The sequence below is a fragment of the Nocardioides sp. Z22_16 genome (assembly GCF_058134365.1).
Map to the genome: position 1 here is coordinate 726,633 of NZ_JBYTTI010000002.1, position 54,786 is coordinate 781,418.

Here is a 54,786-nt window from a genome sequence, read left to right on the forward strand (position 1 = left end):
AGGTCTCCACCCTCGGTCCCGACGATCACATCGTCGCCGGGCGTCCCGACCACCCACGAGGCCGGACCCGACGAGGGCGGAACGATGATCGTGGCCACCACGCCGTCGCACGTCTGGACCGGGGCGCTGGCGCCGTTCACACCCTGGGCGGGCCCGACGCCGAGTGTCGCGACGTACAAGGTGGCGGCCACACCGATCACGGCGTGGGAGGGGATTCGCATGGGATGTGCTCCTGGAGGTGTGGCGGGTCTTGCCGGGACGTGGAGTGAGACTCGGCAGCGGAACGAAAGGTTGCTGCCGACTGGAGGCAGGGTGACGCGTCGCCAGGATCGACAGATCCGGGCGCGCGGGCGTTCACTGGAGAGGGCGGCGCCGTCGCCACCGCGAGACCCGAGGGCCGAGGCAGAGGAGTGCACGCGATGCGCCAGGTAGTCATGCAGGGTCCGGGCGAGGTGCGGGTAGAGCATCGCCAGCATCCGAGGATCATCGAGCCCACCGACGCGATCCTCCGCCTCGCCGCCACCTGCATCTGCGGCAGCGACCTGTGGCCCTACCGGGGCGCGGAGCCGGTCGACCACCAGGTGATGGGGCACGAGTACATCGGCACCGTCGAGGAGGTCGGCTCCGACGTCCACACCGTCAAGGTGGGCGACTTCGTCGTCGGCTCGTTCTGGGCGTCGGACAACACCTGCGAGATCTGCCGGTCCGGCTACCAGGCGTACTGCGTGCGGCGGGTGCCGATGGGCATGATCGGCACGCAGTCCGAGCTGGCCCGCATCCCTCTCGCGGACGGCACGCTCGTCGCCACTCCGGGGGCGCCCGACCCGGAGCTGATCCCGTCGCTGATGGCGGCCTCGGACGTGCTCGGCACCGGATGGTTCGCCGCCACGGCCGCCGAGGCGGGGCCCGGCAAGACCGTCGCGGTGGTGGGTGACGGGGCGGTCGGCCTGCTCGCCGTCCTGGCCGCCAGGCAGCTCGGCGCCGAGCGCATCATCGCGTTCAGCCGCCACGCGGACCGGCAGGCCCTGGCCCGGGAGTTCGGCGCCACCGACGTGGTCGAGCAGCGTGGCGAGGAAGGGGTGGCGCGCATCAAGGAGCTCACCCATGGGCTCGGCGCCCACTCGGTGGTCGAGGCCGTCGGCACCCAGCAGGCGATGATGCAGGCCATCGGCTCGACCCGGCCCGGCGGGCACGTCGGCTTCGTGGGGGTCTCCCACGACGTCGCCATCCCGGGCGACGAGCTCTTCATGGCCGGCGTCCACCTGCACGGTGGGCCGGCGCCGGTGCGGCGCTACCTACCGGAGCTGATCCGGCTCATCTGGGACCGCGAGATCGACCCGGGCAAGGTCTTCGACCTCACCCTGCCGCTGGAGAAGGCGGCCGACGGCTACCGCGCGATGGACCAGCGCAGCGCCGTCAAGGTGCTGCTGACGCCGTGACCGCGCGGGCGGTCACGGCGCCGGACGAGGTCAGCGCCCGAGGAGCCGGCTGAGCCAGCCGCCCTGGCGCTCCTCCTCGGGGTGCCCGGGGCACCACTGCCCTGCGGGGACGGCGGCCTTCACCTGGGCGACGTGCTGGCCGCAGCCGGCCCAGGTGGTCTTCTGGCAGGTGCGGCAGGTGGTGGGACGGCACATGGGGTTCTCCTTGTGAGGTGTGGTCGAACTGTGGGAAGGGCTCGGGGTGAGTGGGAGGCGGCCGGAGCCGCGTCAGAGCAGGGCGGGCAGCGCGCGGACCGAGGTGTAGACGGCCACGGCCAGTACGAGGACCGTGAAGGCCCCCTGCAGTCGACCGGTCTCGAGCCGGTCGGCGAGGCGGGCGCCCAGGACGCCGGCCACGGCCGAGGCGGCGGTGAGGGTCAGCACGACCGGCCAGTCGGGGGCGACGCCGGCTCCGGCCCGCGTCACCAGCGCGGTGGCGCTGGTGAGGGTGATGACCACCAGCGACGTGCCGGCGGCGTACCTGATCGGCAACGCGAGCGCGAGCAGCAGGGCGGGGACGACGAGGAAGCCGCCTCCCACGCCCAGGAAGCCGGTGAGCAGGCCCACGACGGTGGCGGTGAGCACCACCTTGAGCGCGCGGGGGCAGTTGCAGGCGAAGGTGGGGCTGAAGGTGATGATCGGGTCGTCCAGGACAGGCCGGGCGCGGGTCACCTCGCCCTGCCGGGAGTGCCGGAGCTGGCGCCAGGCCATCAGGCCCCCGACGAGCAGCATCAGTGCCCCGAAGGCGGCGAGCAGGACGTCGTCGGCCACGTGGGCGGCGGCTCTCGCCCCGAGGACCGCACCGCCGACGGCCACGGTGCCGAACACCACGCCGCGGCCGAGCAGGACGTTGCCGGCGCGGTGCGCGGTCATCGCCCCGAGCAGCGAGGTCACGCCCACCACCACCAGCGAGCCGGTGGTCGCCTGGGTGGCCGACTGGCCGAGCAGGTAGACCAGCACCGGGACGGCGAGGATGGATCCGCCGCCGCCCAGAGCCCCCAGCGAGAGGCCGATGAGGGCACCGGCGGCGACGGCGAGGACGAGCGTCATGTCAGGCGTGCGACCCGTCGTCGTCCCGGTCCTGGTCGCCCGGGGCGACCAGGCGCAGCCCAGAGCTCGCGGCGTTGTCGAAGGCGTCGTCGACGGCGACGGTACGGCGGCCCGCGGCGTCGAGGAACGACGCGGCGATAGCGGCGCGGTAGCCGGCGGCGCAGTGCACCCACACCTCGCCGGCCGGCACCTCCGCGACCCGGCGGGGCAGCTCGTGGAGGGCGACGTTGATCGCCCCCTCGATGGCCGAGGCCCGGTGCTCGTCGGCCAGACGGACGTCGAGGACGACCACCTCGCGGTGGTGCCGCACGGCGGCGAGGTCGGCGAACGAGGCGGTCGGGAACGAGGCCAGCTCCCCGGCGGCCCACTCCTCGGGGCCACCGGTGGCCTGGGCCGCGGGGCGGTCGATCCCGATGCGGACCAGCTCGCGCTGGGCCGTGGCGACGTCGTCGGCGGTCTCCCCGAGCAGGGTCACCGGGGTGCCCCACTCGATCAGCCACCCCAGGTAGGTCGCGAACGCGCCGTCGAGGCCGAAGTTGAGGGTGCCCGGGGCGTGGCCGGCGGCGAACGCGGTCCGGGTGCGCAGGTCGACCACCCACTCGCCGGCCTCGATCCGGCGACGCAGCTCGCCGGCGTCGGCCTCCGAGACGGGGGAGAGGTCGGGCGCCTCGGGTCCGGCGGCGTTGGCCGGGCCCATGTGGGCGTAGTAGGTCGGCCAGGCGGCGAGCCCGTCGAGGAGCTCCCGGACGTAGGTCTCCTCGTCCTGGGTGAGCACCGGGTTGGTCTGCTTCTCCTGCCCGAGGGTGGACTCGGTGGCCTCCGACTGGGTGGCGGAGCAGAAGGAGCCGAAGCCGTGAGTCGGGTAGACCTCCGCGGCGTCGGGCAGCTCCTCGGCGAGCCTGTGGGCCGAGGCGTGCTGGTGGCGGACCAGGGTGTCGGTGTGCTCCTCGCCGAGCAGGTCGGGGCGGCCGGTGGCCCCGTAGAGCAGCGAGCCGCCGGTGAAGACGGCGTACGGCTCGTCGCCGTCGGCCCCCGTGGTGGCGAGGGCGTAGGAGAGGTGCGTGAAGGTGTGGCCGGGCGTGGCGATCGCCCGGACCCTCATCCGCTCGCCGATCGCCACCGTGTCGCCGTCGGCGATCGGGGTGCGCTCGAACGACACCTGGTCCTCGCCGTTGACGTGGTACGCCGCGCCGGTGTGCCGGGCCAGGGCGAGGCCGCCGGTGACGTAGTCGTTGTGGATGTGCGTCTCGAAGACGTCGCTCAGCCGCACCTGGTGCTGCTCGAGGAGGTCCAGGACGCGGTCGATGTCGCGCTGCGGGTCGACCACGAAGGCGACGGCGCCGTCGTGGACGAGGTAGCTGCGGTCCCCGAGTGAGGGGGTCTCGATCGCGAGGATGGTCAGGTCGTCGGTCATGGTGTCTCCAGTGGTGCCGGGCGGACAGGGAAGCTCAGGAGCGGCCGGGCGCGCCGGTCTCCACAGGGAACCCCGAGCGGGCCCAGGCGGCGGTGCCGCCGGCCACCGAGGAGGCGTCGTACCCGCTGGCGACCAACAGGTCGGTCATCGCGGCGCTGCGGTTGCCCGAGGCGCACACGACGTAGACGGGCCGGTCCCGGTCGAGCTCGCCGAGCCGCGAGGACAGCTGGCCCATCGGCACCAGGACGGCCCCGGGCACGTGGCCGGCCACGTACTCGTCGGGCTCGCGGACGTCGAGCACCGTGGCCTGGTGCTCGGCGGCCCGGGCGAGCTGGTCGACGTCGATCTCGGGGGTGGTCTGGCTCATGACTGCCTTCTTCGTGCGGAGCGCCGTTCGGATTCCCGATACGGGTGGGGGTATATGACTTCCTCGACGATAGACACCCCAGGGGGTATTTGACAAACTCAAGCCCCGGCGCCGCGAGCCCGCCGTCGCAATACGGAGGGGGGTATGCTTCCCCGCGTCGTCACGTCCCGTCCCACCATGCTCGCTGGACCACCTGAGGAGACCCTGATGGAGCTCGACCCCACGGAGATGACCCCGGTCATCAACCGCATCAAGCGCGCCCGAGGCCAGCTCGACGGCGTCCTGCGGATGCTCGAGGAGGGCCGTGAGTGCGAGGACGTGGTCACCCAGCTCGCCGCGGTCTCGCGGGCGCTCGACCGCGCCGGGTTCGCCGTCGTCGCCAGCGGCCTGCGGCAGTGCATGGCCAACGGGGACGACACAGACAGCCTGGACGTGAAGAAGATGGAGAAGCTCTTCCTCTCCCTGGCGTGAGCGAGCGCTCGCGGACTCCTGGTGCCGACTCCTAGTACCGTCCGGGCGTGAAGATCAACGAGCATGGCCAGGCCGTGGGCGCGCCGGTGCCGGGGTGGTCGCCCCGCCCGGTCCCGGGTCGGGTGACGCGCACCGGCCGTCACGTCAGCGTCGAGCCGCTCGACGCTCGCCACTGCGAGGCCCTCTTCGCCGCGCTCTGCGGCCCGGACGACGAGGCGCTGTGGACCTACCGGCCGACACCGGTGCCCGCGTCGCGCTCCGCCTTCGACGAGGTGGTCGCGCCGTTGATGGCGCACCGGGACGACACCGTCACCTACGCCTTCGTCCCGACCGGGGGCTCGGCCGCCGGGTTCGCCTCGTTCTTCCCCTGCGTCCCCGGCGCCGGCGTCGTGGAGATCTCGGGGGTCCTGCTCGGGCGGGCCCTGCAGCAGACCACCGCCGCCACCGAGGCGATCCACCTGCTGCTCGGCTACGCCTTCGACGAGCTGGGCTACCGGCGGGTGGAGTGGAAGTGCGACAGCCTCAACGAGCCGTCGGGGCGGGCGGCGCTGCGTCTGGGGTTCACCTACGAGGGGCGCTTCCGGCAGCACATGGTGACCAAGGATCGCAACCGCGACACCGACTGGTACGCGATCCTCGACTCCGAGTGGCCGCAGATCCGTGCCCGCCACCAGCGGTGGCTGGACCCGGAGAACTTCGACGCGCAGGGACGCCAGCGTCGGCGGCTCGCGACTCTCTAGGGTGTCGGCGTGAGCGACAGCGAGGACCCGGCCGTTCCGGCCGCCGACGCCGCCGCGCGCGGGTCGCGCCGGCGCGAGCGCACCCGGGCGAGACTCCTCGACGCCGCGGAGCAGCTGCTCTCCCAGCGAGCGCCCGAGGAGCTCCGGATCGAGGACGTCGCGGCGCAGGCGGGGATCTCGCCCGCCTCGGTCTACGTGCACTTCGGCACCAAGGACGCCCTGCTGGCCGCCGTCACCGAGCGGGTGCTGGCCGTCGCGACCGACGCCCTGCGGGCGGCGTACGCGGTGCAGGCGCCCCCTCTCGAGCGCTTCGCCGGGGTCGGCTCGGCCTACCTGCGACTGCTGCTCGACCACCCGGCGGTGGTCAAGTACCTGACCGCGACGGGGGAGCGAGGCCCGCGCACGCCCATCGAGGGCGAGGTCGTCGAGCGGTTCAGCCAGCTGCGGCGCGAGTTCGAGCAGAGCATCCGCGACGCCGTGGAGGCCGGGGCGATCCGGCAGGTGGATCCCGAGCTGATGTCCTACTTCCTCTTCGGGTCGTGGAACGGCGTCGCCGCCCTGGCGCTGCGCCGCGACGCGCTGGCGGTCGAGCCGTCCCGGGTCGAGGCCGCGGTGATCGAGGCCGGCCTGGTGCTCCTCGAGGGGCTCATCGTGGAGCCGCCGTCCGGCTGACGGCCTGCGCTCGTGGCGAAGGGCCCCGGGCTCTTGGCGAAGGGGCCCCGGAGCGAGTTAACTGGAGCCCGACTCCAGAACACTCCGCTCGAAAGTGATCCCATGACGCAGACCGCGACGCCCCCCGACCCGAGCCCCGACGCCGCTTCCGAGACCTGGGACGCCGTGGTGGTCGGCGCGGGTCCGGGCGGTCTGACCACGGCGGCCTACCTCGCCGCCAACGGCAAGCGGGTGCTGGTGCTCGAGGCCAACCAGGTGGTGGGCGGCAGCACCCAGGTCTTCCGCCGCGCCGGCAACAAGTTCGAGTTCGACGTCGGCACCCACTACGTCGGTGAGTGCGGCCCCGGCGGGCGGATGCAGACCACGCTGGCCGGGCTGGCGCTCACCGAGCGGATCAAGTGGCTCCGGCAGCGCCCCGAGGGCCACTGCCAGATCATGATCCCGGGCACCACGTTCCAGACGCCGACCGGGTGGGACACCTACCTCGACCGCCTGGTCGCGGCCTTCCCCGAGGAGGAGGCCGGCCTGCGCCGGTGCGTCACGATCATGCGCGGGATCGCCACGAACGACCGGCGGTTCAAGCGACCGCTCGCCCTGCTGCGCTGGGGCGTGCGGCCGATCACCACGCTGATGAAGGCGTGCGGTCTCAGCGCCGACGCGCAGGCGGTGATCCTCGCGGAGAACGGCGACTACACCTGGCCGCCGCACCGCACCCCGGCCGCCTTCCATGCGGGCTTCCTCGACCACTACCTCCAGGCGGGCGCCTACTACCCGCGCGGTGGCGGCCAGATGATCGGGGCGCACCTCACCGACGTGATCCAGACGCACGGCGGCACGGTGCGCACCAAGAGCCGCGTCGAGCGGATCCTGATCGAGGACGGCCGCGCGGTCGGCGTCCGCCTCGAGGACGGCGAGGAGATCCGGGCCGAGGCGGTCGTCTCGGCGGCGGACTTCAAGAAGACCTGGGCCGAGCTGGTCGGCGACGAGCACCTGACCCGCCGACTGCGGCGCCGGGTGCGCAACCTCGAGATGACGCTGCCGATGTTCGCCGTCTACGTCGCCCTCGACGTCGACCTGCGCGAGCGCGACACCCCGCCGCTGGCCTGGGTGTGGCCGACCAACGACGTCGACGGCTACTACCGCGAGGTCGCCGCCGGTCGCTGTCCCGAGAAGATGCCGGTCGGCATCAGCTGCCCCACCGCCAAGGACCCGGAGGGGACCCACTCCGCGCCCCCCGGCTACTCCACGCTGGAGCTGGTGAGCTGGGCGCCGAAGGAGTACGCGTTCTGGAACGTCGAGACCGGCCCCGCGGACGGCGGGAGCTACGGGCGCGACGAGCGCTACCTGCAGCTCAAGGAGGAGCTCACCCAGCGGGTGCTGGACACCGCCGAGCTGATGATCCCCGACCTCCGCGAGCGCCTCGTCTTCTGCGAGGCCTCCACCCCGCTCACCCAGGAGCGCTTCACCCTCACCAGCGACGGCACCTGCTACGGCATCGCCCCGCTGCTGAAGAACCTCGGCCCCTTCCGGCCGCGGGTCACCACGCACATCCCCGGCCTCTTCCTCGCCGGCAACAGCACCGAGCACCTCTTCGGCATCAACGCCACCATGTACGGCGGCATGGGCACCGCCGGCGCGGTGCTCGGCCGGGACCTGGTGCGCGAGGTGCGCGAGGGTGCCGTCTTCGTGGACGAGGCGCGGCTGACCGAGATCACCGAGGAGTTCGACCCGCTGCTGGCCTCGAAGCCCGGTTCGGCCATCCGGCGTCCGGTGCGCCGTCGGCCCCGGGCCACCGCCTGACGGTCCTGAGGGGAGCTGGACCACCACGTGGTCCTGGAGGGCGGACCCGTCGCGGAGCTGGTCATCGTCCCTCGGTGACCTCGCCCGCCAGCACCGAGGCCGGAAGCTCGAGATCGGGGACGAGCTCGACCAGCAGCTCCCGGACCCGTCGATCGAGGTCGGCGACGATCCCGCGGACCGTCGCCGCGTCCTGACCGCCGGGGTCCGCGACCGGCCAGTCGACGTACCGCACCCCCGGCACGAAGGGGCACTCCTCGCCGCAGCCCAGGGTGATGGCCAGGGTGCTGGCCGCCACCGTCTCCCGGGTCAGCAGGGTCGGCCGCTCACCGGAGACGTCCAGCCCGAGGCTCTCCAGCGCGGCGGCGACCTCGGGGTGGATGTGCTCTCCGGGCTGGGTCCCGGCGGAGAGCGCGACGACCCGGCCCCGGGCGTAGTGGTGGGTGAGAACCCGGGCGATCACCGAGCGGCCGCCGTTGCGGACGCAGGCGAAGACGACCTGGGGCGGGACGGCGGTGGTGTCGGTCATCGAGGGTCTCCTGCGGGGGTGGTCGGGCGGACGGTGCGCTCGGGGAAGAACCTGCGGGCCCAGAGGCTGACGTAGACCAGGCCGACCAGGGCCGGGACCTCGATCAGCGGGCCGACCACCCCGGCGAGCGCCTGCCCGGAGGTGACCCCGAAGACGCCGATGGCCACGGCGATCGCCAGCTCGAAGTTGTTGCCCGCGGCCGTCATCGAGACGGCGGTGGCACGCTGGTAGTCGAACCCGAGCAGCTTCGACAGCAGCATGGAGCCGCCCCACATCAGCGCGAAGTACGCCAGCAGCGGCACCGCGATGCGGGCGACGTCGAGAGGCTGGTGCGTGATGCTGTCGCCCTGGAGGGCGAAGAGCAGCACGATGGTGAAGAGCAGGCCGTAGAGGGCGGCGGGCCCGATCCTCGGCAGGAACCTCGACTCGTACCACTCCCTGCCCTTCGCTCGTTCGCCGAGCGTGCGGGTCAGGAAGCCGGCCAGCAGCGGGATGCCGAGGAAGACCAGGACGGACTTCGCGATGCTCCACACCGAGACGTCCAGCGCGGCCTGCTCCAGCCCGAGCCACCCGGGCAGGACCTGGAGGTAGAAGTACCCGAGGAAGGCGAACGCCAGGATCTGGAAGACCGCGTTGATGGCCACCAGGATGGCGGCCGCCTCCCGGTCGCCGCAGGCCAGGTCGTTCCAGATCAGCACCATCGCGATGCAGCGGGCCAGGCCCACGATGATGAGGCCGGTCCGGTACTCCGGCAGGTCGGGCAGGAGCAGCCAGGCCAGCGCGAACATGAGCGCGGGCCCGAGCACCCAGTTGAGCAGGATCGAGGTGCCGAGCAGCCGGACGTCGCGGGTCACGTGACCGAGCTCGTCGTAGCGGACCTTCGCGAGCACTGGGTACATCATGATCAGCAGGCCGATCGCGATGGGCAGCGAGACCGAGCCGATCTCGACCGCGGCCAGGGCGTCGTCGAGGCCCCCGACCGTGCGGCCCAGCAGCAGGCCGACGGCCATCGCGACGCCGATCCAGACGGGCAGGAAGCGGTCCAGCGTCGAGAGGCGCTGCAGGACCGGGTCTGGCGCGCGGCCGGCAGGGGTCTCGCGGACGACGTCGCTCATGCGGACGCCGCCGGAAGGGATCTGGAGGAGGCGGGAGTGGGAGAGGGCACGACCACATATTGACAGAGGTCGATGTGAGGAGGAAGTCGTCGACGACGTGTTCAGCTGCTGTTCATCACCCGGTGCCGGCCTCAGCCGCGCCCGACCGCCTCCTGGATCTGGTGGAACGAGGTGGCCCCGAACGCCACCATCCTCGCCTCCTCGACCTGGGTCCGGGCGGAGCGGAAGACCTCGAGGGCCGCGGCGATCGCGTCGTCCTTCGGCCACCCGTAGACCCCCGCGCTGATCAGCGGGAACGCCACGGTCCGGGCGCCGAGCTCGTCAGCGACCTCGAGCGCGCGGGTGTAGCAGGAGGTCAGCAGGGTGCGGTCCCGCTCACCGGCGCGGTAGTTCGGGCCGACCACGTGGATGACCCAGCGCGCCGGCATCAGCCCCGCGGTCGTCCAGCCGGCGTCACCCGTCGCGAGGCCCCGGGGGAACCGGCGACGGCACTCCTCGAGGACCTCCGGGCCGCCGGCGGCGTGGATGGCGCCGTCGACCCCGCCGCCCCCGCGCATGGCCCGGTTGGCGGCGTTGACGACCGCGTCGACCTCCTGGGCGGTGATGTCGCCCTCGACGACCGTGATCCTCATCCCGTGCAGGGTACGTTGCTGAGCCCGGCGGCCGCACCGGTCACGACGTTGCTCGTGCACGAGATCCGGTTCCCGGTGGCACCCTTCTGCACCGAGAACCCGTACCCGTCGGCGTTGACCTCGGCACGGTTCTCCGCGAAGACGTTGTCGTTGCCCCAGCCGGCCAGCGCGGTGTGCACCTGGAACCCGTCGAGCAGGGCGTTGACGCCGTGGTTCTCCTCGACGAGCCAGCCGTTGCCCTTCATGTCGATCCAGGAGTCGGCCCAGCTCCCGGTCATGCCGGCGCCCTCGAACCAGTTCCCGCGGATGGTCCCGCCGGTGGTGCCTTCCTTGATGTCCATGCTCTCGGCACCGGTCTCGCTGATCACGTTGCCGACGAGCAGGTTGCGGTCCGAGGCGTCCGGGCGGCCGTCGCTGTAGGTGCCCCAGTTGGAGTTGGCGCTCCCGACGTAGATGCCCTCTCCGTAGGTCTCGTTCTTCCGGCCGGTGCGGCTGACCACGTTGTCGCGCACCACGTTGTCGGAGGAGAAGGAGCGCAGGTGGATGCCCTCCTGGCCCGTCTCGCGGACCTCGAGGCCCTCGAGGACGCCGTGGCTGGACCGGTCGAGCACCACGCCCTTCGACACGTTGGTCACCGTGATGCCGCGGACGCGCCAGTGGTCGGCACCGGCCAGGTAGAGGCCGTACTGCGTGCCGGTGCCGACGGCTCCGGGCTTGCCGTCGATCACGGCGCGACGCGACCCCTGCAGCACGATCGGCGCGCCGGCCGTGCCCGGCACCGAGGCGACGAAGGTGCCGACGTACTGCTTGCCCCCGATCACCAGCGGCGCCTTGAGCCCCTTGGTGGTGTAGGTGCCGTCGGCCATGGTGATGACGTCGCCGGGCCGCGCGTCGGCCAGGGCCGCGCTGAGCTCCTCGGAGGTCGAGACCGCGACGGCGCGGCCGCCCGCCGCGGGGGTGGTGGGCGTCGGCGACGCGGTCGGCGCGGGAGTGGAGGGGGAGGTGGGTGACGGGGACGAGGGGGACGGCGCGGGGGAGGACGTGGGCGAGGACGAGGGCGAGGGATGCGGGGTCGGCCGGGCCGAGGGCGAACCGGGGGGCTCCGGTCGGACCGGGTCGGTGATCCTCAGCCGGTCCAGCACGAGCCCCGTGCGCCTGCTCGCGAGGCCCACCCGCCCGGGGGCGCTGCTCGGCACCTCCAGGCGCGCGGCGAACCGGCGGCCCTGGCCGGGGCGCTCCAGGTAGACCTTGAGCTCGTCCGCCGAGCGCTCCAGCGTCACCACGTGCGGGCGGCGGACCGGTACCCGGGCGTCGAGACCGGAGAGCCGGGTCTCCTGCCCGTCCCGGACCACGAAGACCCCGGAGCGGGCACGTCGCCGGTCCACGCGGAGGTAGGAGTAGTGCCGCCTGCCCCGGTGGTCGAAGACGAGCGAGTACGCAGGCCCTCGGCCTCGCAGGGTGGCCTCGAGCCGCCACTGGGCGCCGGTGACGGGCGTGCGCAGGAGTCGGGGTGCCGGGCGCGCGGAGGCGGTGCGGGCCCGTGCGCCGGACCCGACGAGGACGTAGCCGCTGTCGCGCACCTGCCAGACGCCGGAGCCGCCGCGGAAGAGGCGGGCGGCTGCGGGGGAGTCGAACCCCTCGTCCAGGACCACCGTCTCCCGTTCCTCCTCCGAGGCGCTGCCGGAGCCGGCAGCGACTCCGACGAGGCCGCAGGCAAGGGCGAGGGCGAACGTGCCGAGGGCACGGTGACGTGGGCGCGCGGAGATGTCCATCGGGGTCCTCGGGGCAGGACGGGAGATCCGGGACGCCGAGTCTAGGGCGGGGCAGGACGAGGCACATGGCAAACGGAGCAATCGCTATCGGGGGACCGTGATCACCACTCGCCGGTTCCTGGCCCGGTTCGCGTCGCTGTCGTTGGGGTAGGCCGGACGGGTCTCCCCGTAGCCCTTGGTGCGGATCGCCGCCGCGTCCAGGCCGCCGTCGCGGACCAGCCAGCCGGCCACGGCGCGGGCACGTGCCCGCGAGAGACGCATGCCGTAGGCCTCGTCCCCACGGTCGTCGGTGTGCCCCTCCACCAGGACCTCCCCGGCCGCCCCGGCAGCAGCGCGGATCCGCCGGGCGACGGCCCGCAGCGCGTCCCTGGCCTCGAGCCTCAGCGTCGCGGAGTCACTGTCGAAGAGCACCCCCGAGGAGGCGACGTACGACGTCGACCCGGTGCCCTCGAGCACGCTGAGCCCCCCGGTCCCGGCCAGGGCCCGGGACTCCAGGCGCTCCGGGTCGACATCGACGTCGGGCACCCGCACCGGCTCCAGTCGCACGGTCTCGACCAGGTCGTCGCCGGGCCGAGCGGTGCCGTCGCGGGAGAACCCCTCCCGGACGACGCCGGCCCGGGTGACGCCGACCAGCTCGCCGTCGCGCGCCACCCGGCACGCCTGCTCCGCCCGCGCCCCCGGCACGCTCGCGCCGGGGACGGTGACCTCGGGGTAGAGCCGGTCGCCGACCTCGGTGGCCGGGATGGTCGCGGGCGGGATGGTGGCGGCCGTGACCTCCACCGCGCCGAGGCAGCCCCCCGGAGCGCGGTGACGGACCACGCAGCCTCCTTCGACGACCTGGGCCGGGACGACGAAGCCGGGCGCGAGCAGCTCGCCGTCGGAGTCGACGACGGGTGGCACCTCGACCTCCGCCACGACCACGTCGGGGAGGGGCTCGATCTCGCGGTCGGGCCCGGGACTGCACGCGGGATCGGGCGCCGGTGCCACCGGGCCGGAAGCTCCGGGCGACGGCGACGCGCCGGAGGACCCGGCCGGACTGCCGCCGAGGGTCCCGTGCTCACCCTGGTCGCCGCGGCAGGCACCGACCAGGGTGATCACCAGGACCAGCAGTCCGACCGGGCCGGCCGCGGACAGCCCGCCCCGACATCCACGCGGGCTCTCCGTGCTCACGCCGGCCCTGCCGGCTCAGCTCGCGCGGCCGAGGGCGCGGTAGGTCCAGCCCGCCGCGCGCCAGACCGTGGCGTCCAGGGCGTGCCTGCCGTCGACCACCGCACGGTCCACCACCACCTCACCGAGGACCTCGGGGTCGATCTCACGGAAGACCTCCCACTCGGTGAGCAGGACCACGACGGCCGCCCCGTCGGCCGCCTCGAGCACGCCGTGGGCGTAGCGGAGGTCCGGGTAGGCGCGCCGGGCGTTCTCCATGGCCTCCGGGTCGTAGACGGTCACGATCGCGCCTTCCTGCTGGAGCATCCGCGCCACGTCGAGGGCGGGGGCGTCGCGGACGTCGTCGGAGTTCGGCTTGAACGCCGCGCCCAGGCAGCAGACCCGGACGCCCTCGAGCCGGCCGCCGGCCTCGTCCCTGACCAGGTCGACCGTCCGCTCGCGGCGGCGCTTGTTGATGGCGTCGACCTGGCGCAGGAACGCCACCGACCGGCCGACGCCGAGCTCCTCGGCGCGGTGGACGAAGGCGCGGATGTCCTTGGGCAGGCACCCGCCCCCGAAGCCGAGGCCGGGCTGGAGGAATCGACCGCCGATGCGGGAGTCGAAGGAGAGCGACCGGGCCAGGTCCTGGACGTCGGCTCCGGTCACCTCGCAGACCTCGGCCATCGCGTTGATGTAGGAGATCTTGGTCGCCAGGAAGGAGTTGGCCGCGACCTTCACCAGCTCGGCGGTCGCCAGGTCGGTGGAGACGACGGGCACCCCCTCGTCGAGCAGCGGGGCGAACACCTCCTCGAGGCACTCCCGCGCCCAGGGCGAGGCGACGCCGAAGACCAGCCGGTCCGGACGCAGCGTGTCCTCGACGGCGTACCCCTCGCGCAGGAACTCCGGGTTCCAGGCGAGCTCGACCTCGGTCCCGGCCGGCGCGTTGTGCTGCAGGATCGTGGTCAGGCGGGCCGCGGTGCCGACCGGGACGGTCGACTTGCCCACCACGAGGCAGCGGCGTCGCAGCGAGGGGGCGAGGTCACGGACCACGCCCTCGACGTGGCTGAGGTCGGCGGCGTCGGAGCCCTTCTTCTGCGGGGTGCCGACGCAGATGAAGTGGACGTCGCCGAACTCGCCGGCCTCGGCCAGGTCGGTGGTGAACGACAGGTGACCCGAGTCCAGGGCCTTGCGGAGCATCTCGGGGAGCCCGGGCTCGAAGAAGGGCACCCGTCCTGCGGCGAGGGCCTCGATCTTGGCGCGGTCGGTGTCGACGCCCAGGACGTCGTAGCCCAGGACGGCCATGCAGATGGCGTGGGTGGCGCCGAGGTAGCCGGTGCCGAGGACGGTGAGGCGCGGGCGGTGCTGGGTGCTGCTCATGGTGGTTCCCCCTGGGGTGTCAGGTGCACGGGATGTTGCTGAGCCCCTCGCCGGCGTCGGTGAAGGTGTTGTCGCAGCGCACGACGTTGGACTCCTCGGGCCACGAGGCGATCGCGTGGCCGGGGCCGCGGAGGTCTGCGTGGTTGCCGGTGAAGACGTTGTGATCGCCCCAGCCGTCGAGGATCTGGTGGGTCTGGTAGCCGTCCTCGGTGGCCTGGGTGCCGGTGTTGTCCTTGATCAGGTAGTTGTTGCCCTTGACGTCGACCCACGAGTCGGCGCCGGTCAGGGCCGACCCGTCGAAGGTGTTGTTCGACACGACCCCGCCGGTGGTGCCCTCCTTGAGGTCGACGGCCTCGGAGCTGGTGTCGGAGATGGTGTTGCCGTCGACGACGTTGCGGTCGCTGCGGTCGGCCTCGCAGTCGGTGTAGGTGCACCAGTTGCTGACCGCGGAGCCGATGTAGACGCCCTCGCCGTACTTGTCGTTGCGCAGCCCGGTGTCGCTGATGGTGTTGTCGAGCACCACGTTGTCGGTGCTGTGGGACCTCAGGTGGACCGCCTCGTCGCCGGTCCCGGTGACGGTGAGCCCCTGGATCACCGATCCCACCGTGCCGTCGGCCATGACGCCCTTCTGCCCGCCCGAGACGGTGAAGCCGACCAGCCTCCAGTGGGTCGCGCCGTCGAGGTGGAGGGTGTAGCCGCCCTCCACGTCCCCGCCGTCCAGCACCGTGCTCTCGGAGCCGCAGAGCCAGATCGGGTCGTCCTCGGTGCCCGAGGCGGTGGTGACGAACTCCCCGGCGTAGGTCCCGTCCTCCAGCTCGATGCTGTCGCCCGGCTCCGCGTCCTCCAGTGCCGTCTCGAGCTCGTCGGCCGAGCCCACGGTCGTGGTCGGCCGCGGGCAGGTCACCCGGGAGGTGGCGGGCAACGGGCCGGTTCCGGCCGGCGGCACGTCGGGGAGCACCGGGGCCTCCGAGGGCTCGTCGTCGCTGTCGTCGTCGTCGGTCTCCTCCGCGGGGGTGGGCTCCTCGGTCTCGTCGTCGACCGTGGGCTCGTCCGTGGCGATCGACCCCAGCGTCGGGGCGGGCGGCACGGTGACGGCCGGGATCTCCGCCCCCTGGGCCCCGGGCTCGGTCTCCGGCCACATCAGGGCGGCGACCAGGGTGGTCAGCAGCACGCCGGCCAGGGCGCCACCCGCGACGTCAGCGGCGCGTCGGGGCCACCAGGAGGCGCTCATCGGCCGACCTCCTCCGGGACCCGCTCGGCCCGCACCACCGCCGAGGGGTCGTAGAGCGGCCTCTTGTCGTCGTACGGGTGCCGCTTCTCGCGTCGCGCCCGGGCGCCCCGCACGGCGGTGAAGAGGAGCAGCGCGCCCAGCACCAGCCACATCAGGGTCAGTGGCTGGAGGTAGCGCTTCAGGGTCACCAGGAACGGCGTCGTGTCGCGCCACCCGCTGGTGTCGTTGTCCCACCCGGCGCGGTCGAGCTCCTCGGCCCGGTTGGTCTCGATCGCGCTGGGGCCGCGCCCACTCAGGGTGTTGGCGTCCACGAGGGTCCCGCCCGCCCAGCCGACGACGCTGACCGCGTGGCTCGAGGCGCCGGTCATCGTGTTGTGGTCCACCTCAGCCTCCGAGTCGCGCAGGTAGAGGCTCGTCTCGCCGCCGCTGACCAGGTTCCCGGAGACGACCCCGCCCCTGACCCCGTCGCGGACCGCGATCCCCTGGGTGCCGGAGTCCGCGACGGTGTTGCCGATCACCGACACCTCACGTGCCGCGTCCCGCACCACGATGCCCACCCCGTTGCCGTGGACCTCGTTGGCCAGCACCCGGACCCTGGTGCCGCCGATCACCTCGACGCCGTACCGGCCGTTGTCGCTGGCCACACTGTTGGAGATCGTGTTGTTGCCGTAGCTCCCGACGCTGGTGCCGGTCGCGCTGGGCCCCTCGGCGAGAGGGCGACCGGAGATGGTGACGCCGTTCTGGGCGTTCCCCTCGGCCCGGGCCTCGGAGACGACGATCCCGGTGGTGGCGCGCGCCAGCACCATCCCGTCCTGGCCGTTGCCGCTGGTCGAGGTGCCCTCCACGACGGCGTTCACGACGTAGCGGTGCAGCACCAGCCCGGAGACCACGTTGTCGTCGAAGGTGCTGTCCCGGATGTCGAGCCCGTTGGCGCCGGAGACGAAGAGGCCGAACGCGCTGTGGGTGACCGACGTGCGGTTCAGGGCGGCCGAGACGAAGCTGTAGCGCGGGGCGTCCACGTCGACCACGGGGACGGGGAGGTCGCCGGCCGGCAGCACCTCGCTGAGCGCGGAGTTCTTGTTGCCCTTCACCACGGGTGCGTTCCTCGGCACCTGGCCGACCTCGAGCGAGTCGGCGAGCCGGTCCAGCGACCCGCTGTTGGGACGGTCGGTCCCGGTCAGCGAGAGCCCGCCGGTCCGGCCGCTCCAGAAGCCCAGCGCCCGCAGCTCGGCATCCGAGACGGAGACCTGCCCGCCGATCGACCTGATGTAGGCCCGGCCGTCGTCGGTCAGCGGGTCGGTGGTCTCCTCCTCGCGGTCGAAGCTCGTGATGATCGCGGGTGCGCCCTCGGTGCCGGCGATGTTGAGCCGCCCGCCGTCGTTGATGATCGAGACGAAGCCGTCGGCGTCGCTGGCCAGCAGCAGCCTCAGGCCGCCCGGGTCGGCGAGGTTCAGGGTGGCGCCCGCCTCGACCACGACGTTCTCCGACAGCAGGAAGGCACCGTCGGGCCGGCGGACGAACGTCTGCGGCGCCAGCAGCAGCAGGTCCTCGGTCGTGTAGGGCTCCGTGCGCTCGGTGAGGACGAGGGTGTACGCCGAGCCGGTGGCCAACCGGTAGGGGCTCTTCATCGGCTGCTCGTTCCAGCTGGCCAGGACTCCGACCGTCCGTACCTCCACCAGGCGGGCGTCCTCGGCGGCGACCAGGGCCGACTCCTTCTCGGGATCGCCCGGGTAGGGGCGGCCCTCGGAGAGGACGGCCGACTCCTCCTCGGCATGGGCGGGGACGCCCGCGCCCAGGCCGCCCAGGCCGCCCAGGACGACCGGGCCGACCAGGGCCGCCAGGACGGCCCGCACACCCTGTGCGCCGTGGGCGCCGTGGGCGCGGCCGGGGGAGCGGTGGCCGCTCATCGGACCTCCCCGGCGAGCTCGGTCCCTCGAGGGAGGCTCTGCACGGGAACCCGCGGCGGGGTCGGCGCGCGGTCTCGTTCCCGGTCCGGCTCCCGCTCCGTCTCCGCGAGGGTCGCCGCGGTCTGCCCCTCGCCCCCGACGGAGTCGGCGGTGCGCGTCAGCCACCCCTGCTTGTTCATCGTCAGGAACGCGTAGAGCTTGATGGGGAGGGCGACCAGGATGACGACCAGCGTCAACAGCGGCAGCAGCAGGATCTCCTGCGGGTGGCGACGCAGGTGCGAGAAGCCGCGGATCCCCCGGCCCACCAGGAGCCAGGTCGCTGCCAGCGCGGCGCTGGTGCCGGTCAGCTCGAGCCGGCTCAGGAACAGGTAGCCGAGCGTGATCCCCATCGTCACCGGGGTGAGCAGGATCTGCAGCACGGTGACCTTGGTGACGAACGGGACCTTCCACAGCCATCCCTTGTAGACGGCGGTGAGGTAGCAGCGGTAGGAGTTGCGGCTCCAGCGCACCCGCTGCTTGACGAAGGCCCGGAAGGTGTCCGGGAACATCGACAGCGCCTTGGCGGAGGACTGGTGGACGGTCTTGTAGCCGGAGGAGAGCACCAGCCAGGTGAGCCGCCCGTCGTCGCCGGCGATGCAGCGACGACCGAGGAAGTACTCGTTCTCGAGGTTCTCCAGCACCGGCATGACGACGCTGCGCCGGTAGGCCCCCGTCCGGCCCGAGATGCAGGCGACCGCGCCGGCGGCGCCCATCGCCGGGACGTAGTTGTAGTAGCGGAGGTTGACCATCCAGTCGGCGATCCGCCGCCAGACGCTGGTACGTCGTTGGTAGACGTTCTGCTGGGTGCTCACCCCGCCCACCTCGGGGTCGAGGAACGGGCGCTGGACGTTCTCGAGGAGCCCGGGCCGCCACTGGGTGTCGGAGTCGGTGAGCACCAGCAGCTCGGAGGTCGCCATCCGGATGCCGACCCCCAGGGCCGAGCGCTTGCCGGCGTGCTTGAAGAGCACGGGACGGATGACCGGGTCCCCGAGGCGGCGCAGCCGCTCGTAGGCCTCGGTGTCGGCGACGTCCAGGACGATGATGATCTCGGTGGGGTCCTGGGAGCGCCAGTTGGCGACGCACTGCATCAGGATGTCCGGGTCCTCGTGGTACGACGGGACGACGACCGAGGTGGTGGTGGAGAAGTCGTTGACCACGGGCTTGGCCCGCGCCGACAGGATGCAGCGGTACAGCCACAGCGCCCAGACGATGAGACCGGCGACGGCGAGCGGGAAGACCGCCCGCAGGGTCGCCACATCGAGGTCGTGGAGATCGAGCCGGTCGAGTAGGTCGTTCATCGCGTGTGCCCCCGGGTATGCCTGGAGGGCGCACCCTGCGGTGCGGTCCCCCGATGTCTTCATGTCGTTGCGCGGCCCGAGCGCGTCTCTCCATGGTGGGTTCGTGGGGTCGTGCCGGGGTGTCTGCGAGAAGAACCTCAGGTTAAGTCGGTGTCACCGTCGGTGACAGTCCCGATCGGGGGCCCGGTCGGGGGGTGTGGCAAGACCTGACGCCCGCTGTCCCCACTCCTGGGGAGGGACTTACCCAAGTTCGGTGCACTTCCTCGAGGGGTCGACCGGCCGGGGGAGAAGGGGACGCCGCCGCCGGGCCGGCACGGGCCCAAGGCCCTGTTACCGGCCTGAAACACGGGGCCGGGCGCCCGGCCCCACGGTGCCCTTCGGCGAAGGGTCAGCCCCGGACCGTGGTGCTGCTGTACTCGAAGCCGGGGGCCACCTCGACGACCAGGTCGTCGCGGTCGGTCACCCAGTAGCCCACGGCGAAGCGGACCGTCCTCCCGGGCGCCAGGCGTCGTTCCGGCCGGGCGACGACGCCCTGCTCGTAGTCGAAGATCTGCGCGGCCTCGGCGAACGTCGAGCGCAGCCGCACGTGGAGCTGGCTGGGGTTGAACTCCTCGTCGCTCCCGTTGCGGATCAGCACGGGGAACCGCATCGGCGTGCCCTTGCGCGGTTCCACCCACGCCGACGGGGTGAACGGTTGAGGAAGACCGATCCGGACGGTGAGACCGTCGGGGTAGCGGAAGCTCCTCCCGAAGGTCGGCGGCTCCGGGACCGCAGGCCCGGACGGTGACGGTGCGGAGGCACTGGCCGTCCCGGCGTCCGGAGTCGTCGCGGACTCCGGCGCGGTGGCGGGCCCCGGCGTGGCGTGTGCTGCGCCCGTCGCCGGCTGAGGGCTGGCGGCGGCGAGCGGGTCGTCCGCGGACCCCTCGGTGGCGCACCCCGCGAGCGTGAGGCAGAGCCCCACCATGAGCGTCCCGACCCCCGTGCGTCGCATGACGAGACGATAGGGGCCCGGGTGGCCCGCTGTCGCGTGGACGTGAGCGGCGTCATCCCGGGCGCTGGCGGGGAACAAGACCGGGGGAGAGGACGTTCTCGTCCGCGGCCGTGCCAACTGGGCGGTCCGCCGCGATCACGGAAGACATGCCTTGACCTCGACCACCGCACCACCGCCCACCTCCGCCGCCTCCGGCCCCGTCCAACCGCCCCACGTGGGCCGACTCATCGCCCTGCTGGTGGCGGCCGCCTTCGTGGTGATCCTCAACGAGACCATCATGAGCGTGGCGCTGCCCCAGCTGATGGTGGAGTTCGAGGTGGGCGCCGCGACGGCGCAGTGGCTGACCACCGCGTTCATGCTGACGATGGCCGTGGTGATCCCGGTGACGGGCTACCTGATGACCCGCCTCTCGTTGCGCACCGTCTTCCTGGTGGCGATGTGCAGCTTCCTGCTCGGCACCCTGGTCGCCGCCGCCGCCCCGGTCTTCCCGATCCTGGTCGCCGGGCGCGTGGTGCAGGCCGTCGGCACCGCTCTGATGATGCCGCTGCTCTTCACCACCGTGCTCAACGTGGTCCCGGTCGAGCGCCGGGGCCGGACGATGGGCCTGATCTCGATCGTCATCGCGGTCGCCCCGGCGGTGGGCCCCACCATCGGAGGTGTGGTGCTCGACCAGCTGAGCTGGCGCTGGATGTTCTGGTTGGTGCTGCCGATCGCCCTGGCTGCCACCGTCTTCGGAGGCCTGTGGATCCGCAACGTCACCGAGCCGCAGCGGGTGCCCCTCGACGTCGCCTCCGTGGTGCTGTCGGCGCTCGGCTTCAGCGGCCTGGTCTTCGGGCTCAGCAGCATCGGTGAGGCCGCCGAGGGGGACCCGCTGATGCCGATCTGGATCCCGCTGACCGTGGGCGTCCTCGCCCTGGTCGCCTTCGCCGTCCGCCAGGTCAGGCTCGGCGACGCCGCCCTGCTCGACCTCCGCGCGTTCCTCACCCCGGCGTTCGCCCTGGCCAGCGCCCTGGTGGCGGTCAGCATGATGGCCCTCTTCGGGACGCTGATCCTGCTCCCGATCTACCTGCAGAGCGTGCAGGGGCTCTCTCCGCTGGACACCGGCCTGATGCTCCTCCCGGGTGGTCTCACCCTGGGCGCGCTCGGCCTGGTCGTGGGGGGTCTCTTCGACCGGTACGGCGCCCGGCCGCTGGTGCCCCCGGGCGCCGCCGTCGCCAGTGCCGCGCTGTGGGGCATGACCACGCTCGACGTCGACACCTCGGTGGCCGCGGTCATCGGCTGGCACGTGCTCCTCAACGTCGGGCTCGCCTTCATGTTCTCCCCGCTGCTCACCGCCGCGCTCGGCTCCCTGCCGAGGGCGCTGTACTCGCACGGCAGCGCCATCGTCAGCACCCTGCAGCAGGTCGCGGGGGCCGCCGGGACCGCGCTGTTCATCACGGTGATGACCCGCACCACGGCCGAGCGGATGGAGCGGGACGCCGGCGAGGTCGCGGCGCTGGCCGACGGCATCCACTCGGCCCTGCTGTGGGGCGCTGCCATCTCCCTGCTCGCCGTCCTCGGTGCCTTCTTCGTGCGCCGGCCCGACGCGGTGGTCGAGCCCGGCCCCGACCGGTCCGCGGACGCTGAGCTGGCGGACTCCACCGCCTGACGGTCTCCACCCGCGTGGGTCAGCGGGTGAGGGCCGTGGTGCTCTCGTGCGGGTCGGCGCCGGCCTGGACGGTGCCGTCCGGCAGCCGCCGTACGATCCCGACCCCGCCCATCACGTGGTCCCACCGCTCCACCCTGCGGACCGTGTAGCCACGCGCCCGCAGCCCCTCGTGGAGCTCGTCGTAGAGCTCGCCCTCGAGCTCGACGGTCGCGGGTTCGGTGACGTGCGGGACGAAGGAGCTGGGGAAGTTGAGCGACCGGAAGCGGGGTGCCTCGACCGCCTCCTGCAGGTCCATCCCGAAGACCAGCACGTTGAGCAGGATCTGCACGTTGGTCTGGGCCTGCACGTCGCCGCCGGGGGTGCCCATCGAGAGCTGCCCTCCGTCGGCCTCGTCGACCATCAGCGCGTGCGGGGTGATCCGCGGCCGCTTGCCGGGCTCCAGCCGGTTGACGTTCCCGGGGTCCAGGCTGAACTGCGTCATCCGGTTGCCGAGGTTGAGGCCCGTTCCGGGCACCATCGGGGTCAACGGGAAGTCGCTGGGCGTCAGGGTGACCGAGTCGCCCTCGGCGTCCACCACGGCCAGGTGCGAGGTGTCCTTGCCCAGCAGCGGTGAGGGGCTGTGCGGCCGTGCCGCTGTGGCGACCGTGCCGGGGTCCGGGGTGCCGTCGTACGCCGTCCCGCTCATCTCGGCGCGCCGCCGGGCGCCGTGCTCGGACGAGACCAGCTCCTCGACCGGGACGTCGGCGAACTCCTCGTCGGCCACCAGCGCCTCCCGGTCGGCCATGGCCAGGTCGATGGCCTGCAGCACGGTGTGGACGTACTCCTCCGAGCCCCACTCCATCGACTCGAGGTCGAGCTCCTCGAGGGTCTTCAGCACCATCGGGACGACGATGCCCTGGCTCCAGGTGCGGTTGGTGCTGATCCGGTGCCCGCGGAACTCCGCCACCACCGGCTCCTCCCACCCGCCCCGGTAGCCGGCCAGGTCCTCGGCGGTGAAGAGCCCCTCCTCGTCGTCGTGCATCTCCAGGATCGCCTCGGCGACCGGCCCTTCGTAGAAGTGGTCCCGGACGGCCTGCAGGCCGTCGCGCCGGTCGCCGCCGGCGGCCAGGACGCGCTGCTCGGCCGCCGCCAGCGCCTCGAGGGTCTCCGCCAGGTCGGGTCTGGTGAACCGGTCCCCGACGTGGATCGGGCGCCACCACTCCCGGCCGGTGTGGACCTGCGCGTTGTAGGGCAGCAGGAACTGGAACCCGATCCGCTCCACCAGCGAGAAGTCGAGGTTGTCGGCCATCACCTCGTGCACCGGGAAGCCGACGCGGGCCAGGTCGACGGCCGGCTCCGCCAGCTCCTCGAAGCTCATCGTGCCGTGCTCGGCGAGCAGCGCCACCAGCACGTCCGGGGAGGCGGGGAGCAGCTGCGCCCAGACGTCCATCTCGGGCACCTCGTCCCAGCCGCGCTCCCGGAACCGCTCCAGGGTCGCGGCGGCCGGCGCGGTGCCGGCCCCCACATAGCTGGAGACCTGGTCGGTGCCGGCGTCGCGGTGGAGCAGTGGGGCCACGCCGGGGAAGCTGGCGGCCTCCCCGAAGGTCACGTTGAGGGCCAGCAGGCCCGCGACCGCGGCGTCGGCGGCGTTGCCCCCGGCCTCGAGCACGTCGCGCATCGCCTCGGCCGCCCAGGGCGTGCCCGCCACGACGGCGTACTGGGACCCGGTCGCGAGCGGTCGGCTCAGGCCCTTGGTGCTCTCGAAGGGCATCGGGTCCCGGGGGCCCTTGGGCAGCGACCAGTAGAAGCAGCCGAGCAGCACCCCCAGGGCGAGCAGCCCGATGCCCACCCGGGTGGACCAGCGACGGAGCCGGCCGAACCGGCGTCCCGGGCGCTCCGACGCACGACCCACGCGGACCTCCGTTCGTGACCCGGCGACGTCCCAGCGACGATCCCGGCGGCGACACTGTGCCACCCCGGTGCGCCCCCCGACTCCGGTTTGCCGCAGTGGCGCGCCGGGCACTCGGAGGAGCATGACTCCCGACCAGCGGCCAGGCGGCCCGCAGGACCTCACCAGCCTGCTGCGTGCGGAGCGGGAGCGGCTCCTCCCCGACACCTCGGGCGAGGTGGGGGACCCCAGCGTGGGCGAGCGGGCCCCGGAGTGCTTCGCCCTGGCCGTCCGCACCGTCGACGGAGAGCTCGCGGTCACCGAGCAGGCCGACGTCGGCTTCCCCATCCAGTCCGTGGTCAAGCCGTTCGTGTACGCCGTCGCCCTGGCCGACCACGGCGACCGGGTGCACCGCTCGATCGGGGTGGAGCCCACCGGCGAGCCGTTCGACGCCATGGTCCTCGAGCAGGAGACCGGACGCCCGCCCAACCCGATGGTCAACGCGGGAGCCCTGATGGCCGCCTCCCTGGTCGCCGGCGACGGCGTCGAGGAGCGGGTCGACCGCGTGCTGGACGTCTGTTCCCGGGCCGCCGGCCGGCGACTCGAGGTCGACGAGGCGGTGGTGCGCACCGAGCTGGAGCACGCCGACCGGAACCGTGCCCTGGGCTACCTGATGCGGGCCGGGGGCACGCTGGAGTGCCCGGTCGAGGAGGCCGTGGAGGCACTGGCCCGGGTCTGCGCCATCACCGTCACCGTGGCGGACCTCGCCACCATGGGGGCCACCCTGGCCGGGTGGGGAGTGGTGCCGGGCTCGCGGGAGCGCGTGCTGCCCGAGTCGGTGACCACCGAGGTGCTCAGCGTGATGTCCACCTGCGGGATGTACGACGGCAGCGGCGGATGGATCCACCGGGCGGGGATGCCGGCCAAGTCGGGGGTGTCGGGGGGACTGCTCGCCGTGGCTCCCGGACGCCTGGGATTCGCCTCGTGGAGCCCACCCCTGGACGAGCAGGGCAACAGCCGGCGCGGCCTGCAGGCGGGAGAGGCCCTCTCCTCGGCCCTGGGCCTCCACCACTTCGCGTCCCGCACGACGACCGAGCCTTAGCCGGCACCGGGATCGGCGGGCGGGCTGACCTCGCTCTGCGGTGACGGCGTGGCGCCGACGGTGTCGGAGGGCGACGGGCTCGGAGTGGCGGTCGGCTCCTCGGACGGCGTCGGGGTCGGCGTGGGCTCGGAGGAGGGAGTGACCCCCTCGCTGGGAGACGGGTCGTCGGTGGGCGAGGGGGTCGGCGAGCCCGTCGGCTCCTTCTCGTCCCGGCCGTCACGCCGGTCGTCGTCCTGATCCTTGGTGTCGCGGTCGGTCACGCTCCCGATGGTGGTGCCGCGGTCGTCGTCGCTGCCACCGGTGCGGGAGGAGACGCTGCGGCCGGTGACGAGCTCGAAGGCCGTGATCGCGACCAGTGTCACGGCGAAGGCGGCGGCCGCGGTGACCAGGACCTTCTTCCACGGCAGGGCGGCCAGCCGGTCGGTGAGACGGGCGGGCGCCCCGGCCTCGTCGAGCTCTTCGCGCGCCTCGATCAGCCGGGCCTCCGCCGAGTGCAGGTGGGCATCCGCGGCGCCGTTGTCGTTGCCACGGCGCCGGGCGCGACGTACCTCGGCCTCCGCGACGCCCACCTTCAGGCTGCCCACCCGCTGGACCTGTGCGACCTTCTCCCGGCTCTTGGCGAGGCCGTGGGTGTAGAGCGCGGTGCCGACGGTGGCGGCGACGCTGCCCAGGGCGGCGCCGATGATCGTCCCCGCCGCGCCCAGGGTGGAGAGCAGCACGGCGCTGGTCACCGCCGCGAGGGCTCCACCGATGGTGCGGAGCCAGTCGATGTCCAGCCCGCTTCTCTTCTGCTCGTCGTCTTCAGCCATCACCGTCCACCATGCCAGCCGAGGGGTGAGGTCTCGGAGCCGGTTGCGCTCGCGCGCTCCGGTCCGCGGCTCTTGACGTGGGGTGTCCTTCACCACGTCACGCAGGGGAGGGCCCGGGCGGGGGGCCGGACGTCAGGTCCCGTAGACCGCGACCTCGGTGGCCTTGACCGCGAAGACCACCCGGGCGCCCGGGACGAGGCCGAGCTCGGCGACGGCGCGGGGAGTCACGTCGGCCGACAGCCGGCCGCCCCGCACCCGGATCTGGCCGGCGTGCGGCTCCAGCTCCTCGACGGTCACCTCGAACACGTTGCGCGGGCTGCCCCCTGGGGCGTGGGGGAAGACCGAGACGGCACTCGGCGCGAAGACCGCGACCACCGGGTCCCCGTCCCGCGGCGGCGTCGAGGTCACCACCCCCTCGACACGCAACCCGGCGGGGGAGCGCACCGCCTGGCCCCGCCAGGTGCCGCGGACCATGTTGAGACCCGCGATCCGGGCGGCGAAGGCACTGCGCGGGTGGGAGAGCACCTCGGCCGTCGCGCCGGTCTCGACCAGCGCGCCGCCCTCGATGACCAGCACGCGGTCGGCCAGCAGCAGCGCGTCGAGGATGTCGTGGGTGACCAGCACCACCGTGCGATCGGCGAGCACTCGGCGCAACGTCTGGCGCAGCGCCGGGGCGACCTCCACGTCGAGCGCGGAGAGCGGCTCATCGAGGAGGAGCAGGCGCGGGTCAGCCGCGAGGGCGCGGGCCACGGCGGCCCGCTGGGCCTGTCCTCCGGAGAGCTGGGCGGGTCGGCGGTGGGCGAGCTCCTCCAGCCCCACCTCGCCCAGCCAGTGCCGGGCCCGCTCGCGCGCCGGCCGGCGTCCCAGACCCGCGGCGCGGGGACCGAACGCGACGTTGTCGAGGGCCGAGAGGTGGGGGAACAGCAGCGGCTCCTGTGCCATCAGTGCGACGTGGCGGTCGTGGGGGGCGACGTGCACGTCGCGTGCCGGGAGTCCGCAGCGGGTGAGCACCCGCCCACCCAGCAGGACCTCACCCCGGTCGGGGCGGAGCAGTCCCGAGGTCACCCCCAGAGCCGTCGACTTGCCGGCGCCGTTGGGCCCCAGGAGCGCCACGGTCTCGCCCTCGGCCACCTCGAAGGCGAGGTCGACACCCCGGGCGGCCACGCTCGCGGAGTAGACGAGGCTCACAGGCTGCTCCGTCCCTGGCGCGCCAGTCCGATCACGAGCACCGCCACCACGACCAGCACCAGGGAGAGTGCCACCGCGGCGTCGGCGTCGGTCTCGCGACGCAGGTAGATCTCCAGGGGCAGGGTCCGGGTGACCCCCTGCAGGCTCCCGGCGAAGGTGATCGTCGCGCCGAACTCGCCCAGGGAGCGGGCGAAGGCGAGCACGGCGCCCGACGCGAGCCCGGGCAGCACCAGGGGCAGGGTGACCCGGCGCAGGACCGTGGTGGGGCTGGCGCCCAGCGACGCGGCCACCGCCTCGTAACGCTGGCCCGCGGTGCGCAGCGCCCCCTCGAGGCTGACCACCAGGAAGGGGAGGGCGACGAACGTCTGGGCCAGCACCACCGCGGTGGTGGAGAACGCGATCTGGAGACCGAGCACCTCGAAGGTCCGCCCCAGCAGCCCGTGGCGGCCGAAGGTGTAGAGGAGCGCGATGCCTCCCACCACGGGCGGGAGCACCAGGGGGAGCAGCACCAGGGAGCGGAGCACGCTCTGTCCGCGGAAGGTCGTGCGCGCCAGCACCGTCGCCATGGGAGCCCCCAGGAGCACGCAGAGCACGGTGCTCGCCGCCGAGGTGCGCAGGCTCAGCCAGAGCGCCTGCCGGGAGGCCTCGGAGGTGATCAGGTCGAGGAAGTCCGCCCACGGGGTCCGCAGCACGACGGCCACCAGGGGCAGGAGCACGAAGCAGGCACCCACCGCGGCGGGGGCATAGATCCAGCGCGGCAGCCCGACCCAGCCGGCCTCAGCCATCGCCGGGCGCCTCGGCGAAGCCGGACTCGGCGAGCAGCTCCTGGCCGCCCGGGCCGGTGACCCGGTCGACGAACTCCTCGGCCAGTGACCGGCGCGCGCTGTCGGCCACGGCCGCGACGGGGTAGACCGTCCGGGTCGCGTCCGACTGGGCGAAGTCGAGGCCCTCGACCCGGTCGCCGGCCGTGAGCAGGTCGGTGACGTAGACCAGCCCCGCGTCCGCCTCGCCCGAGGCGACCTTGGCCAGCACGTCGGTCACGGACTGCTCCTCGCTGACCGGGGAGAGCCGCACCCCGGCCGCGTCCGCGGCCCGGCCCGCCGCGGCACCGCAGGGCACCTGGGGCGCACAGACGACCAGGTCGAGCCCCGGCGTGGCCAGGTCGGAGAAGGTGGAGATGCGGGCGGGGTTGCCCGCGGGCACCGCGATGCGGAGGGTGTTGGCCGCGAACGGCCGGGGGGTGCCGGCGAGGAGTCCCTCGGCGGCCAGCGTGGCCATGGTGGCCTCGTCGGCGGTGGCCACGACGTCGGCGGGGGCGCCCTGGGCGACCTGGGAGACCAGGTCGGAGGAGCCGGCGAAGCTGAGCAGCACCTCGACGCCGTCGTGCTCCTCCTCGAACCGCTCCGCGATCTCCTCGAACGGCGCGCTCAGCGAGGCGGCCGCGTAGACGACCAGGGTGGAGCCGGAGCCCCCCGGGGAGGCGCACCCGGACCCGGCGGACGCGACCAGGCCGACGACCAGGCCGGCGAGCACGCCGCGGACCACGCGGGCGCGGCCGGCTCGGCGGGGGAGCGCCCGCCTCACGAGCCCGTCGCGTTCGTCTCCACGATCACGGTCGTGGACTTGATCACCGCCACCGCGGCGGAGCCGAGCTCGAGCCCCAGGGCGCGGACCGACTCGCTGCTCATCAGGGAGACCACCCGGAACGGTCCGCACTGCAGCTCCACCTGGGCCATCACCTCGTCGACCTTGATGTCGGTGACCAGCCCCACGAACCGGTTGCGCGCCGAGCTCACGGTTCCTCCGGGCGGACCGGGGGGCGTCGCCTGCTGCCGCGCCACCTGAGCGACCTCGTAGCCGTCGACCACCTTGCGCCCCGCCGGGTCGCTGGACTCGGTGAGCAGCCCGCGATCGATCCAGCGACGGACGGTGTCGTCGCTGACGCCGAGATACGAAGCGGCGTCGCGGATCCTCATCTGCGGCACGAAAGGGAGCATAGACCCGCAGAAGCGGAGTCGGGTACCCCGAGAAGGAGGACCGCGGGCCGCCGGTGGGATGCTGTCTCGCTGCACGGGCGCGGCCGTACGGCCGCCGGCGTGCACACGACCGCACCCACGAGCAGGGCAGGAGCGCGCGATGAGCGAGGTGGCCGGCGAGCTGGCCCGCGTCCGCGGTGCCTTCAGGCAGCCCACGCTGACCCTCCTCCACCAGCGTCAGGCGCCGGTGGTGATCGCCGTCTTCCGCGCCGCCTTCGGCCGGGACAACCGCCCGGTCCCGACCGCACGGCTCCACGCGCAGGTCGAGGACCACCTCGGCCGGTTCCGGGCCGCGGGCGAGCCCGACGTGCCGGTGGGGAGCGGCCGGGAGGTGTGCCTGCGCTGGATGCGGGGACAGTGGCTGGTGCGGACCCTGGACGACGCCGGCCGGGAGGTCTACGCACTCACCTCCCACGCCCAGCAGGCGCTCGAGCTGGTCAAGGCGCTCTCCCGGGACCGCGCCACCTTGAGCGAGCACCGGATCGCGACCCTGCTCGGCGCCGTGCGCCGGTTCAACAGCGAGGCGAACCCCGACCGGACGGCGCGCGTCACCATCCTCAACGCGGAGATCGCCCGGCTGAGCGCGGAACGCGACCGGCTGGTCGACGGCGCGGAGATGGAGCCCCCGTCACCCGACTACATGCGCGAGGGGTTCACCGAGCTCCAGCTGCTGGTCTCGGCCCTGCCCAGCGACTTCGCCCGCGTCGAGGAGCGGTTCGCCCAGATCCGGGCGGAGATCCTGGCGTCGTTCCGCTCCGAGGCGCGACCCGCGGGCGAGGTGATCGACGACTACCTGGCCCGGGCGGACGCGCTGATGACCGCCACCCCCGAGGGCCGGGCCTTCGAGGGCGCCTTCGCGCTGCTGCGCGACGACACCATGGTCGACCAGCTCCGCGACGACCTCACCGCGCTGCTCGAGCACCCGCTCTCGGACCGGCTGCTGGGCGACGGCGAGCGGGCAGAGCTGCGGGGAACGGTGCGGCTGATCCGCGAGGGGCTCGACCGGGTGCTCTCCCAGAGGTCCCGGGTGACCTCCACGCTCAAGGAGTACATCGTCTCCCACGACGCCACCCGGGACCGCGAGCTGGAGCAGACGCTGCGCCAGATCGAGTCCGAGCTGATGACCTGGATGGCGACCGCCGGGCCGCGCGCCGTCGTCACCGTGCCGCTGCTCCCGGCCAGGGTGGAGGTCGAGCACCTCCGCGAGCGGTTCCACGACCCCGCCGACGACGTCGTCCCGGCCAGGCTGGCCGACCTCGCACCGAGCCCGGCCGCCGGCCCGTCCTACGGCGAGCTGCGGGCACTGGGCGGCCCCTCGCTCTCCGCGCTGCGCGCCCGCCTCGACGAGGCGCTCGCCACGCTCGAGCCCGCGGCCTCCCTGGGTGCCCTCTTCGACTCCCTGGAACCCTCGCTGCGCCGTCCGGTCGAGATCCTGGGCCTGCTCCACCTGGCAGCCGATCGTGGCCTGGGGCCCGACGACGGCACGGAGCCCTACCGCGCGGTGCGTCCCGACGGCAGCACGCGGACCTTCCGCGTGCCGAGGGTCCCGCTCCCCGATCCCGACCCCGACTTGCCCGACCCCGACCCGGCCCGCGGGCCGCAGGAGGACGCACGATGACGGCCCTCGACCGACCGGACGAGCACCTGGACGAGCCGGAGCCCGAGGGTGACCCGTCGCACGACAGCGCCTCCGTCTCGCTCTTCGAGGGCGACGAGGGCGAGCTGGACTACGCCGAGCGGCGGGCCCTGGTGGCCCTGCTGAAGCAGCGGTTCCTCAGCGCGCGCACCCACCCCCAGGCCTGGCGGGCCCTGACCGGGAACGAACGGGTGATCCGCTCCCGGCTCAACGACCTCTTCCTGGAGCTGCAGATCGACCCGGTCCGCGAGGTGGCCTGGAAGCGGCAGGCCGTCCCGGAGACGGGCACCCGGTTCCCGACGCTGCTCCACGACGTCGCCTGGTCCCGGGAGGAGACGGTGGTCCTGGTCCACCTGCGCGACCGCTACCGGATCGCGACCGGCGCAGGTGAGGACCGGGTCTTCGTCGACCGCGACGACATCGTCGACTTCGTGGCCGGCTTCCGTCCCCCGCACGCCACCGACGTCTCCGGCGACGAGAAGCGTGCCCGCAACGCGGTCGCCAGCATCAACAAGGCGGGGCTGCTGATCGGGGCGCCGACCGACCACCGCTTCGAGATCAGCGAGGCCATCGAGTCGCTGCTGCCTCTCGAGCGGCTCCGGGAGCTGCTCGAGAGCCTCCAGCAGACCAACGACCCCGCCACCCCGGCACCGGAGCCGCTCTTCGCCGGTGAGCCGGGGTCCACGACCCCGGACGGCGACGACGAGGAGACCCGAGCATGACCCACGACACCGACACCGACGTCGACGAGCTCGACGGGGAGCTCGTCGAGCTGGCCCGGGGCGCGGCCCCGGTGGAGGACGAGGGCGCGGTCAACGACGGGCTCTTCGGCCACGAGAGCGTCGCCACGCCGTCGGACGACACCGAGCAGTGGCGTGCCGAGACGCTCCAGCTGGTCAACTGGGGTGGCTTCTCCGGCCGGGTGGAGGTCGACCTCCGTGGCGACACCACGATGATCTCGGGGGCGTCGGGGGTCGGGAAGAGCACCGTGCTGGACGCCTACACGGCGCTGATGATGCCCTCCGACACCAAGTTCAACGGGGCCTCGAACGACGCCACGGCGGGACGGGCGCGCAGCCTGGGGCAGCGCAACCTGCTCTCCTACCTGCGCGGAGCCGTCGACATCGTCGACGACCCGCGGACCGGCCGCCCCACCGAGCGCCTGCTGCGCGGACGCGGCACCGACACCTGGGGGGCGGTCTCGGCCACCTTCGTCAACGACTCCCAGCGGCGGTTCACGGTGCTGCGCACCTACTACGTGCCCCGGCGCGCCACCCGCTCGAGCGAGGTCTCGATGCAGCTGGTCACCCTCGACTCCGCGCTCGACCTCGCCACCCTGGAGGCGGCCGTCCCGGACCGCTTCCACGCCAACACGATCAAGAAGGTGCACCCGGGCGCCCGGGTGCACCGGACCTACGCGGAGTTCGCCGCGACCCTGCACGCGCGCCTGGGCATCGGGGCCAACGGCGACGGCGCCAAGGCGCTCCGCCTGCTGGCCCGGATCCAGGCCGGGAACCAGGTGCGCAGCGTGGACGAGCTCTACAAGGAGATGGTGCTGGAGCGGCCGGCGACGTTCGCCGCCGCCGACCGCGCCGTCGAGCACTTCGACGACCTCGAGTCGGCCTACCTGGCGATGCAGACCGAGGAGCGCAAGCAGCAGCTGCTGGCGCCGCTGGTCGAGCTGTCGGCCCGCAAGAGCGCCGCGCTGTCGCAGGCCGTCGAGCTGGACGCGTTCGGGGTGACCGCGCAGGGCGACACGCCCGTCCGGTTGTGGATGCTCCGGACCCACGCCCGGCTGCTGGGGGCGGCCGTGCAGGAGAACCGGCGCGAGCGCGGCCGGGTGGCCGACGAGCTCAAGACCAGTGCACGCGAGGTCGTCTCGCTCACCGCGGACCTGGACGCCGCCAAGGAGGAGCACCGGGAGGCCGGTGGCTCGACGCTGGAGCGCCTGGCCGCCGACATCGAGCGCGAGGTGGCGCTCAGGTCGGAGCGCTCGGCGCGCCGCGACGCCCTGCTGGAGCGGACGGGCGCGCTGCTGGAGCTCGACGTCGACGCCGAGGACGGGGGCCCGCTGGGCTCACGCGAGGCCTACCACGCGCTCGTCGACCGTGCCGAGCGCTGGCTGGCCGAGCACCCGGCCCAGCTCGCCGCCCTGGTCGCCGAGCGGGACCAGGTGATGGCGGCCCGCTACCCGCTGCTGGCCCGGCGCAAGGCGCTCGGTGAGGAGCGCGCCTCCCTGGAGGGGCGGGCGGGCCGGGTCCCCGCACACCTGCACGCGATCAGGCACGAGGTGTCCCGGGCGAGCGGGCTCAGCCCCGCTGAACTGCCGTTCGTGGCCGAGCTCGTCGACGTGGCTCCCGAGGAGTCGAGGTGGCGTACCGCCATCGAGACCGTGCTGGGCAGCTCTGCGCGGATGATGCTGGTCCCCCTGGACCGCCTCGAGGAGTTCTCCGCGGCGATCGACTCGCTCTCCCTGCGCGGACGCCTGACCTTCGAGGGCGCGGAGCTCGACCTCGAGGAGGTCGCGGCCCGGGACCGGGACCGCGTGGCCGGGAAGCTCCTCCTCCAGGACTCGCCGTTCCGGGGCTGGGTCTCCCAGCACGTGTCGCACCCCTCCCGCAACGCGCTCTGCGTCGAGGAGGCGGCGGGCCTCTCCGGTGAGGGTCTGCGGGTCACCCTGGCCGGGCAGACGCGCTCCGGCCGTCGCGGCTCGCACGGCCGGGGGGAGCAGCGCAGCATCATCGGCTTCAGCAACGGCGACTCCCTGGTCGAGATCGACCAGGAGCTGGCCGGGCTCGAGGAGTCGCTGGACGAGCTCGACTCGCGGCTCTCCGGGGTGGAGCAGGCCACCCGCCTCCTGGACCTGCGGCGCGCCGCGCACGAGGCGGTCCGCAGCCACGGGTTCGACGACCTCGACGTGCCCTCGTGCGACCAGCGGATCGAGGAGCTCGGGCGGCGACGTACCGCCATCCTCGGCTCCGACGACAGGCTCACCGTCCTGGAGCGGCAGATCGAGGAGCTCGGTGCGGCGCTGGAGGAGGCCCGCCGCCGCCGCTACCAGCTCGAGGAGCGCCGGGCCGGGCTCGACGCCGCCCACGGCGAGATGGTCGAGGCCGAGGACCAGGTCAACGACGAGCTCGAGCGGATGGAGCGTGGGAGCCGGGTCGTGCTGGACGACGAGCAGGCTCGCCGTCTCGACGAGGAGTTCGCCGCCGCCTGCGCGCCGGAGGACGTCGACGACCTCGCCCGCTTCCACGACAACACCGGGCGCCTCCAGGCCCGGCTGCACGCGGCGGTGACCAGCGCCCAGGTCGAGGTCGAGCACGTGGACCGCGAGCTGGCGGGGATCTTCCGGGCCTACCAGCTGCAGTGGGAGGACCCCAACCTGGGCGTCAGCGCCGACTCGTGCGCCGACTACGCCCGGATCCTCGCCGAGATCGAGGCCACCGGCCTGGCCACCCGGCGGGCGGAGTGGCGCCGGCGGCTCACCGAGTGGAGCGGCCAGGACCTGGTGCCGCTGGCCGGGGCGATGTCCTCCTCCGTGGAGGAGATCGAGGACCGGCTGGAGCCGATCAACGCGATCCTGCGGCGGCTGGAGTTCGGCGCCGAGAAGGACCGGTTGCGGATCCGGCTCCGGCGGCTGACCCCGGCGCACGTGCAGCTCTTCGTGCGCGACCTGCGGGAGCTCTCCCGCGGCTCGGCCAAGGAGCTGGACGAGGACGCCATGGAGGCGCGCTTCGGCCGGCTGAGCCGGTTCATGGCCCAGCTGCGGCCCACGGAGGGCGGGCTGGACGGGGCGGACCGGGACCGGCTGCTCGACGTCCGCCGGCACGTGGAGATCAGCGCGGAGCGCTACGACCGGCTGACGGGCGAGCTCAAGTCGACCTACCGCACGCTGGGCGAGAAGAGCGGTGGGGAGAGCCAGGAGCTGGTCGCCTTCATCGTCGGCTCCGCGCTCCGCTTCCGCCTGGGCGACGAGCTCAGGTCCCGTCCTCGCTTCGCCCCGGTGCTGCTCGACGAGGGGTTCGTCAAGGCAGACTCGGAGTTCGCCGGCCGCGCCGTGCAGGCGTGGAAGGGGCTCGGCTTCCAGCTGGTCATCGGGGTGCCGCTGGACAAGGTGACCGGCCTCGAGCCGCACATGGAGACCCTGCTGCTGGTCACCAAGGACACCGAGACCCACCTCTCCTCGATCCACGCGATCACCGAGGGTGAGCCGCTCACGGAAGGCTGAGACGGGCGCCGTGCGCGTGGAGCGCGGCCAGGAGCTGGTCGGCGTACCGGCGCTCGCGCAGGTCCTTGGCGGTGTTGGTGCTGAACCGGTTGATCCGCTCGGTGCTCACCGCGCAGCGCACCTCGCCCATCGGGCCGTGCAGCAGCACGTCCGCCCCGTCCAGGGCGATCAGTCCCTTGCGGCCGGCTGTGAGCTGCTGGCAGGGCGCCGCCCAGAGCGGCCCCGGCGCGTCGTCGGGGGTGAAGGAGAGGACGCCCCGGTCCAGCCGGAGCGTGCCGTAGGTCCGGTCGAGGGTGAGGAACCCCGAGTGACTGTTGACCACGACCGCGTTCCACTCGCCCACGTGCGGCGTGCTGGGCGCCCAGCCGGCCTTCTCCGGTCGCGCCCGGAAGGCCACGAACAGGATGCCCGCGACGAGGAGGAAGATCGCGGTCGATCCCGCGAGGACGAAGAACGGCAGCCAGACCACGGAGGCCACCCTAGGACAGCGGGCGGGCATCGGAGGGCGCGCTCGGCCGCCCGGGCGGCGTGGTCTGGACCGACGCCGGTTCTTCCACGCTTTCCCGGCGGGCCCCCGGCCCGGCGATCTACCGTTTCCGCCGTGACCCTCGAGCTGACAGCCACTCACGGCCGCACCCCGGCCGGGGGACCGCGCCGGCGCGCGCGGCACGAGATGCCGGTCCACGCGGTGCTCAAGGCGTGGGAGGCGATCCCCGCGCCCACCCGGTGGGAGCTGAGCGGCTCGCTGCCCGCTCCGCTGGGTGAGGCCCTCGAGCGCCTGGTGGACCCGCTCGGCCTGCACGGCCACAGCGACGCCGTCCGGCTGGCGCACGAGTTCCGCCGGCTCGACGAGGACGAGGTCGAGCAGCTCAGCGGCGAGATGCCGTTCTCGCTCTTCTGGGCCGTCGCCCGGCTCTCCCAGAACCTGCGCTGACCTGCGCGACCGCTGGACGGCTCAGTCCCGGTCGTGCGCCTCCAGCTCGGCGAGCGCCGCGGTGGTGACCTCCCGGCCGAGCTCGATCATCTCGGCGGCCCGGTGGAAGTCCAGGGTGCGGCAGGAGTTCCTGGGCACGGAGATCATCAGGTCAGGGGGATGGCCCGCCACCTGGTAGCGCGTCACCACCTGCTGGAGCGCATTGATGGAGAGCTCCATCACCCGCAGCACGCCGAGGTCGGGCGGCAGGTCGCCGTACGGCGAGCCGGTGTCGGTCTCGTCGGCGCCGTCGCCGCCCGTCCCGCCGCCGGGGGCGGCGTCCTTCACGCCGTCCGACCTGCGTGAGGAGAACCAGCGGGCGACCCGGCGGCTGGCCTCGTGGTCGAGGACCTGGGCGGCGCTGCGGCGGACCCGGTCCTGCCACTCGCCGACCGGTCGTGGCACCGCGGACTCGTGCACGGGGGAGCGCGAGTCCTCGCCCGAGAGGGTGACGGCGATCCGCAGGTCGGCCGGGAGCCCGGCCAGGGGAGTGACCGGGATGGGGCTCATCATCCCGCCGTCGGCGAGCAGCCGCCCGTTGAGCATCACCGGGGTGATGAAGCTGGGCAGCGCGATCGAGGCGCGGATCGCCACCTCGACCAGCCCCTGCTGGAACCACACCTCGCGCTGGGCCAGCAGGTCGGTGGCGACCGCGGTGAACGGAATCGGGAGGTCCTCGATGCGGGCGCCGGCCAGCAGGTCCCCGACCCGCGACATGATGCGCTCGCCCCTGATCATCCCCGGGGCCCGCAGCGAGGGGTCCAGGAGGCGGAGCACGTCGCGCTGGGTGAGGGCGCTGACCCACTCGGTGTAGTCGTCGAGCCGCCCCGCGGCGTGCAGCCCGCCGACCAGGGCGCCCATCGAGGTGCCGGCGACGCCCACCACCTCGTAGCCCCGCTCCAGGAGCACCTGGATGACCCCGATGTGCGCATACCCGCGGGCACCGCCTCCACCGAGCGCGAGCACGACGCGACCGGGTCCTGGCATGTCCCGAGGGTAGTCCGCCCGCGAGAGCACCCGGGGCCTCCGCGTTCCCCGCGGCGGGCGTAGTTTTGGCACAGCGCCGCATCCCCTCGGCGACGGAGAGGCCAGGTCAGCACGATGAGCACGGAACCGCGATGGGCAGCCGCCTACGGACCGGGAGTGCCGCTCCACCTGGAGTACGGCGACACCACCGTGCTCGAGCTGCTGGAGGGCTCGGTGGACCGGTTCGGCGACCGGGACGCGTTCGACTTCCTCGGCCGCGCCACCACCTACGCGCAGGTCGGTGACCAGGTGGCCCGGGTGGCGGAGGGACTGCGCCGGCTGGGGGTGGGGGCCGGCGACTCCGTGGCCCTGGTGATGCCCAACTGCCCGCAGAACGTCGTCGCGTTCTTCGCCGTGCTGCGCCTCGGGGCCACGGTGGTCGAGCACAACCCGCTCTACACCGCCGGCGAGCTGCGTCCTGCCTTCGTCGACCACGGCGCCAAGGTGGCGCTGGTCTGGGACAAGGTGGCCCCGGTGGTCTCCGAGCTGCGGGGGAGCTGTGCGCTCGAGCAGATCGTCGCCGTCGACCTGACCACCGAGCTGCCGCCCCTCAAGCGTCTCGCGCTGCGACTGCCGATCCCCAAGGCTCGCGCCTCGCGCGACCAGCTCACCGGCCCCGCACCCGGGACGCTCCCGTGGTCGACGCTGAGCGGCGCGGAGCCGCTGGACCCGTCCCACCCGCGCCCCGGCGTCGACGACGTCGCGCTCCTGCTCTACACCTCCGGCACGACCGGCTCGCCGAAGGGCGTGGAGCTGCGCCACCGCAACCTGGTGGCCAACGTCACCCAGGGCCAGGCCTGGGTGCCGGGACTGGTCCCGGGACAGGAGACCTTCCTGGTGCCGCTGCCGCTGTTCCACGCCTACGGCGTCACGGTCAGCATGCTGCTGGGGGTGAGCCTCGCGGCGCGGCTGGTGCTCCTGCCCAAGCCGGAGAACGACCTGGTGATGGAGGCGATCCGGCGCCGGGTGCCCGACTTCCTGCCCGCGGTGCCGCCGCTCTACGCCCGCATCCTCGACGAGGCTCAGCGCCGAGGCATCTCGTTGCAGGGCATCCGCTACAGCCTCTCCGGCGCGATGCCGCTGACGGCGGAGCTGATCGAGCGGTGGGAGGCGGCGACCGGCGGGCTGCTGGTCGAGGGCTACGGCCTGACCGAGACCTCCCCGGTGATCGTGGGCAACCCGATGACGAAGGCACGACGACCCGGCTCGATCGGTGTCCCCTTCCCCGACACCGAGGTCCGGGTCGCCGACCGCGACGACCTCGACCGCGACGTGCCGCTGGGGGAGAGCGGCGAGCTGCTGGTGCGCGGGCCCCAGGTGTTCTCGGGCTACCGCGGGCTGCCCGAGGAGACGGCGGAGGCGTTCCACGACGGGTGGTTCCGCACCGGGGACGTGGTGACGATGGCGCCCGACGGCTTCCTCACCGTGGTCGACCGGGTCAAGGAGATCATCATCACCGGCGGTTTCAACGTCTACCCCTCCGAGGTGGAGGCGGTGATCCGTACCCACGCGGGGGTGGTCGACGTTGCAGTGGTGGGGATGGTCCGGTCCGACGGCGGCGAGGAGGTGGTGGCCGCAGTGGTCCAGGTCGAAGGGGTCACGGTGCTGCCCGAGGCGGTCCGGGAGCACGCACGTGCCGGCCTCACCGCCTACAAGGTGCCGCGCCGCGTCGTCTTCGTCGACGAGCTGCCGACGAACCAGATGGGCAAGGTGGTCCGGCGCGAGGTGGCGCGCCTCGTCTCCACCGAGGAGGCCGGCCGCGGCAGTGCATGACTCCTGCCGAGTGGGTACGGGCACGCTCTGACCCACCTCGGAAGGAACCCCACACATGAGCAAGCACGACCCCGTCGTCCCCGGCGTCCCGGCCCCGGAGCCTCCCTCGCTGGGGGAGCCCACCACCCCGCGGGAGCCGCTGCCGCCCAAGCCGGACCAGCGCGAGCCCCGGGTCGGCACGGCGACCGGCCGTGCCGTGGGCGAGAAGGGCGACCGGAGCCAGGCGGGAGCCTGGCTGACGACGTCGACCGGGACCCGGGTCCGCGACACCGACCACTCGCTGAAGGCGGGTGAGCGGGGCCCGACGCTCCTGCAGGACCACCACATGCGGGAGAAGATCACCCACTTCGACCACGAGCGCATCCCCGAGCGGGTGGTGCACGCCCGCGGCGCCGCGGCGCACGGTGTCTTCGAGGGCTACGGCACCGCCGAGAGCATCTCGATGGCGGGCCTCTTCGCCAAGGGACGCCGGACGCCCGTCTTCACCCGGTTCTCCACCGTCCTCGGCTCCCGCGGCTCCTCCGACACCGTCCGTGACACTCGGGGCTTCGCGACGAAGTTCTACACCGAGGAGGGTGTCTGGGACCTGGTCGCCAACAACATGCCGGTCTTCTTCATCCAGGACGGCATCAAGTTCCCCGACATCATCCACGCGGCCAAGCCGCACCCGGACCGCGAGATCCCGCAGGCCCAGAGCGCGCACGACACCTTCTGGGACTTCGTCTCGCTGCACACCGAGGCCCAGCACCACGCCATGTGGAACATGTCGGACCGGGGCATCCCGCGCTCCTACCGGATGATGGAGGGCTTCGGGGTCCACACCTTCCGCCTGATCAACGCCGAGGGAGAGACCTCGCTGGTCAAGTTCCACTGGAAGCCGAAGCTCGGCGTGCACTCCCTGACCTGGGAGGAGGCACAGATGATCAACGGGATCGACCCCGACTTCCACCGGCGCGACCTGTACGACGCCATCGAGGCCGGCGCCTTCCCGGAGTGGGAGCTGGGCGTGCAGGTCTTCCCGGACGCGCCGGACCAGATGTTCGGCGACATCGACCTGCTCGACCCCACCAAGATCGTGCCCGAGGAGCTCGCCCCCGTGCAGCCCATCGGCCGTCTCGTCCTCGACGCCAACCCGACCAACTTCTTCGCCGAGGTCGAGCAGGTGGCCTACCACGTGGGCCACGTGGTGCCGGGGATCGACTTCACCGACGACCCGCTGCTCCAGACGCGGCTCTTCTCCTACATCGACACCCAGCTGTCGCGACTGGGCGGGCCCAACTTCAACCAGATCCCGATCAACCGGACCCACGCGCCGGTCAACGACATGTTGCGTGACGGGTTCCACCAGCACGCCGTGCATGCGGGCGTGGCGCCGTACAAGCCCAACTCGCTCGACGGCGGCTGCCCGTTCCACGCGGGTGCCGACCTCAGCGACGAGGAGAAGCGCGCCTTCGTGGACGCCGCGGTGACGGTCGCGGCCTCGGTCAAGACCCGGGACAACCCGGCGACGTTCGACGACCACTTCAGCCAGGTCCGGCTCTTCTGGCAGTCGATGAGCGCGGTCGAGAAGGAGCACATCGTCCGGGCCTACGCGTTCGAGCTGGGCAAGTGCTACGAGCAGACGATCAAGGAGCGTCAGCTCCAGTGCCTGGCCAACATCGACCCGGTGCTGTGCCAGGAGGTCGCCACGGCGCTCGGTCTGCCCGCGCCCGCGCCGACCGAGGAGGTCGAGCCGGCCGAGCCGAGCCCGGCGCTCTCCCAGGTCGGAGGGGAGTGGCCTCCGGACGGCCGGATCATCGGCGTCCTCGTCGGGGACGAGGACGACCTCGACGACGTGGCGGCGGTGAGGACCGCGATCCACGAGGCCGGCATGGTGGCCTTCCTGATCGGCCCGCACGGGGGGATGATCGGCGGGATGCCGATGCAGCGCTCGCTGGCCACCGGCCGCTCCGTGGAGCTCGACGCGCTCCTGGTCGCCAGCAAGCCGGCCCCCGCGCCCGACGCCATGACGGTGCGCGACGAGAAGGCGGGTGCGCCCGCCTCCAGCGCCGACCCGCGCGCGGTGATGATGGTCCAGGAGTGCTTCCGCCACTCCAAGGCGATCGGCGCCTGGGGGCGCGGCGTGGAGCTGCTGGACGAGGCCGGCGTCTCGGGGGCCGTCGGCGTGGTCAGCGCCGGCAGCGGGCCCGAGGCTCTCACCGAGCTCAGCGCCCTGATGGCCAAGCACCGGGTCTGGCAGCGGTTCGCCACCCAGATCGCCTGAGAGGCGCGTGCGGCGGTCCCGGCCCTCTGGCCGGGACCGCTCGCACGACGGGTCCTACCGGACCACGCGTGCGACGACGTCGAACCGCTGGTCGTCGTCGACCGGCTGACCCCCGCACGACCAGACGCCGGAGGAGCCGCACCGGCGGAAGCGGGTGGAGGCGTTGGCGAGCACCAGGACCACCCGGCGCACCTTGCCCCGGTGCAGGCTCACCGTCCGGCCGCCGTTCCCCGCGCGGTCGAGCCGGATGTCGAGCCGTCGCGTCGTGCCGTCCTTCCGGAGGACGAGCAGTCTGGCCACCGGCGTCGCGGGCCGCGCCTTCCGCGCCTCCACCTGGACACGGAGACGCCTGCGGGGCGGCAGGTCGGCCGCGGCGCGGAGCTGCACCGTGTGCGCCGCGAGGTGCGGGACCTTGGCGGTGAGCCGGCGGGGGCGCTGCCCCGGACGCATCCGGAGCGTCGCGGCGAGCGGGGCCTTGCGGTAGGCACGCCCCTCCTCGTAGTGGCGTCGCGGCTGCAGGTTGGACTCCACGAACCGGGCGTAGAACCTGCCCCACCGCACGCCGCGGGAGGAGAGGTAGCGGCGGATGCCCTGCACGGCGTACTCGTTCGGAGCGCCGACCGTGGCGTCGAGTCGCTCCCAGACCTCGCGCACGGAGTCGACGCCCATCGACTGGGCCAGTCGCTGGACGAAGATCCAGTTGCCGTAGCTCGCCAGGTCGGAGGAGAAGGAGTCCAGCGGTGTCCTGGGACGGCCGAGCTGACCGGACCGGAGGAACTGGCGGTTGTCGTTGACGTCGTCGGCGAGCTGCTCCTCGATCCAGGTGGCCGACGCCTCCATCCACCACTGGTCCTCGCGCACGTCGATGTTGAACTGGATGGCGTGGAAGAACTCGTGGGCGGCCGTCACCGCGAGGCTGTTGTCCGGGTTGGCGGAGAAGCCGGCCATGTCGTTGTCCAGCACGCAGTAGGACTGGGCGCGCCCCGGCTGGCCCGTCACCCTCTCCTCGGGCACGCAGTAGCCGTAGAGCCCCTGGGCGGAGATGTTGGCCAGGTAGACGTCGAAGCGCGCGTCGCCCCCGGCGGTGCCGTCGGGGGCGGGGGCGCGGAAGCCCATCTCGTCGACCTGACGGGTCCAGGCGGCCTCGAAGGTGGCGAGAGTCAGGGCCGCCCACGCCTCGGTGGCGCGGTCCGACGTGGTGGTGACGTAGGTGACGCAGACCCGGGCCGCGCACTGCTGGGTGGTCGACGCCCCCGGGTCGTAGGAGGCGTAGGAGTCCTTGTGCGGCGTGGTCGGCCGGGCGAGCAGTGCGTCGGCGGCCCGGCGCTCCTCCCGGTCGAGGCCCGGGCGTGCCAGGTAGAGGTCGCGCAGCACCATCGTGGCGTCGTTGTCGCCCCCGGCAGCGGGGTCCGAGGCAGCGCCGTGGGGGCCCTGGTCGGGGGCCTGGAGGGGAGCCTGGTCACTCAGCAGGGCCTCCGCGGCGAGCAGCTCGGGGGAGGTGGCTGGGACCTCCGGCCCGGGGGTGGGGTCGGCGCGGACCGGGGAGGTCGCGGACCCCGTCAGGAGCAGTGCCAGGGCAGCCGTGAGTGCGGCGGCGGTTCGTCGCAAGGAGTCCCCTCGAGGGTGGGAGTGCTGCCCACAGGCTACGGGGGGTGCCCCCACCGCCCGGGCCGGCCCTGGAGAGAGGCCCTAGAGATCGGCGATGTGCTCGATGATGGCGGTCGTGGAGATGGCGGGGGTCCGGGGAAGGTAGACCACTTCGCAGACGTCGCTCAGCTCGTCGAACCTGCCCGCCCAGTCGTCGCCCATCACCAGGACGTCGGCACGGTGGTCCAGGACGTAGTCGCGCTTCTGCTCCAGGCTCTCCTCGACGAAGACCTCGTCGACCACCCGGAGCGCGGAGACGATCGCCAGCCGCTCGCCCTGGCTGAAGACTGGGACGCGGCCCTTCTTGCGCTCGTTGAGGGCGTCCGCGGAGACCCCGACCACCAGCCGGTCGCCCAGCGCGGCTGCTCGCTCCAGCACCCGGAGGTGGCCGACGTGGAAGACGTCGAATGTGCCGAAGGTGATGACGGTACGTGGCATGGGCGGCATTCTGGCACGCACAGGGGAGGATGGTGGTGATGAACGAGACAGTGGAGAACCCCGCCCCCTCGCAGCCCCCCCAGCCCCTGACGATCCTCACCCCCGCGCCCGAGGCCGACGAGCAGCGCCGGCGTGGCCTGCGCCGGATGCGGACCGTGGCGGTCGCCCTGCTGGTGGCGGCCGCGGTGGTCTACGTCGCGACGCTCGGCCAGGACGGGTTCTGGGGCTTCGTGAACGCCGGCGCGGAGGCGTCGATGGTGGGGGCGATCGCCGACTGGTTCGCGGTGACCGCGCTCTTCAAGCACCCCCTGGGCATCCCGGTGCCGCACACCGCGCTGATCCCCCGGCGCAAGGACGAGCTCGGCCGGAGCCTGGAGGAGTTCGTGGGCGAGAACTTCCTCCAGGAGGAGATCATCCGGGACCGGGTCGCCTACGCGTCGGTCTCACTGCGGGTGGGCCAGTGGCTGGGGAGTCCCGCCCACGCCCGCCGGGTGGTCGACGAGGTGGCCGAGGTCGCTGCGATCGGGCTCGCCAAGGTGACCGACGCGCACGTGGCGGACCTGGTCACCGAGGCGCTGGTGCCGCGGTTCCACGAGGAGCCCGTCGCGCCCCTGGCCGGCACCCTGCTCTCCGAGGTGGTGCGCGACGGCACCCACCACGGGCTCGTCGACCTCGGGATCGAGGAGCTGCACCGCTGGCTGGTGCGCAACCCGGAGACCTTCACCGAGGTGCTCGCGGAGCGGGCGCCCTGGTGGACGCCGCCGCGTCTCAACGAGGCGGTCACCCACCGCGTCCACGTGGAGGCGGTCCGCTGGCTGGAGGACATTCGGGACGACCCGGAGCACCACGCCCGTGGTGCTCTCGACTCGATGCTCTCCCAGCTGGCGCAGGACCTGCTCACCGACCCGGCGACCCAGGAGCGCGCCGAGCGCCTCAAGGGCCGGCTGCTGGACCACCCGCAGGTCAGCGCCACCGCCGTCTCGCTGTGGAAGTCGCTGCGCCGCGCCTTCCTGGGCTCGCTCAGCGACCCGCAGGGCGCGGTGCGCGAGCGCGCCCTGGCCGAGCTGACGGCCTTCTCCACCCGGTTGCAGGACGACGCGCAGCTGCGCGAGCGGCTGGACCGGGGGGCCGCCGACCTGGTGGTCTTCGGCGTCGAGCGGTACGGCGCCGAGATCACCGCGGTGATCACCCACACCATCGAGCGGTGGGACGGCAAGGAGGCGGCGCGGCGGATCGAGCTCCACGTGGGCCGGGACCTGCAGTTCATCCGCATCAACGGCACCCTGGTGGGCGGGCTCGTGGGCGTGCTGATCCACACGGTGAGCGTGCTGCTCGGCCACTGAGCCTCTCCGGCCTGAGGGGTCGCGCGGCGGTGCGGGTCGCGAGCAGGGTCTGGGAGGATGGGGCCATGAGCGACCAGCCGATCGACGTGCCGATCCGTGACGAGTCGATCAGGTTGGGCCAGTTCCTCAAGCTCGCCAACCTGGTCGACCACGGCTCCGAGGCCAAGCCCCTGCTGGCGGGGGGTCACGTCCGGGTCAACGGCGAGGTCGAGGTGCGCCGAGGCCGTCAGCTGGTGGTGGGCGACGTGGTCGCGCTGGTCCAGGGGGACGGTCCAGGAGACGGTTCAGGGCAGGCCGTCCGGGTCGCCACGGGCGACGTGACGGACGACCTGCCCTGGTGAGACGCGGCGCTGCGGCGCCTCGGCTCAGCGGACCTCGAGCAGGTCCACCACGAAGATCAGCGTCTCGCCGGGAGCGATCGCTCCCGGGGCGCCGCGGTCGCCGTAGGCCAGGTGGGGCGGGATGACCAGGCGGCGTCGTCCGCCGACCTTCATCCCCTGGACGCCCTGGTCCCAGCCGGAGATGACCTGGCCGATGCCGAGCCGGAACTGCAGCGGGGTGCCTCGGTTGTAGGACGCGTCGAACTCCTCCCCGGTGGAGTGGGCGACGCCGACGTAGTGCACCGAGACGGTGTTGCCGGCGGCGGCCTCGGGACCGTCGCCCTCCACCAGGTCGGTGACCTCCAGGTCGGTGGGCGCCTCGCCCATGTGCGGGTCGACCTCGGGCTTCTCCATGGATCTGCCTTGCCTCTCCTGTCGGCTCGGAGCCGACGGTGACGGCCGAGCGGGACGCTCAGCTCTGTTGGACGTAGCTGTCGAGCTGGTCTCTCTCGAACTCCAGCTCCTGGATCCGATTCTTCACCACGTCCCCGATGCTGATGATGCCGACCAGCCTCCCGTCGTCGAGGACCGGCACGTGGCGGATGCGCTGCTCGGTCATCACGGCCATCAGGTCGTCGATGGAGTGGGTGCCCTCGCAGGTGTGCACGTCGGTGGTCATCAGCGACTCCACGCGGGTCTCGAGGGCGTCCACGTCCTGGTGGAGGCGCCGGACCACGTCGCGCTCGCTGACGATCCCGTCCAGTGACCGGCCGTCACGGCTCACCACGAGCGCTCCGACGTTGTGCTCGGCCAGCAGCGCAAGCAGCTCACGGACGGTCGCGTCCGGGGAGACGGTGATGACCTCCTGGATCGCCTTGTCCCTGAGTACGTCGTTGATGCGCATCGTGACCTCCGAGCCTGGGAGCGGGTGGACTGCTGGCGACAGGGTAGTGGTCCGCCGGGGTGGCTGAACAGGGCGGCGCCGCCGGCCTGGACGGGCTCGGAGGGGAGGTCAGGGCTGGGGACGGCGGCGCAGCTCGTGCACCGAGCCCGGTCCCGGACGTCGTGCGTCCGGGTCGGACTCGTCGTCGGGGGAGGCGCCCAGGAAGGCGAGGGCCGCCTCGTGCAGGTGCCCGTTGGAGGCCAGCGCGTTGCCGCCGAAGGGGCCGTCCTCGCCCGCCAGCGAGGTGAACCTGCCGCCCGCCTCGCGGACGATGATGTCGAGGGCAGCCATGTCGTAAAGCTCCAGCTCCGGCTCCGCGGCGAGGTCGACCGCGCCCTCCGCGAGCAGCATGTAGGACCAGAAGTCGCCGTAGGCGCGGGTGCGCCAGCAGCGCCGGGAGAGCGAGAGGAAGTCGTCGAGCCGGTCCCTGTCCTCCCAGCCCGACAGCGAGCTGTAGGAGAGCGAGGCGTCCTCGAGCCGGCGTACGTCGGAGACCTCGCACCGGGCGGCCTTGAGCAGCGAGCGGCCGGTCCAGGCGCCGTTGCCCTTCGACGCCCACCAGCGGCGGGAGAGCTGGGGGGCCGAGACCACGCCCAGCACCACCTCCTCGTCCACCACCAGCGCGATCAGGGTGGCCCAGACCGGAACCCCGCGGACGAAGTTCTTGGTGCCGTCGATGGGGTCGACCACCCAGCGCCGCTGGCTGTGGCCGGTGGAGCCCTGCTCCTCGCCCAGCACCGCGTCGCGCGAGCGCACCCGGGAGAGCGTGCGGCGGATCCCCTCCTCGACCCCCCGGTCGGCGTCGGTGACCGGGGTGAGGTCCGGCTTGCTCATCACGTGCAGGTCCAGCGCCTTGAAGCGCGCGACGGTCAGGGAGTCCGCGTCGTCCGCCAGCAGGTGGGCCAGCCGGAGGTCGTCGGTGTAGTCGGGGGAGCCGTGGCCGTGGATGGGCATGGGGACAGGCTATTCCCCCCTGGGCCCGGCACCGCACGGCTCAGTCCTCGAGACTGCGCTCCCGGGCTGCGAGCAGCCGGCGGAAGGAGTCGACCCGCTCCGGGTCGGCCTCGCCGTTCCTCATCGCCTCGTCCAGCCCGCACTCGGGCTCGCCCGCCCCGTGGCTGCACCCGCGGGGGCAGCTCTCGGTCATCTCGTCCAGGTCGGGGAACGCCTCGATCAGGCGGGCGGGGTCGACGTGGGCCAGGCCGAAGGAGCGGATGCCGGGGGTGTCGATGATCCAGCCGTCCCCGTCGGGGAGCGGGAGCAGGTAGGCCGACGTGGAGGTGTGCCGGCCCCGCCCGGTGACCGCGTTGACGTGCCCGACCTGCCGGTGCGCCTCGGGGACCAGTGCGTTGACCAGCGTCGACTTGCCGACGCCGCTGTGGCCGACCAGCACGCTGGTCCGGCCACGGAGCCGGTCGCGCACCACCGACAGGTCGTCGCCCCGCTTGGTGACCACCCACGGCACCCCCAGCGAGCGGTAGGTGGAGAGCAGCACCTCCGGGTCCGCCAGGTCGGCCTTGGTCAGGCAGAGCAGGGGGGCCATCCCGGCGTCGAACGCCGCGACCAGGGCGCGGTCGATCAGCCGGGGCCGCGGCTCGGGATCGGCCAGTGCGGCCACCACCACCAGCTGGTCGGCGTTGCTGACGATCACCCTCTCGACGGGGTCGTCGTCGTCGGCGGTGCGGCGCAGGGTGGTGGTGCGCGGGGTCACCTCCACGATGCGGGCCAGCGAGCCGTCCCGTCCGGAGACGTCCCCCACGACGCGGACCCGGTCGCCGACCACCACGCCCTTGCGACCCAGCGGCCGTGACTTCATGGCCATGACCACACGCCCGTCGACCAACAGGGTGAAGCGTCCGCGGTCGACGGTGATCACCACCGCCTCGACCGCGTCGTCATAGGTGGGCCGCTCCTTGGTCCGTGGACGGGTCCGCCGCCGCGGGCGCTCGTAGTGCTCGTGGTCGTTCTCGTCGTAGCGCCTGTTGGTCACACCCCGGCCCTCCGCGTCGCCGTCACCGACCGCTCACCACAATCGTGCCCAGAAGGCCGCGAAGTCCGGGAACGTCTTGCTGGTGGTGGCCACGTCCTCGACCAGGACCCCGTCGACCGCCGCCCCGAGGATCACCCCCGCGTGAGCCATCCGGTGGTCGGCATAGGTGCGGAAGACGCCTCCGTGCAGCGGGGCGGGGACCAGGGAGAGGCCGTCCTCGCGCTCGGTGACCTGGGCGCCCAGCCCGGTCAACTCGGTGGCCAGGGCCGCGAGGCGGTCGGTCTCGTGGGCCCGGATGTGGGCGACGCCGCGCAGGTGCGACGGCGAGTCGGCCAGCGCGCAGAGTGCCGCGACCGCGGGGGTGAGCTCCCCGACGTCGTGGAGGTCGAGGTCGACCCCCGACAGGGTTCCGGTGCCGACCACCTCGAGTCCCTCGTCGGTCCAGCCGACCCGGCACCCCATGCGGGTGAGGATGTCGCGCAGGGCGTCTCCGGCCTGGGTCGTCGAGCGGGGCCAGTCGCGGACCACGACCCGGCCGCCCGAGACCGCCGCGAGCGCCAGGAACGGCGCGGCGTTGGAGAGGTCGGGCTCGATGGTGTGGTCGACCGCGTGCACCGGGCCCGGTGCCACCGTCCAGCGGTCGGCCGCGCTGTCGTCGACCTCGACCCCGTGGCGGCGCAGCATGTCGAGCGTCATCTCGATGTGGGGCAGGGAAGGCACGGGCCTGCCCTCGTGCACCACGTCGACACCCTCGTCGTAGCGGGCGCCGGCCAGCAGCAGCGCCGAGATGAACTGGGAGGAGCCGGAGGCGTCCAGCTGCACCCGGCCGCCGCGCACCCGCCCGGTGCCGCGCACGGAGAAGGGCAAGGAGCCGCGGCCGCCGTCGTCGAGCTCGACGCCGAGGCCGCGGAGGGCGCCGAGCACCTCGCCGACCGGCCGCGACCTCATGTGCGGGTCCCCGTCGAAGGTGGTCTGCCCGAGGGCCAGCCCCGCGACCGGGGGCACGAACCGCATCACCGTGCCGGCCAGGCCGCAGTCGACGTGGCCGCCGCCCCGCAGCACCCCGGGGACGACCGCCCAGTCTGCCCCGGAGGTGTCGACACCGGTGCCGAGGGCGCGCAGCGCGTCGGCCATCAGGAGGGTGTCGCGCGAGGCCAGGGCCCGGTGCAGCACGCTGGGGCCGTCGGCGAGGGCGGCGAGCACCAGCGCCCGGTTGGTGAGCGACTTGCTGCCCGGCAGCGACACGGTGACGTCGACCGGCTGCCGGGCGCGCGGAGCCGGCCAGGGATCCGGCTCGTGGACGGGTGCGGAGGTCACGGGGTCACCCTAGTGGCGGTGCCTCGTCGGGGGACGCCTCTAGGGTGGTGGTCATGTGCGGTCGCTACGCCTCGAGCCGACGTCCCGAGGATCTGGTGGAGGAGTTCGAGGTGGCCTCCCCCCAGGTCCCCGCCCCGCTGGCGCCCGACTACAACGTGGCGCCCACCAAGGAGGTGTACGCCGTCCTGGAGCGCCCGCCCCGACGTGCCGGCCCCGGTGAGGAGGAGGCGCCCGCCGAGCGCCAGCTCCGGGTGCTGACCTGGGGCCTGGTGCCCTCCTGGGCGAAGGACCCGTCGATCGGCAACCGGATGATCAACGCCCGGGTGGAGACGGTGACCGAGAAGCCCGCCTTCCGGAAGGCGTTCGCGGCCCGTCGCTGCCTGCTCCCCGCCGACGGCTACTACGAGTGGTATCCGACCTCGCGGCTGACGAAGGCGGGGAAGCCCGCCAAGCAGCCCTTCTTCATCCGGCCCCGGGACCACGGGGTGCTGGCCATGGCGGGCCTCTACGAGATCTGGAGAGACCCGGAGCGTGCCGACGACGACCCCGCGCGCTTCCGCTGGACCTGCACGGTGCTCACCACCGAGGCCGAGGACGACCTGGGCCACATCCACGACCGGATGCCGCTCACGGTGGAGCGCGACCGGTGGGCTGACTGGCTCGACCCGACGGTGGGCGGCGCCGACCTGCGGGGGCTGCTCAGCCCCGCCGCGCCGGGCCGGCTCGAGGCATACCCGGTCTCGACGCTGGTCAGCAACGTCCGCAACAACGGGCCGGACCTGGTGGAGCCGCTGCCCCTGGAGGAGATCGGTCCCGACGTCGTCGACGAGATCGCCTCGAGGCGGACGCCATGAGCGCCGTGGAGCGGCTCGTGGACACCCCGGTGGGCGAGGCGCGGCTGGTCACCCACCGCTCGCGGCGGCCCGTGGCGACCCTGCTGCTCAGCCACGGGGCGGGCGGCGGGATCGACGCGCCGGACCTCCAGGCGCTGGCCGGTGCGCTGCCCCCGGCCGGGGTGACGGTGGTGCTCCTGGAGCAGCCCTGGCGGCGCGCCGGCCGCAGGATCGCGGGCCCGCCACCCACCCTGGACGCGGCGCTCGAGGCCGCCTCTGACCGGCTGCGGGTGCGCACCCCGCTGGTGGTCGGCGGCCGCTCGGCGGGCGCCCGCTCGGCCGCCCGGACCGCCCGCCGGCTGGGCGCCTCGGGCGTCCTGGCCCTCTCCTTCCCGCTCCACCCTCCCGGCCGGCCCGAGCGGTCCCGCCTCGACGAGCTGCTGGGGGCCGGCCTGCCCACCCTCGTCGTGCAGGGGGAGCGGGACCCCTTCGGCAGGCCCGAGGAGTTCCCCGACAGCCTCGACCTGTGCGTCGTCCCCGGCGGTGACCACTCCTTCAAGGTGCCGGCCCGTGGCGCCGTCTCGGGGGAGGAGGCCCTCGGCATCGTCGTGGAGGCGACCCTGGGCTGGATCGTCCGGGAGGTGGCCGGGAATGGAGCCGGGTGAGCCGCTGTTGACGACGACGTGCTCGCAACAGTCCCGGAGTCCGAGGTCCCGCTAGTGTGGGACCCGATGAACGACTCCCTCACCGAAGAGACCGACGCGCAGCGCTCCGCGCGCTTCGAGCGCGACGCGCTGCAGCACCTCGACCAGCTCTACTCGGCCGCGATGCGGATGACCCGCAACCCCGCCGACGCCGAGGACCTGGTGCAGGAGACGTTCGCCAAGGCGTTCGCCTCCTTCCACCAGTTCAAGCCGGGGACCAACCTCAAGGCGTGGCTCTACCGGATCCTCACCAACACCTTCATCAACACGTACCGCAAGAAGCAGCGCCAGCCGCAGCAGTCGATGGCCGAGGACGTGGAGGACTGGCAGCTCGCGCGCGCCGAGTCCCACACCTCCAGCGGCCTCAAGTCGGCGGAGACCGAGGCGCTGGAGCGCCTCCCCGACTCCCAGGTGAAGGTCGCCCTGCAGCGGCTGCCCGAGGAGTTCCGGATGGCGGTCTACCTGGCCGACGTGGAGGGGTTCCCCTACAAGGAGATCGCCGAGATCATGGGGACGCCGATCGGGACGGTGATGTCCCGTCTGCACCGGGGTCGCCGTCAGCTCCGTGACATGCTCGCCGACTACGTCGTGGAGAACGACCTGATGGGAGCGGGCAAGAGCGGGAAGGGGAAGGACTCATGAACCACGAGCACGGCCAGGACTGCGCCGACTATCTCGAGCGGATCGTCTACTTCCTCGACAACGAGCTCGACGACGCCGACTGCGCCGAGGTGCAGAAGCACCTGGACGAGTGCGGTCCCTGTCTGGGCCGCTACGACCTGCAGCGCACGGTCAAGACGGTGGTGGCGCGCTCCTGCCGCGAGCAGGCCCCCTCGGCGCTGCGCGAGCGGGTGCTGAGCCAGATCCGCGAGGTGCAGATCCGCCTCTCCGAGGAGTGAGCCGGCGGGCTCGCCCGCAGAGCCGTCACGAAGCAGCGAACCCCCGGCCGAGAAGGCTGGGGGTTCGCTGTCTTCCACGCCGAGCGTGGAGTGAGCCTGGTGCGCTCAGGCGTTGGGGCGCTTGCCGTGGTTCGCGCCCTTCTTCTTGCGAGCGCGGCGCTTGCGTCCGGTCTTGCCCATGGTGTCCTCCTGCGGTCGGGGTCGACCCTGCGAACAGCGAAGGGCCGAGGGTCATTCTCGCAAACCTCACCCCACCGGCGAAATCCGGGCCATGAAGCGGTCCGCCTCCACCACCGCACGGGTGACCTCACCGGAGCCCACCACCTTCGTCGGGCGCCCCTCGACCACGTGGCGGGCCGAGACGGCGAAGCGGTGCAACCGCCCGTCGACGTAGGTGCGGGACGCGACCACCTCCACCTCCTGGCCCACCGGGCTCGGCGCGAGGTGCTCGAGCTGCACCCGGGTGCCGACGCTGGTTGACCCCTCGGCGAGGCCTGCCTCGAGGGCGGCGCAGGTGGCCGCCTCGAACCACGCCAGCAGCCGCGGCGTCCCGAGGACCGCCAGGCTGCCGCTGCCGACCGCCTCCGCGGTGTCGTCGGCGGTGACGGTGAAGCGCAGGGCCGCCGAGGGCGCTCCGCCGGCCGGCGCCGGGTCGTCGTGATGGGTCATCGGTGCTCCTGGAGGGTGGGGGGGGGGGGGGGGGGTCAGATGCCGAACGTGTTGCGCGGGTACGCCGCGTCCACGTCGGTGATGACGTTGACCAGGTAGGGCACCCCGGAGGCGTAGGCACGGTCCAGAGCGGGCCCGATCTCCTTCGGGTTCGTCACCGTCTCGCCGGCGCCGCCCAGGGCCTTGACCACGCCGTCGTAGGCCGTCCGCTGCCCCAGGTCGGCCACCACGTCGTAGCCGTAGAGCATCTGCATGGGGCCCTTCTCCAGGCCCCAGGCCGAGTTGTTGCCCATCACCATGACGACCGGGAGGTTGTGGCGGACCAGGGTGTCGACGTCCATCAGCGAGAAGCCGGCCGCTCCGTCGCCGAGCAGCAGGGTCACCTGGGCCGAGGGGCGTGCCAGGCGTGCGGCGATCGCGGAGCCGAGGCCGGCACCGAGGCAGCCGTAGGGGCCGGGGTCGAGCCACCCGCCGGGTCGCTTGGGCTCCACGAACTTGCCGGCGAAGCTGACGAAGTCGCCGCCGTCGCCGATCACCACGGAGTCGTCGGCCAGCCGCGGCACCAGCTCGCCATAGATCCGCGCCGGGTGGATCGGGTCGGCCTCGGCGGTGAGCAGCGCGCGGTCGCGCTCCGCGGTGGCGGCGACGGTGGACTGGAGGTCGGAGACCCACGAGGACCAGTCGGGCCGGCGCGAGGAGCGCTCGAGCCCGGCGGCCAGGCCGTCGAGCACCAGGGTCAGGTCTCCGCTGACGGAGTCGGCCAGGTCCGCGTGGCCGGAGAGCTGGCCGGGGGAGTCGGCTACGTGCACCACCTGGGCGGCCGGCGCGCCGTCCTTGCCGCCGAAGACGCCGTACCCGAGCCGGAAGTCGAGCGGGGTCCCGACGACCACGACGAGGTCGCTGTTGCCGAGGGCCTGGCCCCGCGCCTTGGTGACGAGCAGGGGGTGGCCGCCGGGCACGAGGCCGCGGCCCATGCCGTTGGTGAGGGTCGGGATCCCTGCGGACTCGACGAGGCGCAGAGCCGCCTCCTCGGCGCCGTCGGCCCAGACGTCGGTGCCCAGGACCAGGACCGGCCGGGAGGCCTCGGCGAGCATCCGGGCGATCCGCTGCACGGCGTCCGGGTCCGGTTCGACCGCGGTGCTCGGAGCGCCGGTCGGCAGCGGCCCCGAGGCGCTGTTGAAGAACTCGTCCATCGGCACGTCGACGAAGACCGGGCCGCGGTGCGAGCTGCCGGCCGCCCGGAAGGCCTCGTCCATCCCGCCCAGCACGTCGCCGGCGGTGGGCAGCGTGCGGGCGAGCTTGGCGACCGGCGCGATGATCGGCACGTGGTCGAGCTCTTGGAGGCTTCCGGTGCCCCAGCGGTTGGCGGGCGCACGGCCGCCGACCACGACCATGGGCGAGCCGGCGAACTGGGCCTGGGCGATGGCGCTGATCCCGTTGGTCACGCCCGGGCCGGCGGTCAGGACGGCGAGACCCGGCGTGCGGGTGAGCTTGCCGGTGGCCTCCGCCGCGAACGCGGCCGTCTGCTCGTGGCGCACGTCGAGCAGCCGCATCGGCGGGTCGGCCTTCACGGCCCCGTCGTACATCGGGAACACGTGGGCCCCGGAGAGGGTGAACATCGTCTCGACGCCGTGGGCCCGGGCGGCCGCGACGGCCAGCTCACCGGCGTGGCCGGAGATCTCTTCGTTGGTCATGTGACCGAGGTTACTCATACGTAACGCCCGGCGCGGGGTCCCCTGCCGGTTCGTGCGCTCAGTGCAGGTGCTCGGCGTTGGTGCTCCGTAGCGCGTCCACCACGACCAGCAGGAGATCGGAGCGGCTCCGGGGCGGGTCGGGGGCGAGCAGGAGCTGGAGGTGGAGCGCGCGCAGGAACGTCTGGCAGGCCGCGGAGCGCACCAGCGGGTCCTCGTCGGGCGAGGCCGCGCCGCCGACGCCGCGCGGGGAGGCGTGGACGGCGATCCGGGTGACCCAGGGCTCCAGCACCGGCACGGGGACGAGCTCGCGCCGCAGGATCGTCATGGTGGCCCGCGCGAGCCGGTCGGGCGCGCCGTCGGTCATCACCCGCCGGGTGCCCACCAGACGGTCGGCGATCACGTCGAGGAGGACGGTCTGCTCGAGCGCACCGAGGTGGGGCGACTCCGCGAGGGCGGCGAGGGCGTCGGCGCCGTGGGCGACCGCCCGCGCCCACCCGCTGCCCGGCACCCAGCCGCGCAGGTCACGCTCGCGGACCAGCCAGGTCGCCACGCGGTCGCCCCAGCGCAGCACCTGGTCCGCGGTGAGGAGCCGCTCCGTGCTGTCGCGGGCCAGTACCTCGGCCAGCACCCGCACCGACCAGCTGCGCCGGAAGACCGAGTCGGTCCCCTCCTCGCCGAGCCCGACCTCCAGACCGGTGGCCATCCCGTCGCCGAGGCCCGCGAGCAGGTCGTCGTAGACGCCACGCTGCAGCCAGGTGGTGAGGGCCGGGTAGGCGATCCCGTCGCGCTGCTCGGGATCGGGGGAGCCCAGCATGGTCGTGAGCTCCGCGGTCAGCTCGTCCAACGGGCGGTCCGTCGGCACGGTCAACCCGTCCGAGACCACCTCGCGCCAGTACCCCCTCGACATGTCCCCATCCTGCCAGCCCGTCCGCTGTCCGAGGTGCGGTGTGCCTCGGCCGGGAGGGGGCCTAGGGTGTCGAGGTGCCCTCGCTGACCGAACTGGTGCGCGCCCACACCGACCTCGACACCGACGACGTGAGCTGGCTCTCGCTGTTGATGGCCGACTGGCAGATCATCGCGGACCTCTCCTTCGCCGACCTGGTGCTGTGGCTGCCGGACCGGGACGGCCGGGGGTTCTGGGCGGGTGGGCAGATGCGACCCACCACCGGCCCCACCGCCCTGGTGGACGACGTGGTGGGGACCTTCGTGCCCGTCGGGCGACGGCGGATGCTGGACATGGCACTGGAACAGGGGCGTCTGGTCCGCGAGGGGGACCCGGAGTGGCGTGACGACGTGCCGGTGCGGGTGGAGACGATCCCGGTGCGGCGCGCCGAGCGGGTGATCGCCGTCATCGCCCGCAACACAAACCTGCTCGGGGTCCGGACGCCGAGCAGGCTGGAGCTCGCCTACC

54 protein-coding genes (2 of these 54 running past the window's edge) are annotated in these 54,786 nt (G+C 73.2%); 20 read left to right on the forward strand and 34 right to left on the reverse strand.

Annotation, left to right across the window (positions count from 1 at the left end; genetic code table 11):
* Positions 1-221, reverse strand: partial view of a calcium-binding protein gene (locus AC3X7R_RS07720; protein ID WP_489964998.1) — the 5' portion only. The gene continues 1,150 nt to the left of window position 1, outside the view; 221 of the gene's 1,371 nt are visible here — the first part of the coding sequence; the start codon lies at positions 219-221; its stop codon lies beyond the left edge, outside the window.
* A 198-nt stretch (positions 222-419) separates the two neighbouring features.
* Here AC3X7R_RS07720 and AC3X7R_RS07725 point away from each other — a divergent pair, with 198 nt between their 5' ends.
* Complete coding sequence (locus tag AC3X7R_RS07725) at positions 420-1,439, forward strand: zinc-dependent alcohol dehydrogenase family protein (protein ID WP_489964999.1); 1,020 nt, start codon at positions 420-422, stop codon at positions 1,437-1,439.
* 30 nt (positions 1,440-1,469) lie between these two features.
* Here the strand turns inward: AC3X7R_RS07725 and AC3X7R_RS07730 are convergent, their stop codons facing one another.
* The 4 genes from AC3X7R_RS07730 to AC3X7R_RS07745 all read right to left on the reverse strand — a co-directional run bounded on the left by AC3X7R_RS07730 (position 1,470) and on the right by AC3X7R_RS07745 (position 4,309).
* Entirely contained in the window at positions 1,470-1,634 is a 165-nt protein-coding gene (locus AC3X7R_RS07730) for a DUF8730 family Cys-rich protein (RefSeq protein ID WP_489965000.1), read from the reverse strand.
* Positions 1,635-1,706: 72 nt separating this feature from the next.
* The gene (locus AC3X7R_RS07735) at positions 1,707-2,528 is read right to left on the reverse strand and encodes a sulfite exporter TauE/SafE family protein (protein ID WP_489965001.1); all 822 of its coding nucleotides are present in this window, start codon (positions 2,526-2,528) and stop codon (positions 1,707-1,709) included.
* Position 2,529: 1 nt separating this feature from the next.
* On the reverse strand, positions 2,530-3,942 hold the full coding sequence (locus AC3X7R_RS07740) for an MBL fold metallo-hydrolase (RefSeq protein WP_489965002.1): 1,413 nt from the start codon (positions 3,940-3,942) through the stop codon (positions 2,530-2,532).
* A 34-nt stretch (positions 3,943-3,976) separates the two neighbouring features.
* Positions 3,977-4,309, reverse strand: a complete 333-nt coding sequence (locus tag AC3X7R_RS07745; protein ID WP_489965003.1) for a rhodanese-like domain-containing protein — start codon at positions 4,307-4,309, stop codon at positions 3,977-3,979.
* A 207-nt stretch (positions 4,310-4,516) separates the two neighbouring features.
* Here AC3X7R_RS07745 and AC3X7R_RS07750 point away from each other — a divergent pair, with 207 nt between their 5' ends.
* The 4 genes from AC3X7R_RS07750 (at position 4,517) to AC3X7R_RS07765 (ending at position 7,992) form a co-directional block, all read left to right on the forward strand.
* Complete coding sequence (locus tag AC3X7R_RS07750; protein ID WP_489965004.1) at positions 4,517-4,780, forward strand: metal-sensitive transcriptional regulator; 264 nt, start codon at positions 4,517-4,519, stop codon at positions 4,778-4,780.
* A 47-nt stretch (positions 4,781-4,827) separates the two neighbouring features.
* On the forward strand, positions 4,828-5,520 hold the full coding sequence (locus AC3X7R_RS07755) for a GNAT family N-acetyltransferase (RefSeq protein WP_489965005.1): 693 nt from the start codon (positions 4,828-4,830) through the stop codon (positions 5,518-5,520).
* A 9-nt stretch (positions 5,521-5,529) separates the two neighbouring features.
* Complete coding sequence (locus AC3X7R_RS07760) at positions 5,530-6,192, forward strand: TetR/AcrR family transcriptional regulator (protein WP_489965006.1); 663 nt, start codon at positions 5,530-5,532, stop codon at positions 6,190-6,192.
* 102 nt (positions 6,193-6,294) lie between these two features.
* Positions 6,295-7,992, forward strand: a complete 1,698-nt coding sequence (locus AC3X7R_RS07765; RefSeq protein ID WP_489965007.1) for a phytoene desaturase family protein — start codon at positions 6,295-6,297, stop codon at positions 7,990-7,992.
* A 61-nt stretch (positions 7,993-8,053) separates the two neighbouring features.
* Here the strand turns inward: AC3X7R_RS07765 and AC3X7R_RS07770 are convergent, their stop codons facing one another.
* From AC3X7R_RS07770 to AC3X7R_RS07815, 10 genes are all read right to left on the reverse strand, one after another.
* On the reverse strand, positions 8,054-8,518 hold the full coding sequence (locus AC3X7R_RS07770; protein ID WP_489965008.1) for an arsenate-mycothiol transferase ArsC: 465 nt from the start codon (positions 8,516-8,518) through the stop codon (positions 8,054-8,056).
* A complete protein-coding gene (gene arsB / locus AC3X7R_RS07775) occupies positions 8,515-9,633 on the reverse strand; it encodes an ACR3 family arsenite efflux transporter (protein ID WP_489965009.1) in 1,119 nt (372 codons plus the stop codon). The genes AC3X7R_RS07770 and arsB overlap by 4 nt, the downstream gene beginning before the upstream one ends.
* 131 nt (positions 9,634-9,764) lie before the next feature.
* Positions 9,765-10,265, reverse strand: a complete 501-nt coding sequence (locus tag AC3X7R_RS07780) for an O-acetyl-ADP-ribose deacetylase (RefSeq protein ID WP_489965010.1) — start codon at positions 10,263-10,265, stop codon at positions 9,765-9,767.
* Positions 10,262-12,037 (reverse strand): right-handed parallel beta-helix repeat-containing protein, encoded by a 1,776-nt coding sequence (locus AC3X7R_RS07785; RefSeq protein WP_489965011.1) that lies wholly within the window; start codon positions 12,035-12,037, stop codon positions 10,262-10,264. The genes AC3X7R_RS07780 and AC3X7R_RS07785 overlap by 4 nt, the downstream gene beginning before the upstream one ends.
* An 84-nt stretch (positions 12,038-12,121) precedes the next feature.
* Positions 12,122-13,207: an OmpA family protein gene (locus tag AC3X7R_RS07790; RefSeq protein ID WP_489965012.1), complete on the reverse strand. Its 1,086-nt coding sequence runs from the start codon at positions 13,205-13,207 to the stop codon at positions 12,122-12,124.
* 15 nt (positions 13,208-13,222) lie between these two features.
* Positions 13,223-14,560: a UDP-glucose dehydrogenase family protein gene (locus AC3X7R_RS07795; protein WP_489965014.1), complete on the reverse strand. Its 1,338-nt coding sequence runs from the start codon at positions 14,558-14,560 to the stop codon at positions 13,223-13,225.
* A gap of 19 nt (positions 14,561-14,579) precedes the next feature.
* A complete protein-coding gene (locus AC3X7R_RS07800; RefSeq protein WP_489965015.1) occupies positions 14,580-15,791 on the reverse strand; it encodes a right-handed parallel beta-helix repeat-containing protein in 1,212 nt (403 codons plus the stop codon).
* Positions 15,788-17,698, reverse strand: a complete 1,911-nt coding sequence (locus tag AC3X7R_RS07805) for a right-handed parallel beta-helix repeat-containing protein (RefSeq protein WP_489965017.1) — start codon at positions 17,696-17,698, stop codon at positions 15,788-15,790. Before AC3X7R_RS07805 ends, AC3X7R_RS07800 begins: the two co-directional genes overlap by 4 nt.
* Positions 17,695-19,035 (reverse strand): glycosyltransferase, encoded by a 1,341-nt coding sequence (locus tag AC3X7R_RS07810; RefSeq protein WP_489965018.1) that lies wholly within the window; start codon positions 19,033-19,035, stop codon positions 17,695-17,697. The genes AC3X7R_RS07805 and AC3X7R_RS07810 overlap by 4 nt, the downstream gene beginning before the upstream one ends.
* A 388-nt stretch (positions 19,036-19,423) precedes the next feature.
* Entirely contained in the window at positions 19,424-20,026 is a 603-nt protein-coding gene (locus AC3X7R_RS07815; protein WP_489965019.1) for a hypothetical protein, read from the reverse strand.
* Positions 20,027-20,177: 151 nt separating this feature from the next.
* On the opposite strand from AC3X7R_RS07815, the gene AC3X7R_RS07820 reads away from it, so the two are divergent.
* Positions 20,178-21,674 (forward strand): MDR family MFS transporter, encoded by a 1,497-nt coding sequence (locus AC3X7R_RS07820; RefSeq protein ID WP_489965020.1) that lies wholly within the window; start codon positions 20,178-20,180, stop codon positions 21,672-21,674.
* A 19-nt stretch (positions 21,675-21,693) separates the two neighbouring features.
* Here the strand turns inward: AC3X7R_RS07820 and AC3X7R_RS07825 are convergent, their stop codons facing one another.
* A complete protein-coding gene (locus AC3X7R_RS07825) occupies positions 21,694-23,565 on the reverse strand; it encodes a gamma-glutamyltransferase family protein (protein WP_489965021.1) in 1,872 nt (623 codons plus the stop codon).
* A 121-nt stretch (positions 23,566-23,686) separates the two neighbouring features.
* On the opposite strand from AC3X7R_RS07825, the gene glsA reads away from it, so the two are divergent.
* Positions 23,687-24,643 (forward strand): glutaminase A, encoded by a 957-nt coding sequence (gene glsA / locus AC3X7R_RS07830; RefSeq protein ID WP_489965022.1) that lies wholly within the window; start codon positions 23,687-23,689, stop codon positions 24,641-24,643.
* Here glsA and AC3X7R_RS07835 read toward each other — a convergent pair.
* The 5 genes from AC3X7R_RS07835 to AC3X7R_RS07855 form a co-directional block, all read right to left on the reverse strand.
* Positions 24,640-25,452 (reverse strand): hypothetical protein, encoded by an 813-nt coding sequence (locus AC3X7R_RS07835; RefSeq protein WP_489965023.1) that lies wholly within the window; start codon positions 25,450-25,452, stop codon positions 24,640-24,642. The genes glsA and AC3X7R_RS07835 overlap by 4 nt on opposite strands.
* Before the next feature lie 132 nt (positions 25,453-25,584).
* Complete coding sequence (locus tag AC3X7R_RS07840) at positions 25,585-26,640, reverse strand: sulfate/molybdate ABC transporter ATP-binding protein (RefSeq protein WP_489965024.1); 1,056 nt, start codon at positions 26,638-26,640, stop codon at positions 25,585-25,587.
* Positions 26,637-27,425 carry an ABC transporter permease gene (locus AC3X7R_RS07845; protein WP_489965025.1) on the reverse strand — a complete coding sequence of 263 codons (789 nt, stop codon included), beginning with the start codon at positions 27,423-27,425 and terminating at the stop codon, positions 26,637-26,639. The genes AC3X7R_RS07840 and AC3X7R_RS07845 overlap by 4 nt, the downstream gene beginning before the upstream one ends.
* Entirely contained in the window at positions 27,418-28,224 is an 807-nt protein-coding gene (gene modA / locus AC3X7R_RS07850) for a molybdate ABC transporter substrate-binding protein (RefSeq protein ID WP_489965026.1), read from the reverse strand. Before modA ends, AC3X7R_RS07845 begins: the two co-directional genes overlap by 8 nt.
* Positions 28,221-28,616: a TOBE domain-containing protein gene (locus AC3X7R_RS07855; protein WP_489965139.1), complete on the reverse strand. Its 396-nt coding sequence runs from the start codon at positions 28,614-28,616 to the stop codon at positions 28,221-28,223. Before AC3X7R_RS07855 ends, modA begins: the two co-directional genes overlap by 4 nt.
* Positions 28,617-28,776: 160 nt before the next feature.
* Here AC3X7R_RS07855 and AC3X7R_RS07860 point away from each other — a divergent pair, with 160 nt between their 5' ends.
* From AC3X7R_RS07860 to AC3X7R_RS07870, 3 genes are read left to right on the forward strand one after another with little or no spacing between them, the layout of a single operon-like run.
* Positions 28,777-30,294, forward strand: a complete 1,518-nt coding sequence (locus tag AC3X7R_RS07860) for a DUF3375 domain-containing protein (RefSeq protein WP_489965027.1) — start codon at positions 28,777-28,779, stop codon at positions 30,292-30,294.
* A complete protein-coding gene (locus tag AC3X7R_RS07865; protein ID WP_489965028.1) occupies positions 30,291-31,034 on the forward strand; it encodes a DUF4194 domain-containing protein in 744 nt (247 codons plus the stop codon). The genes AC3X7R_RS07860 and AC3X7R_RS07865 overlap by 4 nt, the downstream gene beginning before the upstream one ends.
* Positions 31,031-34,543: an ATP-binding protein gene (locus AC3X7R_RS07870; protein ID WP_489965029.1), complete on the forward strand. Its 3,513-nt coding sequence runs from the start codon at positions 31,031-31,033 to the stop codon at positions 34,541-34,543. The genes AC3X7R_RS07865 and AC3X7R_RS07870 overlap by 4 nt, the downstream gene beginning before the upstream one ends.
* On the opposite strand, the gene AC3X7R_RS07875 is transcribed toward AC3X7R_RS07870, so the two are convergent.
* On the reverse strand, positions 34,530-35,012 hold the full coding sequence (locus AC3X7R_RS07875; protein ID WP_489965030.1) for a hypothetical protein: 483 nt from the start codon (positions 35,010-35,012) through the stop codon (positions 34,530-34,532). The genes AC3X7R_RS07870 and AC3X7R_RS07875 overlap by 14 nt on opposite strands.
* Positions 35,013-35,144: 132 nt before the next feature.
* Between AC3X7R_RS07875 and AC3X7R_RS07880 the strand changes: the two genes are divergently transcribed.
* Positions 35,145-35,477 (forward strand): hypothetical protein, encoded by a 333-nt coding sequence (locus tag AC3X7R_RS07880; protein WP_489965031.1) that lies wholly within the window; start codon positions 35,145-35,147, stop codon positions 35,475-35,477.
* Positions 35,478-35,498: 21 nt separating this feature from the next.
* Here AC3X7R_RS07880 and AC3X7R_RS07885 read toward each other — a convergent pair whose 3' ends face one another.
* Positions 35,499-36,503 carry a patatin-like phospholipase family protein gene (locus AC3X7R_RS07885; protein ID WP_489965032.1) on the reverse strand — a complete coding sequence of 335 codons (1,005 nt, stop codon included), beginning with the start codon at positions 36,501-36,503 and terminating at the stop codon, positions 35,499-35,501.
* Between the two features lie 114 nt (positions 36,504-36,617).
* Here AC3X7R_RS07885 and AC3X7R_RS07890 point away from each other — a divergent pair, with 114 nt between their 5' ends.
* Positions 36,618-38,315 carry a long-chain-fatty-acid--CoA ligase gene (locus AC3X7R_RS07890; RefSeq protein ID WP_489965033.1) on the forward strand — a complete coding sequence of 566 codons (1,698 nt, stop codon included), beginning with the start codon at positions 36,618-36,620 and terminating at the stop codon, positions 38,313-38,315.
* Between the two features lie 55 nt (positions 38,316-38,370).
* Complete coding sequence (locus AC3X7R_RS07895) at positions 38,371-40,578, forward strand: catalase (RefSeq protein ID WP_489965034.1); 2,208 nt, start codon at positions 38,371-38,373, stop codon at positions 40,576-40,578.
* A 54-nt stretch (positions 40,579-40,632) separates the two neighbouring features.
* Here the strand turns inward: AC3X7R_RS07895 and AC3X7R_RS07900 are convergent, their stop codons facing one another.
* A complete protein-coding gene (locus tag AC3X7R_RS07900; protein WP_489965035.1) occupies positions 40,633-42,186 on the reverse strand; it encodes an MXAN_6640 family putative metalloprotease in 1,554 nt (517 codons plus the stop codon).
* 81 nt (positions 42,187-42,267) lie between these two features.
* Positions 42,268-42,663 carry an FAD synthase family protein gene (locus AC3X7R_RS07905; protein ID WP_489965036.1) on the reverse strand — a complete coding sequence of 132 codons (396 nt, stop codon included), beginning with the start codon at positions 42,661-42,663 and terminating at the stop codon, positions 42,268-42,270.
* A 38-nt stretch (positions 42,664-42,701) separates the two neighbouring features.
* Between AC3X7R_RS07905 and AC3X7R_RS07910 the strand changes: the two genes are divergently transcribed.
* Positions 42,702-44,006 carry a DUF445 domain-containing protein gene (locus AC3X7R_RS07910; protein ID WP_489965037.1) on the forward strand — a complete coding sequence of 435 codons (1,305 nt, stop codon included), beginning with the start codon at positions 42,702-42,704 and terminating at the stop codon, positions 44,004-44,006.
* Positions 44,007-44,071: 65 nt separating this feature from the next.
* Complete coding sequence (locus AC3X7R_RS07915) at positions 44,072-44,347, forward strand: RNA-binding S4 domain-containing protein (RefSeq protein ID WP_489965038.1); 276 nt, start codon at positions 44,072-44,074, stop codon at positions 44,345-44,347.
* 24 nt (positions 44,348-44,371) lie between these two features.
* Here AC3X7R_RS07915 and AC3X7R_RS07920 read toward each other — a convergent pair whose 3' ends face one another.
* The 5 genes from AC3X7R_RS07920 to aroA all read right to left on the reverse strand — a co-directional run bounded on the left by AC3X7R_RS07920 (position 44,372) and on the right by aroA (position 48,576).
* Positions 44,372-44,740, reverse strand: coding sequence for an FKBP-type peptidyl-prolyl cis-trans isomerase (locus AC3X7R_RS07920; RefSeq protein ID WP_489965039.1), 369 nt, complete (start codon positions 44,738-44,740; stop codon positions 44,372-44,374).
* 58 nt (positions 44,741-44,798) lie between these two features.
* Positions 44,799-45,230: a CBS domain-containing protein gene (locus tag AC3X7R_RS07925; protein WP_489965040.1), complete on the reverse strand. Its 432-nt coding sequence runs from the start codon at positions 45,228-45,230 to the stop codon at positions 44,799-44,801.
* A gap of 108 nt (positions 45,231-45,338) precedes the next feature.
* Positions 45,339-46,223, reverse strand: coding sequence for a histidinol-phosphatase (gene hisN, locus AC3X7R_RS07930; RefSeq protein ID WP_489965041.1), 885 nt, complete (start codon positions 46,221-46,223; stop codon positions 45,339-45,341).
* A gap of 40 nt (positions 46,224-46,263) precedes the next feature.
* Complete coding sequence (gene rsgA / locus AC3X7R_RS07935; protein WP_489965042.1) at positions 46,264-47,259, reverse strand: ribosome small subunit-dependent GTPase A; 996 nt, start codon at positions 47,257-47,259, stop codon at positions 46,264-46,266.
* A gap of 33 nt (positions 47,260-47,292) precedes the next feature.
* Complete coding sequence (gene aroA / locus AC3X7R_RS07940) at positions 47,293-48,576, reverse strand: 3-phosphoshikimate 1-carboxyvinyltransferase (RefSeq protein ID WP_489965043.1); 1,284 nt, start codon at positions 48,574-48,576, stop codon at positions 47,293-47,295.
* 53 nt (positions 48,577-48,629) lie between these two features.
* Here aroA and AC3X7R_RS07945 point away from each other — a divergent pair, with 53 nt between their 5' ends.
* From AC3X7R_RS07945 to rsrA, 4 genes are all read left to right on the forward strand, one after another.
* Positions 48,630-49,430: an SOS response-associated peptidase gene (locus AC3X7R_RS07945; RefSeq protein WP_489965044.1), complete on the forward strand. Its 801-nt coding sequence runs from the start codon at positions 48,630-48,632 to the stop codon at positions 49,428-49,430.
* Positions 49,427-50,074, forward strand: coding sequence for an alpha/beta hydrolase family protein (locus AC3X7R_RS07950; RefSeq protein WP_489965045.1), 648 nt, complete (start codon positions 49,427-49,429; stop codon positions 50,072-50,074). The genes AC3X7R_RS07945 and AC3X7R_RS07950 overlap by 4 nt, the downstream gene beginning before the upstream one ends.
* Before the next feature lie 66 nt (positions 50,075-50,140).
* Positions 50,141-50,755 (forward strand): sigma-70 family RNA polymerase sigma factor, encoded by a 615-nt coding sequence (locus AC3X7R_RS07955; protein ID WP_489965046.1) that lies wholly within the window; start codon positions 50,141-50,143, stop codon positions 50,753-50,755.
* A complete protein-coding gene (gene rsrA / locus AC3X7R_RS07960; RefSeq protein ID WP_489965047.1) occupies positions 50,752-51,012 on the forward strand; it encodes a mycothiol system anti-sigma-R factor in 261 nt (86 codons plus the stop codon). The genes AC3X7R_RS07955 and rsrA overlap by 4 nt, the downstream gene beginning before the upstream one ends.
* A gap of 105 nt (positions 51,013-51,117) precedes the next feature.
* On the opposite strand, the gene AC3X7R_RS07965 is transcribed toward rsrA, so the two are convergent.
* The 4 genes from AC3X7R_RS07965 to AC3X7R_RS07980 all read right to left on the reverse strand — a co-directional run bounded on the left by AC3X7R_RS07965 (position 51,118) and on the right by AC3X7R_RS07980 (position 54,282).
* Positions 51,118-51,192: a 50S ribosomal protein bL37 gene (locus tag AC3X7R_RS07965; RefSeq protein ID WP_369759046.1), complete on the reverse strand. Its 75-nt coding sequence runs from the start codon at positions 51,190-51,192 to the stop codon at positions 51,118-51,120.
* Positions 51,193-51,258: 66 nt separating this feature from the next.
* Positions 51,259-51,681 (reverse strand): thioesterase family protein, encoded by a 423-nt coding sequence (locus AC3X7R_RS07970; RefSeq protein WP_489965048.1) that lies wholly within the window; start codon positions 51,679-51,681, stop codon positions 51,259-51,261.
* A gap of 35 nt (positions 51,682-51,716) precedes the next feature.
* On the reverse strand, positions 51,717-53,375 hold the full coding sequence (locus tag AC3X7R_RS07975) for an acetolactate synthase (protein WP_489965049.1): 1,659 nt from the start codon (positions 53,373-53,375) through the stop codon (positions 51,717-51,719).
* Between the two features lie 58 nt (positions 53,376-53,433).
* Positions 53,434-54,282, reverse strand: a complete 849-nt coding sequence (locus AC3X7R_RS07980) for a DUF2785 domain-containing protein (RefSeq protein WP_489965051.1) — start codon at positions 54,280-54,282, stop codon at positions 53,434-53,436.
* A 74-nt stretch (positions 54,283-54,356) separates the two neighbouring features.
* On the opposite strand from AC3X7R_RS07980, the gene AC3X7R_RS07985 reads away from it, so the two are divergent.
* Positions 54,357-54,786, forward strand: partial view of a sensor histidine kinase gene (locus AC3X7R_RS07985; RefSeq protein WP_489965052.1) — the start only. The gene runs 1,055 nt beyond the window's last position; only the first 430 of its 1,485 coding nucleotides appear in the window; it begins with the start codon at positions 54,357-54,359; its stop codon lies off the right edge, out of view.

What these genes read in the sequence shown, in the direction of transcription:
- AC3X7R_RS07725 (WP_489964999.1), top strand. Translation starts at nt 420, where the DNA reads ATGCGCCAGGTAGTCATGCAGGGTCCGGGCGAGGTGCGGGTAGAGCAT.
- AC3X7R_RS07730 (WP_489965000.1), bottom strand. Translation starts at nt 1,634, where the DNA reads ATGTGCCGTCCCACCACCTGCCGCACCTGCCAGAAGACCACCTGGGCC.
- AC3X7R_RS07735 (WP_489965001.1), bottom strand. Translation starts at nt 2,528, where the DNA reads ATGACGCTCGTCCTCGCCGTCGCCGCCGGTGCCCTCATCGGCCTCTCG.
- AC3X7R_RS07740 (WP_489965002.1), bottom strand. Translation starts at nt 3,942, where the DNA reads ATGACCGACGACCTGACCATCCTCGCGATCGAGACCCCCTCACTCGGG.
- AC3X7R_RS07745 (WP_489965003.1), bottom strand. Translation starts at nt 4,309, where the DNA reads ATGAGCCAGACCACCCCCGAGATCGACGTCGACCAGCTCGCCCGGGCC.
- AC3X7R_RS07750 (WP_489965004.1), top strand. Translation starts at nt 4,517, where the DNA reads ATGGAGCTCGACCCCACGGAGATGACCCCGGTCATCAACCGCATCAAG.
- AC3X7R_RS07765 (WP_489965007.1), top strand. Translation starts at nt 6,295, where the DNA reads ATGACGCAGACCGCGACGCCCCCCGACCCGAGCCCCGACGCCGCTTCC.
- AC3X7R_RS07770 (WP_489965008.1), bottom strand. Translation starts at nt 8,518, where the DNA reads ATGACCGACACCACCGCCGTCCCGCCCCAGGTCGTCTTCGCCTGCGTC.
- arsB (WP_489965009.1), bottom strand. Translation starts at nt 9,633, where the DNA reads ATGAGCGACGTCGTCCGCGAGACCCCTGCCGGCCGCGCGCCAGACCCG.
- AC3X7R_RS07780 (WP_489965010.1), bottom strand. Translation starts at nt 10,265, where the DNA reads ATGAGGATCACGGTCGTCGAGGGCGACATCACCGCCCAGGAGGTCGAC.
- AC3X7R_RS07785 (WP_489965011.1), bottom strand. Translation starts at nt 12,037, where the DNA reads ATGGACATCTCCGCGCGCCCACGTCACCGTGCCCTCGGCACGTTCGCC.
- AC3X7R_RS07795 (WP_489965014.1), bottom strand. Translation starts at nt 14,560, where the DNA reads ATGAGCAGCACCCAGCACCGCCCGCGCCTCACCGTCCTCGGCACCGGC.
- AC3X7R_RS07800 (WP_489965015.1), bottom strand. Translation starts at nt 15,791, where the DNA reads ATGAGCGCCTCCTGGTGGCCCCGACGCGCCGCTGACGTCGCGGGTGGC.
- AC3X7R_RS07805 (WP_489965017.1), bottom strand. Translation starts at nt 17,698, where the DNA reads ATGAGCGGCCACCGCTCCCCCGGCCGCGCCCACGGCGCCCACGGCGCA.
- AC3X7R_RS07810 (WP_489965018.1), bottom strand. Translation starts at nt 19,035, where the DNA reads ATGAACGACCTACTCGACCGGCTCGATCTCCACGACCTCGATGTGGCG.
- AC3X7R_RS07815 (WP_489965019.1), bottom strand. Translation starts at nt 20,026, where the DNA reads ATGCGACGCACGGGGGTCGGGACGCTCATGGTGGGGCTCTGCCTCACG.
- glsA (WP_489965022.1), top strand. Translation starts at nt 23,687, where the DNA reads ATGACTCCCGACCAGCGGCCAGGCGGCCCGCAGGACCTCACCAGCCTG.
- AC3X7R_RS07835 (WP_489965023.1), bottom strand. Translation starts at nt 25,452, where the DNA reads ATGGCTGAAGACGACGAGCAGAAGAGAAGCGGGCTGGACATCGACTGG.
- AC3X7R_RS07845 (WP_489965025.1), bottom strand. Translation starts at nt 27,425, where the DNA reads ATGGCTGAGGCCGGCTGGGTCGGGCTGCCGCGCTGGATCTATGCCCCC.
- AC3X7R_RS07855 (WP_489965139.1), bottom strand. Translation starts at nt 28,616, where the DNA reads ATGAGGATCCGCGACGCCGCTTCGTATCTCGGCGTCAGCGACGACACC.
- AC3X7R_RS07860 (WP_489965027.1), top strand. Translation starts at nt 28,777, where the DNA reads ATGAGCGAGGTGGCCGGCGAGCTGGCCCGCGTCCGCGGTGCCTTCAGG.
- AC3X7R_RS07865 (WP_489965028.1), top strand. Translation starts at nt 30,291, where the DNA reads ATGACGGCCCTCGACCGACCGGACGAGCACCTGGACGAGCCGGAGCCC.
- AC3X7R_RS07870 (WP_489965029.1), top strand. Translation starts at nt 31,031, where the DNA reads ATGACCCACGACACCGACACCGACGTCGACGAGCTCGACGGGGAGCTC.
- AC3X7R_RS07885 (WP_489965032.1), bottom strand. Translation starts at nt 36,503, where the DNA reads ATGCCAGGACCCGGTCGCGTCGTGCTCGCGCTCGGTGGAGGCGGTGCC.
- AC3X7R_RS07890 (WP_489965033.1), top strand. Translation starts at nt 36,618, where the DNA reads ATGAGCACGGAACCGCGATGGGCAGCCGCCTACGGACCGGGAGTGCCG.
- AC3X7R_RS07895 (WP_489965034.1), top strand. Translation starts at nt 38,371, where the DNA reads ATGAGCAAGCACGACCCCGTCGTCCCCGGCGTCCCGGCCCCGGAGCCT.
- AC3X7R_RS07905 (WP_489965036.1), bottom strand. Translation starts at nt 42,663, where the DNA reads ATGCCACGTACCGTCATCACCTTCGGCACATTCGACGTCTTCCACGTC.
- AC3X7R_RS07910 (WP_489965037.1), top strand. Translation starts at nt 42,702, where the DNA reads ATGAACGAGACAGTGGAGAACCCCGCCCCCTCGCAGCCCCCCCAGCCC.
- AC3X7R_RS07915 (WP_489965038.1), top strand. Translation starts at nt 44,072, where the DNA reads ATGAGCGACCAGCCGATCGACGTGCCGATCCGTGACGAGTCGATCAGG.
- AC3X7R_RS07920 (WP_489965039.1), bottom strand. Translation starts at nt 44,740, where the DNA reads ATGGAGAAGCCCGAGGTCGACCCGCACATGGGCGAGGCGCCCACCGAC.
- AC3X7R_RS07925 (WP_489965040.1), bottom strand. Translation starts at nt 45,230, where the DNA reads ATGCGCATCAACGACGTACTCAGGGACAAGGCGATCCAGGAGGTCATC.
- hisN (WP_489965041.1), bottom strand. Translation starts at nt 46,223, where the DNA reads ATGCCCATCCACGGCCACGGCTCCCCCGACTACACCGACGACCTCCGG.
- AC3X7R_RS07945 (WP_489965044.1), top strand. Translation starts at nt 48,630, where the DNA reads ATGTGCGGTCGCTACGCCTCGAGCCGACGTCCCGAGGATCTGGTGGAG.
- AC3X7R_RS07950 (WP_489965045.1), top strand. Translation starts at nt 49,427, where the DNA reads ATGAGCGCCGTGGAGCGGCTCGTGGACACCCCGGTGGGCGAGGCGCGG.
- AC3X7R_RS07955 (WP_489965046.1), top strand. Translation starts at nt 50,141, where the DNA reads ATGAACGACTCCCTCACCGAAGAGACCGACGCGCAGCGCTCCGCGCGC.
- rsrA (WP_489965047.1), top strand. Translation starts at nt 50,752, where the DNA reads ATGAACCACGAGCACGGCCAGGACTGCGCCGACTATCTCGAGCGGATC.
- AC3X7R_RS07970 (WP_489965048.1), bottom strand. Translation starts at nt 51,681, where the DNA reads ATGACCCATCACGACGACCCGGCGCCGGCCGGCGGAGCGCCCTCGGCG.
- AC3X7R_RS07975 (WP_489965049.1), bottom strand. Translation starts at nt 53,375, where the DNA reads ATGACCAACGAAGAGATCTCCGGCCACGCCGGTGAGCTGGCCGTCGCG.
- AC3X7R_RS07980 (WP_489965051.1), bottom strand. Translation starts at nt 54,282, where the DNA reads ATGTCGAGGGGGTACTGGCGCGAGGTGGTCTCGGACGGGTTGACCGTG.